Consider the following 52,122-nt stretch of genomic DNA (forward strand, 5'->3'; position numbering starts at 1 on the left):
TGAAATCAATGCCCTACTTTAGCATAATTTGCTTTTATTGCTCTTGAAAATAGCAATGCATTTACAGCAACATTCTGTACGAAAGCGCCAATATGATAGTAGCGTATGAGCAATAGTGGCTTTAATTAAAATAAAAGACATAAAAGCCGTTTATAATGACGTATTGATTTCATTTCTTATCGCCATACATGATGGCGATTTTTATTTTTACCAGCCTTTAGCTGTTCATTAAGACATCTTTTAGTTGTTTATTAGGACACATTTTACTAGGACACACTGTATGACAGGTTCATTATTTATTATTACCGCCGCCTCTGGCACAGGCAAAACTTCATTGGTAAAACAGCTACTTGCCACCACCAATGATTTGACTGTCAGTGTGTCTCATACTACCCGTATGCCTCGTCCTGGCGAAATTGACGGTCATCATTATCATTTTACTGACGTCGATAATTTTGTAAGCGATATCGGTGACAATAAATTTTTAGAGCACGCTGAAGTATTTGGTAATTACTACGGTACCTCAGAGCAAAGTGTACGAACGCAGTTGGAGGCCGGCGTTGATGTCATCTTAGAAATTGACTGGCAGGGCGCACTACAAGTCAAAAAGATATTTCCTCAAGCGACAATGATTTTTATTTTACCGCCCAGTATCGCCACCTTACGTCAACGCTTATCAACGCGTGCGCAAGACACCATGGAAGTCATAGAGCAACGTCTGGCTGGTGCAGTGACGGAGATGGCACAATACGTTCATTTTGATTTTGTCATTATTAATGACAATTTCGAGGTCGCCTTGACTGAATTAAAAGCGATTATTGTGGCCGATAGACAGACTTTGAATCGTCAACAGCAACGTTATCATCGTACGATTACCAACTTATTAAATAATACAATAGAAGAATAAACCCGGCACTGACCATGACTTGTGGCCCATTCAACAAGTCACTATAAGTAGGTATAAAAAGCAACGACGTGGCAAAACAAAAAATGCTATAATGTCTGGCTATTCCCATTTATATTTTTGATATTATTTTTATTGTGTCGCGGATCATGTCTGTGGCTGATAAAAACAACCGAGGTAGCTATTTATGGCACGAGTGACGATTGAAGATTGTTTAGATAATGTTGATAATCGCTTTGAACTGATTTTAGTGGCAAGCAAGCGCGCCCGTCAATTGGCCAAAGGTATCGCTGAGCCGTTGGTTGATGTCGATAATGATAAGCCTACTGTACTGGCATTACGTGAAATTGCTGCTGGTAAAATCACTCGCGACATTTTGAATCAGCCAGAGCATCACTTTGCAACCAGCTCACTAGATTTGGCGCTGTCAGGCGATCATAGTTTTTAATAAAAACATGACAGCTGCTTTATAAAGTCAGCATACATATTGCCGATAGAGACCACAGCATAGACTGTGGTTTTTTAGTTGGAGTTAGGACGTGTTTGATATTGTTTTGACTGTTTTAGTCACCATTTAAACCTTGATGCATGCCGTTGAGTTAAAATTTTTGAATTTTCACAGTACCTACTCGCTTAACAGTTGACATTGAATGAAATTTGCGATTAATTAGCAGGTAGTCTGCCCGTACTTCAGCTTTTTTTTGCTGAAGCTTTTTTATAGTAGGCCAGCATTCATTCCGTCACCATTTACCTTGATAGACAATCAGCCAAACAGGTAATGAAAAATAGGATCGTTACTTTATGAGTCAAACCTTACCCAAACTCAGTCATCATTTAGTCGATGACGCGCAATACAATTTGCTACGTTCAGTAGGATATCTTACTGTCGCTGAACGCCGTGATATTATTGACGCCTGTGAGTTCGGTGATATTGCGCACATTAAAGATAAGCGTAAATCAGGGGAACCTTATATTACTCACCCGATTGCGGTCGCTGAGATACTGGCAGGTTTTCGTTTAGACCGAGACACCATTATCGCAGCGATTTTGCACGACACGGTCGAAGATACTGAGGTCAGTGACGAGCAAATTGAGCAGCGTTATGGCAAAGTGGTGTCAAGGCTGGTCGATGGAGTAACCAAGCTAAAATCCTCTTCACACAATAAACAGCAAAATAAAGCGGCCACTTTCCATAAAATTCTAACCGCCACACTGGCTGATCCCCGTGTGTTAATTATTAAACTTGCCGACCGCTTACACAATATGTCAACCCTTGATGCGGTACGTCCCGAAAAACAACGTACCACTGCCCAAGAAACCTTAGACTTTTATGTACCATTTGCGAGGCTGATGGGTCTCAATGACATTGCTGATTATATCGAAGTGCTTTGTTATCGTAATCTTGACTCTGATATGTATAACAAGCTGTCCGACAAGCTATTACAGCATGGACTTGGGCGCAATTTTCAGAGAGAAGCCATTCATCGCTATTTGAGTATTGTACTTAATAATTTAGAGCTGAATGGACTGGTCAAAGTTCTAGATAACCGCGTGGTTATATACCGTCAGTTTTTCCGCAATCGCGGGGAAATCAATGCCTTACTACGTCATTATGCCTTTGAGATTGTCCTCGACAATATCGAATCCTGTGACAAACTGGCTTATTATTTGATTAAAAAATATCAAATTGATGACAGTCATATTGCGGATAATATTCGCCGTCCGCTACCGGGCGGTAATCAGTCGCTTACTTTGATTTATGAGCGTGATAACGATGTGGTAAAAGTGACGATTTTAACCAAGCAAATGCAAAGTGCCGCAAGGCTTGGCGTCATCGGCGCAGAGCATGCGTCCGATGTCAGTCAATCAGTCATTCAAGCCTCGCTGCGCAATATGAAAGACTTGGTCGATGAAGACGATTTGGATGAAAACAGCCCCGACTTTTCAGCGGCCGTATCCACCATCAATGAGCTGATGGATTATCTACACTCCAGTAAAATCATTTGTTATAGTCCAAAAGGACGCGCTTACGAGCTGCCACAAGGGGCAACCGCGCTAGATTTTGCTTACGCTGTTGGACCCATGGTCGGCAATGTGGCCGTCGGTGCCAATATCGATGGCAAAGCTGCAAAGCTTGGTACTGTCGTAAAAAATGGACAATTGGTCGAAATCGAAGTAAACAGCCACTCAGAACCAAAAGCAGAATGGCTGGGGTTTGTGGTGACCAATAAAGCGCGTGAAGAAATTTTGCGGTGGTTTAAAGATTTGTCTGCGGCCGACAAACAGCATCATGGGCAGCAAGCACTGGATCGTGCCCTAAGAACTTACCAAAAAAGTCTGGATGACTTGACAGAAAATGATTGGAAAAACTTAACTGAATGGCGCGGACTAACAGAAAAAAATGCCCTATTTGAACAAATAAGCTCCGGTACATTACTGCCACAGCTGGTCGTAAGCCGTTTGTTTAGTGATGAAATCAACGACTTACAGGCAAGAGAACATAGCACCGACATGACTCACCCACAGCAGTTGATCGTTAACGCCTCTGGGGTTGAGCTGAATTTTGCCAATTGCTGTCATCCTATTTATGGTGATCCAATCGTTGGTCATTTATCGCGCCACGGTTTGGTTGTACATCGGCACAAATGCTTCTCACTTGACGATATTCGTAAAGACAATCCTTACCAAGTTATCCAATTGCGCTGGCGTAGTGACAATGCAGTGAAACAAGGTGAGCTGGGCGAGCATGATATAAAGAACAATGGCAAAATCCGCTTTCCCGCTTATCTGAAACTGTCTATTGCGCTAAGTGACGAACAAATCACTGAGGTTATTTATCACTTGCGCCAGTTAAACATAGGGGTTGAAACGGTCGATGTACGTAACACCGATACCATCATTCACATTATTGTACGTAGTCGTAATCACTTGGCACAAGGCATTCGCGAGCTACGTTCACTACTCGGCTTTCCCAATATCATGCGACTGTATCAGTTATAGTAAAATCTGAATGAACACCAATCACTACTCAACAAGACATTGAGTAGCTGGTTCAGAAGTTTTTAGAAAACCAAAAACAATGATAAACTCTATTCGTTAATTTTGAGCAAACAAACTTAGGGCTTGCCAGCGTTTATATGATGACGTTTAAAACATACCTCTCGAAACATAAACGATGACACGCCCTTGTCAACCAAACCAGAAAAATATAAAAAGGACATATTATGACTCGTCAAACCATCCAAACTGATAAAGCGCCAGCCGCCGTTGGTACTTATTCACAAGCCGTAAAAGTTGGCAATACTGTCTATATTTCAGGACAGCTTGGTTTTGATCCTGATACGATGGAATTAAAAGACGGCTTTGAGGCACAAGCAAAGCAAGTGTTTGAAAATATTAAAGCCATTTGTGAAGCGGCTGGTGGCAGTTTAAATGACGTGGTTAAATTCAATGTATCGTTAACAGATTTGAATGATTTTGCGACATTGAACGACGTATTCGTTGCCAATTTGAGCGAACCTTATCCTGCCCGTGCTGCAGTTCAAGTCGCCGCATTGCCTAAAGGCGGTGTGGTCGAGATTGAGTCCATCTTGTATATTGAGTAACCTTTATATATCTACATCATGACTGCCAAATTTTTTAGTCAAAATAACCTTTTTTAAAGTAAGCCCAAATAGCTATATTTGGGCTTATTGCTGTTATAGTTGATTCTGAATAAAACAGAACCATTATATTTGAACGCTGAACTGGTATAAATTCTTCTGGCTTGCTGTGCCTTTGCAGACAAAGGAGGCGAAACTTCTCGTTTAAAGATAAGCATTCCAGTTCCGCTGACTCGTTTTTATACTGAACGCACTATATCCTTTCATTATCATTACTTAACTGTCTAAAAGCGATGGGTGCATTTTATGTTGGTACAAGTTGCTCTGCCAGTGCCTCTTTATCGGGTGTTTGACTATAGTCTACCAGCAGACATGAGCGCTTTGCCCAATGCCACTTTAACACAGGTACCGCAAATTGGTAGCCGCGTCGAGGTATCCTTTGGTCGTCAGACCTTAATTGGTATCGTCGTACATCATGTTGCTAAAACCGACAGTAGCGTACCTCTCAATAAGCTAAAACCTATTAATCAATGTCTGGATGCTGACGCTATTTTAGATGACAGCATGCTAAAAATGGCCAATTGGCTCGCACGTTACTATCACTATCCGCTCGGTGATGTCTTAGCCGTTATGCTGCCAAGCTTGGTTCGTCAAGGCAAACCGTTAGATTTACTGATTACGCATTGGCGAATTTTACCTCATATTACTGATGATGACTTTCGCGCCAATGCCAAAAAGCAAAAACAGCAGTTCGATATGCTCAAACTACATGGCACGCGTGGTGCCAGCGAAGATGTGCTACTACTAGAAGGTATGCAGCGGTCATTCTTAAAAACGCTTGAAGACAAAGGTCTTATCGAACGCTATATTGAACCAAAACAAGCACCCTCGCCTGTCAAATTGGCCAAAATGCCCTTGGATCTCAATGCGGAGCAGCAGCTTGCTGTCGATGCGATCATTGCTGCTCATAAAACCAAGCATTATACTGGGTTTTTGTTAAACGGTATTACGGGCAGTGGTAAGACTGAGGTCTATCTGCAGGCGATGCAAGCGGTATTAGAAGCCGGAAAGCAGGTCTTGATTTTAGTACCAGAGATTGGCTTGACACCGCAGACGCGAGCGCGCTTTGCCAGCCGATTTGCAGCGCATATCGTGTTATTGCATTCGGGAATGAACAACACTCATCGCTTACAAGGATGGCAAGACTGCCGTACTGGACATGCACAAATCATCATTGGTACGCGATCAGCCGTGCTATATCCTTTTGCAGACTTGGGACTTATCGTCGTTGATGAAGCCCATGATGGCTCTTATAAACAACAAGATACGTTGCGTTATCATGCCGCTGATGTGGCGCTGTATCGTGGCTTACAAGCCAATATTCCTGTCGTACTTGGTACAGCGACCCCTTCTCTTGAGCATTTAAAATTGGTCGATGACGGCAAGCTGGTAGAGTGCCAATTGCTGACTCGACCTGGCAATGCTGAGCCTGCAACCATGCAGCTCATTGATGCGCGTCTGCAAACGACGCATCAACAAACCACCGATGATGGCACGCGTTATGATACGGGACTGACAGATAAATTAATTGGGGCAATACGGCAAACACTAGAGGCGGGCGATCAAGTATTGATATTTCTGAACCGTCGCGGCTATGCCCCTGTTTTGTTATGTGAGGCTTGCGGTTGGCAAGCAGATTGTCCACGCTGTGATGCCCATCTGACCGTTCATTATAATAGCCAAACTCAGCACAGTCATTATGCAAGCAATGCTTATTTGAAGTGCCATCATTGCGACTGGCAAGCCTACATCCCTACTGTCTGCCCAGATTGTGGCAGTCAAAATTTAGACGCTAAAGGTATGGGTACCACCAGATTGAGCGAAAACCTGCATGCGATTTTTGCCAATCCGCAAACCAGTAAAGTGCTCTACCCTATTATTCAAATTGATCGCGACACCACAAGACGCAAAGACAGCTGGGAAAACATTTATCAGCGTATCAATGAAGGCAAACCTGCGATACTGGTCGGCACGCAAATGGTGGCCAAAGGTCATCACTTCCCCAATGTCACCCTCGTCTGTCTGCCCAATGCCGATCGCGGTTTTTTGTCCGCAGACTTTCGCTCGCCAGAACACACTGCCCAACTGATGATTCAAGTGGCAGGGCGTGCTGGACGCGGTGATAAATCTGGGCGCGTGCTGATTCAAACGTTGCAACCGGACAATGAATTATTACTAAAACTGGTCAAAGACGGCTATCTGTCATTTGCTCGTGAATTGCTACAAGAACGCAAACTAATGGGTCTGCCACCTCATAGCTATGCGGCGCTCATACGCTGTGAAGGCAAAACGCTAGTGGCAACCACGCAAGTGCTCAAAGATGCCATTGCCATTCTTCCAAATCCCCATCAGCTCGCCGTACTTGGCCCTATAGACGCGCCGATGAGCAAAAAGAATAGCCGCTACCACGTGCAGCTACTACTATTGGCCAAAGATCGACGACAATTGCACCATATATTAAACCAATGGTGGCAACCCGTACTTGCCTTACCCAGCGCGAAATACCTAAAACTCACTTTAGACATTGACCCCGTAGGTTGGTAGCTTAAAATTTATCAATTGATAACTGCCCTGCCCTTTCAGCCTGATTTTTTATTTTGAATAAATCGTATCGTCTGTCCGCCTTGTTTTTACTTTGCTATTACAGTTTACAAGACTCGACTATGTTAAATTTATCATAGTCGTTTCGCGTTAGTGCTCAAAACACCATCACTACTTTGCATAACATGCCTATTCACTATTCTATTGAATGTCAGCGAATCTGAGTATTGCTATGAATCCAAAAAATTCAAATTCTCCACAAGATGACCGTCTTCATCAGGGGACTGATGACTTGCATCAACATCAAGATGGTGAGCATCATACCTATATGCACGATGAGCAAGGCGGTCATGATCACGACGCCCATTTAGATCAGACAACGTTTCCGCGAGATACGACAGGCTATCAACGGACGTTGCTCATTAGCTTTATCATCATTACGGGCTACATGTTTATCGAAGCCATCGGCGGCTGGCTCACAGGCAGCTTGGCGCTGTTATCAGATGCCGGTCACATGCTAAGCGACGCGATAGCCCTTGGCGCCACCTTAATGGCGTTTAAAATTGGTGAAAAAGCCGCCACTCATCAAAAAACATTTGGCTATAAGCGCTTTGAGATTTTGGTTGCTGGCGTGAATGGTGCCACTTTGATTATCATCGCCCTGATGATTTTTTATGAAGCAATCAAACGCTTCAATTCACCCTCCGAAATTGCGACCCAAGGGATGCTGATCATTGCCATTATCGGCATGTTGGTCAATATTTTGGTCGCTTGGCTCATGCATCGAGGCAGCCATAGTAACGATGAACATGGACACAATCATAGGTCAAATTCCGCCAAATCATCTGTTACTAAGCCATCGAATAATAAAGAACCAATTAATCTCAATATGCAAAGTGCTTACTTGCATGTATTGAGCGATTTACTGGGTTCAGTTGCTGCCATCATTGCGGCATTATTGATGATGGGATTTGGTTGGGTATGGGCGGATGCGGCCGCCTCAGTGATTGTGGCCATGCTGATATTAGTGAGTGGTTACCGCGTCGTCCGCGATTCGGTACACATTTTAATGGAAGGCACACCTGCTAATATATCGTTGTCCAATGTTGAGCAAAAGCTACTCGCTCACCCGCAAGTAAATGCCGTCCATGACCTACATGTCTGGAGCATTACCAGCGGCTTAAATGCGCTCTCTTGCCACGTCGTTGTCGATGGTGACATGAGCATTCATGAATCAAGCACCCTAATCTCTGAGCTTGAACACCGTCTATCAGACCTTGGTATCCATCACGCCACCATTCAAGTTGAATGCGCATCACACCCACAACACGAAACACATAGTGATGCCTTGATTTGTAATATTTCAATGCAGCCAATCAATAATAACGGCCACATTGGTCATAATCACTGAGAAATCAATCAAACTTTTTATCAAACGCCTACGGGCTAACAGAAAGTATAGTGAGTTCAGTATAAAAACAAGTCAGCGGGACTGGAACGCTTATCTTTAAACGAGAAGTTTCGCAGCATCGAGCTGCGCAGGCACAGCAAGCCAGAAAAATTTATACCAGTTCAACGCTCGAATATAATGGATTTGTTTTATTTAGAATCAACTATATTAGAGCTGGCACGATATTTATCATTTTTATCATCGTCCTAAGCCTTCAAAAAACGAAATTTAAAAGCGTTTATGTGGTTATAATAACGACTGGTTAATGATAGTAATTGGCCCATCCGAACGTCGTTTGACTTTGAGCCCCATACTAATTAGTATTTTTTTTATTTACCAATTGATGACCGTCCATTATGTCTAAACGCTCAGCGCCTTTTGTCGCCCCAGATCATATTGAAGACCCCACATCAAAAGATGGCAAAAAACACGCCAAGGTTTTGCTATCAACGCTGCAAGAAGACATTGCGAGCTTTCGAGATACGCAGTTTCCGCCTGATGTTTTGCGTCAAATTCGTGACATGCCTATTTATGAAGGTAACTTAGCTGAGGTGCAGGCTTATCAGCAGCGCTGGCAACCGTTACTGGCGCGCGCAATGGACTTTTACCCCGCTGCTGATCTACCACCCGACTATCTGTCGTTACCAGCCAGCCTCGAGATACCGCAGTTCATCTATCACGTTCAACGCTTGCATTTGACCAAGACTCGCGCCAAAGAATCCAAAAGCTTTGGCTCAGTAGGCGCGCTCACTGACAAGTGTGGTGATTATACAGCTGATGAAATTGCCCGTATGTCAGCCGTGTTTGATAGTGATGAGGAAGCGCGTTTGGTGGCACATCGTGAGTTTATCGATTTGCGGGCTTATGTGTTTTGCCGTGACAATAAAGGCGAGATGTTGGAACCTGAGCGGGTACGCTTTTATCGCACTGGCCTTATCGTTCATGCGTTGCCTGACTTTAAAATCGTAGACAGTCGGCAGACGCCGCGCAAACGCCGTAACGATGCCTATAGCAACTCACTGGCAGACAATGGCATCTGGAAAATTTACCGCAAAAAATAACTGACATCAACGCTATATTATTTTTGCCATAATTATATTTACCATAATCATTTTTACTATAGTCGCTTTATATTGCTCATTTTATTGCCACCTTTAAGGATACAAGATGTTCGCTGCCGCCGCCGGCTCACCAAACTTAATGTTACAAGCTACGATTTTCTTGGGCGCAGCGTTGCTCTTTGTACCCCTTGGCAAGCGTTTTGGTATTGCGACCGTATTGGGCTACCTCATCACAGGGCTGATACTGGGCCCAAGTGCTTTAGATGTCGCGGGCGATGCTGAGAGCTTATTGCATTTTTCTGAGTTTGGCGTGGTCATGCTGCTGTTCATCATTGGGCTTGAGCTGCAGCCTTCGAGATTGTGGGCGCTACGCCGTTCGATATTTGTGCTGGGTGGTCTGCAAGTCGGTTTGACTGGCACGCTATTGATGGGGATTTTGCATCAGTTCTTTGGCTTACAACTGGATACTGCTTTTATCGTCGGCTTTGGCCTTGCACTCTCATCCACAGCTTTTGTATTACAAATACTGACTGAAAAACAGCAGCTTTCGAGCACTCATGGGCGTGAAGCCTTCACGATATTACTGTTCCAAGATATTGCTGTCATTCCTTTGCTCGCTGTCATTCCCTTTTTGTCAGGCGTGCGTGAACAAACCTATGATTTGATTTATTTTGGCAAAGTTTTTGCCGTTTTTGCCGGACTTATTTTTGCCAGTCGCTATATTATTCGACCATTTTTTAAATTTGTGGCCTCAAGTGGCGCCTCAGAACTACTGACAGCGGTCGCTTTATTTATCGTTATGGGTGTGTCTATTCTGATGGGGCAAATTGGTCTATCAATGGCATTAGGGGCATTTTTGACCGGCGTCTTGCTGGCGGATTCTGAATATCGCCATGAATTAGAAGCCAGTATCGAGCCTTTCAAAGGATTATTACTCGGGCTATTCTTTATGTCGGTCGGTATGCTCACTGACGTCAAGCTCATTTTGTCAGAGCCTGTCTTTATTATTGGCTGTGCGCTGGCCTTGATGCTTATTAAGTTTGGCGTTATTGCAGCGATTGCAAAAATATTGGGCAATCGCTGGCCGACCAGTATTAGGCTGGGCGTCACATTAGCGCAAGGCGGTGAGTTCGCTTTCGTCTTATTCAGTGTCGCATCAGCTCAGAACGTGTTAGGACCTGAGCTGGCAAACACGCTCAACCTTATTGTAACCATCTCTATGGCGCTCACGCCACTGGCGTTTTTATTGTTAGAAAAAGTGGGCGAGCCTTTATTTGCCAAAAGCAAACCAAGCCGCGAGTACGATGCCATTCCAGACCACGAGCATCAGGTGATTATTGCCGGTTTTGGGCGCGTCGGCCAGATTATCGGTCGCGTGCTACGTATGCATAATATCGAATTTACAGCCATTGAGCGTTCGGCAAATCGTGTCGATTTCGTTCGTAAATTTGGTAACCAAGTTTATTATGGCGATCCAAAAAATCCCGAGATATTACGTGCCGCTGGCATCAGTAAGGCCAAACTCTTTATTCTTGCCATTGATGATTTAGAGCGCTCTATCACGACGGCTCAATATTTGCGTAAAAATTATCCAGAGATGATCGTATTGGCGCGTGCTCGTGACCGCCAACATTATTACCGTCTACGTGAGGTTGGCGTACGCCATATTTGGCGTGAGACGTATTTATCGTCATTGGATATGTCGCGTGAATCGCTACAACTGCTCGGTATCTCGCCAGAAAAAGCACGCGAAACCGTACAAACATTCCGTGACTATGATGATGATTTGATTGAACGTCAACAAGCTATCTATGACGATGAAGCCAGCATGATTGAATCAGCGCAATCGGCGATGGCAGAGCTTGAGAGTTTGTTTGATGAAGATATCGGTAAATCCCGCAAAATGGATTTGAGCGATTTTTATGATGCTCTAAAAAGCCAAGCGACACCCGTTGATGATAAAGACAATGTTAGCACTGATCCTAAAAATTCACCGTAGTGGCTAATCTTCATTACAGCTCTCTGGTGCGAGCTTTTCATTCAGTGAACTCGTGCATGACCAATTGTCGCTATCTAACAGATGATAAAAGACCAGTGTCTGATCATTTAGGTAGCGAATAGGGAACTTGACGTTCTGAATGGTAGCAATGACAGCACAGTCCGTCTCTGCGACTCCAGCAGCCTTATTATCAATCTCAATACGCACCTGCTCAGTTTGAGTATTAGACGATAAGTTGGTCGGACATTGACCAGTTTGCTGATAAATTAATGCGACACGATTTTGGGTTGTTTTGGCAATATCATAAGCATCAAACAACACTTCATTGGCTTTTGGCTTGGCAATGATGGGTAAAAACTGTACCTTAATCACCATTAGAGCAAAAGCAAAAAAACCAAACCCTAGTGCCAAACCAAACAAGCTTACCCCGCCCTCTCGGCGCAAGTGTGCCTTTTGCTCATTTTCATCTCGCGGATAATCATTGATAACGTCTGCAATTTCCCGCCGTGCCATCCGATAATAATAAGCGTCTGTCCAGCGTGCCACCATAAATGACCAAAACAACCAAATAAGTGCGGCAATACCTATTCGCGTGGCCATCTGATACGCATCAGGCACATAAGACATCGCTAAAAATTCAAATACAACCAACACGATAGCGACATTTAACTGAATAAATGACCACCCTGCGACACTATATACAATCGCATCCATGTAGCGCTTACGATATATCAGCCACGGAAAGGTGATAAAAAAAGCTGCCCAATGCCATTTTGGCGATAGATAGCCTTGCTCATCGAATTGCTCAAAGCGTTTCAGATAATGGCGCTGGCTACGATGACCGACAAACCACTCATCTAGCTGTTTGCGTTTGGCAGGTGTCAGTTGTTCTTGATAAAACGGTGGTGGCGAGTCCGTCTCAATGAATAGCATGGCTGTACGCTCATTTGATTATTAGAAAGATACTCTATCAATTCTGATTACATGATAACGCCAAAACCCCTGTATCGCATAGAAAAACAATATAGTCAGGTCAATATAAAAAAGTCATCTAGGCTGGGATAAATTTTTCTTGCTGGCTGTGCCTAGGCCGACAGAGGCTACAAAAAATTTATCCAGTCTCGCATTATATGTCGTATGTCCATTTTATCTGTATCGACTATAGCTGGCAGCAGCACATCCACTAAAATAGGATTGGACATTCACAGTTGTATAGATTTGACTTATAATGAGCCAACCTCACCCACCTAATTAAGCCTTATTAATCTTATGAGTCAACATTCTGATATCAATGATAATGCCAACAGTACTATTACTGATGAGCAACACCTTACTCACACCAACGAATCTATCGACATTGATACCAACACCAACCATGAAATAGAGCCTGGTGCTGACAAACACCTACGTATCGTCAATACGTTCATGAAGCGGCGTACGCACATGAATAAAAATGCCGAACTGGCACTGACGGATCCAGAATTTGCTGAGTACCTAGTAAATAATAGCTTCGGTGATGGCAACCTAGACGGCATCGATAACTTGCGCTCGCTCTTCACTGGTGGCCCTAATGGTGCTGATGCTCCACTTACCTTAGAGATTGGTTTTGGTTTGGGCGATTCATTCATTGAGATGGCAGCGGCCGAGCCGACGCGTAATTTCGTTGGTGTTGAAGTGCATGAGCCAGGTATTGGTAAATGCGCTTACATGGCAGGTACGCAAAACCTAACCAATGTCAAAATCATCAACGGTGACGCCATTCAATTGCTCAAGCAGTTACCAGAAAACCACATCGATCGTATTCAACTTTATTTCCCTGACCCGTGGCAGAAAAAACGTCACTACAAGCGTCGTTTTGTCAGTCCTGAGCGTATGACCATCGTGACTCGCAGCTTAAAACAAGGCGGCTGGTTTCATACTGCAACTGATTGGGAGCATTATGCGTTTTGGATGGTTGAAGTATTAGATGGTTTTTCTGGATTAACCAATCAAGCTGGCGCGGGTAAATTTACTGACCGTCCTGACTTTCGTCCAATGACCAAATTTGAGCGTCGTGGTCTAGAGCGTGGCCATGGCGTATGGGATTTAATCTATATTAAAGACTAACGCTGATAGTAAAATTTTGATAATCTTATAGGCAGCGGCTAAACTATTTAGCCGCTTTTTTTGTGCTTGCAAATTGATCATTTATTGTTTTCTAGAAAAATATCGATGTATCTGGCTGCTCTAACCCTTCATTTATCAGCCTTCTGTATTTTTAATCAAAAAAATTCATAAAACTGTAACATGTGAAACATAGGCTATAGTTATTGATTTTTTGACGAAAATGCAATTTTATAATACCAAAAAAGGAATTGTGCATGCACGCTTCAATAGTCATTGTCTGCGCAAACATTGGTGCTATAAGGGCTCTATGAGTTCTCCCCATAAGCTGTGGATAACCCTGTGTATAAGTCGATACTTGACAGACATTCACCTAGGTAACATAAAGGACAAGGTAAAATCGTTCATTTTTTATACAATTTAAAAAGCATTTAAAATCAATACTTTAATTAGTCAATCTAACCATAGAAAATTATTTTCAATATTTTCTAAAAATATTTTTCTTCTCAAGCATGTTTCACAGCAGAAAAATATTAACCCTGTATTTGTTGTGGACAACTTATAAACCTATTGACAACTCGCATTCATTTCCTGTCCAAAATCACCATTTTATTTTTAATCGTTTAGACAAATAGCCTTCTTCATAGCATGCGACAACTAATGTCGCTTAGCATAGTCCAAGCCACTATATGACCCTTGGATTTTGCTATAATTGCCTTATCTAATCAGAAGCGCTACAGAGAATTCATTAAAAACCAATGAACATAGTATGCGTTAAAAATCCCTATAACCATTACTGGTTGTGAACTTATTTTTACTTTTATGATGATTTAATTTTACTGTATAGTAGAGCAATATATTAAGTATTGCTGACTACGTCATTGATATAACAACCTATTCATCTCAGTTAAACACTGGCCGTCTCTTACCATTTAAATAATAGTCGGCTGCATTGAGCATTTAATTTTCATAGTACGAATATTTTATTTATAGCGTCAAAATTGATAGCGCCAAACTCATTATTGCAAACAAGGAATCCAGTATGGACGACAATAAAGCCAAAGCCCTCAAAGCCGCATTAGGTCAAATCGAAAAGCAGTTTGGTAAAAATACCATTATGCACTTAGGCGACGACTCTGCCATTCTTGATGTTGATGTGGTATCAACAGGCTCATTAGGTCTGGATATTGCTCTTGGCATTGGTGGCCTACCAAAAGGCCGTATCGTTGAGATCTATGGCCCTGAAAGCTCTGGTAAAACCACTATGACACTGCAAGCCATTGCAGAATGTCAAAAACAAGGCGGCACCTGCGCGTTTATTGATGCAGAACACGCCCTTGACCCAGTTTACGCGCGCAAACTGGGCGTAAATACGGATGAGTTATTGCTCTCTCAACCTGATAATGGCGAACAAGCGCTTGAAATTACCGACATGTTGGTACGTTCAGGAGCGATCGATATGATCGTCATTGACTCAGTAGCCGCCTTGACGCCTCGCGCAGAGATTGAGGGTGAGATGGGTGATTCCCATATGGGTCTACAAGCGCGTCTTATGAGCCAAGCACTACGTAAAATCACTGGTAACGCCAAACGATCTAACTGTATGGTTGTCTTTATTAACCAAATCCGTATGAAAATTGGTGTTATGTTCGGTAGCCCTGAGACCACTACTGGTGGTAATGCGCTTAAGTTCTACGCCTCCGTACGTATGGATATCCGCCGTATCGGTGCGGTCAAGAACGGCGACGAAATCATCGGTAACCAAACCCGTGTCAAAGTCATCAAAAACAAAATGGCACCGCCATTCCGTCAAGCAGAGTTTGAGATTACCTACGGTGAAGGTACCAACCATTTAGCTGAAGTCATTGATTTGGGTGTTGAGATTGGGGCAGTTGGTAAAGCCGGCTCTTGGTACAGCTATGGCGATGAAAAAATCGGTCAAGGTAAAGCCAATTCTGTGTTGTTCTTGAAAGAAAACCCTGCTATTGCTAAAGAGATCGAAGACAAGATTCGTGATGAAAAACTTGGGGTGAAAAAAGAGAGCAAAGCCCCAGAGATTGATGAAGCCAATGAAGATCTGGCTTCTGAACCTGTACAGTAACGTTTCGATAGTTAACTGTTATCAATAACCATGATTTACAATGAAAATTAAAACCTTAGCTGAAATACTCGCTGAATCAGATACTGACTCAGCGAGTACTCTTAGTACCCAGAAAAAGGGTCCTTCTCAACCATCTAGGTCTTCTAAGCACTCCTATAAAGATCAGCCAAAAAAATCAACTAAAGCCCGTAAGCGCTCAATCCATTCGGATGAAAAGCCATCTTTGTCCAGTGATTCTATTATTGATGTAGAATATTTCGAATCGTCCTCCTCTATTAATCAAAAACCTGCCAAATCTAAAAAACGTAAAAAACGCTTTCATCCAGCTGCCAATTTTACAGCTGAGCCTAGCGACGCGTCTGCTTATCAGCCGCCTGAAGCCCAAAGTATCAAAGAGATGCTGGCAGAAGTGAAACACAACGTTCATGGAAATGGAGCCGATAATTGCTTCACTACTGATGGCAAACTGTATGCAGAAAACTCGGAACAACCACCTGCACTAACAGCGAGCGTTGACAGCGAAACGCATAGCCAAAACGACAATTTACCAGCGGCACTCAAAGCCTACTTGCGTACACCAGAGCAGCGGCAAGCAGAAGTCGATGCGATTAAAGCTGAAAGCCGCTTACGTTGGTTGGCCTTCTATTACCTATCACGGCGTGAATATGGCAAAGCTGAACTCAAGCAAAAGCTGATTGATAAAGAGCAAGACCCAGAAAGAATCGACGCGCTGCTTGATGAATTTGAAGAAAAAGGCTATCAAAGTGATTATCGAACCACATTGATGCTGATACGCGAAAATATTCGTAAAGGTCGCGGTCGCGGACGTATCAAGCAAGAGTTTTATCGCAAAAAAATCGCTATGCCAAGTAATATCGATGAACTGATTGATATGGCAAATAACGAGTCTGATGAGTTTAGCGAGTTTGTAGATGACAGCTCAGACAATCTAATCGACGGTGTCGATTGGCTAAAATTGGCAGTCATCGCCCGTACCAAAAAGTACGGCGACGATATACCTATTGAGCAAAAAGACAAAGCGCGCCAATTACGATTTTTACAATACAGAGGTTTCAATACCGATATTTGTTTTGCTGCGCTCAACTATACATTAGAGACGTTAGATGAGCGCTTTTAGCTGACTGTCTTTAAGCTTATTTACTTTTAATTATTTAGGGTGTGTTTCTTTATTAATAATAGCCGAGTAGTTTCCACCAAATCAAACCAGCACCGATCCAAATAACTAAGTTGACCACGCTCATAATCGCACCAATACTCCACCATTCTTTCAATGTTATATAGCCAGAGTTAAAGATAACTGGCGCAGTACCCGTCGCATAATGGGTCAGCGTCATCATAATATTCCCTGCCGCGGCCAAAATTAGTGCATATAACATCGGCGGTGCGCCTAATGTCAGTCCTACTGCATAAAAAGCGGCAAATAACGCGGTAATATGGGCAGTGGTACTCGCGAAAAAATAATGAATATATAAATAGATCAAGGTCAAAATAGTCACCGCCCCTATCCAACCTACCCCAGTTGTACCAATCAGAGACTCTATATTACCTGAGAACCAAGCAATCAAACCAAGCTCGTTAAGATAGGCCGCCATCATAATGAGCGCGCCAAACCAGACAATGGTATCCCATGCCGATTTTTCTTTTAGAATATCATCCCAAGTCAGGACGCCAGTGAGTATCAAGGTTGTCAAGCCAATAAAAGCCGTCGTAGTCGCGTCAACGCTATACTGCTCACCCAAAATCAAGGCAGGTATGTTTGCCCATAACACCAACATAAGCGCAAATACCCCAAGCATGATTTTTTCTTGAGTACTTATCTGACCCATTTCTGCCAAATTGTCTTTTGCAAAACCTTTTGCATCAGGCGTGACTTTGACTTCAGGTGGATAGATCATATAAATAACTAACGGCATGACGATCAAACACAGCATGCCAGGTATAAACATTGCCACCGCCCACGTCGTCCACGACAGTTGAATGTCACCGCCTGTGGCTTTATTGACTAGTTCTACGACTAAAGGATTGGGAGCAGTAGCAGTAATAAACATGCCAGAGGTAATGGGATTGGCATGGTAGTTAACCATCGCCAAATAGCGACCCATTTTGTTTTGAGTACCCTCCTCTGGGGTTGAATGAAAGCTGTGGGCAATTGAATTCATAATGGGATGAATGATCCCACCACCACGAGCGGTATTAGAAGGCGTAATAGGTGCTATCATCAATTCTGCTGCTGTTAGAGAGTAAGCAACGCCAATGGTTTTTTTGCCAAAAATAGAGATGAAATAATAAGCAATACGTCGACCTAAGCCAGTTTTTATCAAGCCACGCGATATCATGACTGCGATACCAATCAACCAAATCAGTGGACTTGAATAGCTCGATAATGCGTCGCTAATGGCTTGTTTTGGGCTGTCACTCGTGACGCCAGTAAGCGCCACTAGCGTAACAGCAATGATAGCAATTGCCCCAATCGGTAGTACTTTACCTATGATAGCGACGATAGTAGCAATAAACAATGCCAACATGTGCCAAGCGTCAGGCGTGACGCCAGTAGGAACGGGAATGACAAACCAAATTATCAAACCAACAAAGATGGCTATTGCCGCTTGGATAGGCTTAAATGGCATGAGAAGGTATCCTTATAAGATGGCCCTAAATGAGTTCTATAATCATCTTATAAGATTTATATAACTGTTTCGTTATTGTTCACCATTTTTAACATATCTTTTTAGATAATTAAATAAGTAGCGTCAATGCCTTTGAGAACATTTATGCTATATCGACAATAAAAAAAGAGTACATCATCAGATGTACTCTTTTTTATCAAATATTTGATTGATACTGGCGCTTTTTAAAATAGAAACTTATTTTAAAGTATTTAGTCGGCTAGATAATTGGCCCATGATCTGGTCAATTTCCGTATTGGCCTCTGTTTCGTTGTCCAAATTGCCATTTGGTGTTAGCTGATTCATAACTTCAGGCAGCAACTCCGAAAGACCTTGACGCACTTCGACTTCATTGGCACCCGTATGAGCAGCCACTTGCTGGATTTCATTTTCATCAAACAAACGACTGACCTCATTTGGATCAAGATTGTCATTATCTTCTTGATTACTCATCCAAGAGCGCGCTTGTTTTTCATAACCCATGCCAGTAATCTTAGATAATGCCCCGCTCAAACCACCATTACGTTTGATCCAGCTTAATACCATAGGCATCAGTGCAGCGATTAGCATACCCTTACCACCAAAACCGCCTCTCGTGCGTTGACCACCCAATACACCGCCTAAGATATCTCCCAGACCACCAGCGCCTGAGCTTACGCTGCCGCGTTGATTGCCGCCAGTGAGACCACCTATAATATCGTCCAAACCGAAGCCATTATCTGGTTGACGATCATATTGTCTTGGGTTATAGCCACCTGCTTGACTGCCGCCGCCTAGCACACTACCCAATATGTCTCCAAGGCCGCCAGTCCGATGAGAGGTAGTACGTTGGTTAACTGGGTTACGCTGGGCATCTTCTGGATCCATAGCACTACGGGCAATTTGGCTCACTAAATTCCCTAATAAGCTCATAATTTATTCCTCTTTTTGTCATACTATTTATTAGTATAAGCCACGACTCCCTTGCAAAACACTGACAGTGCATCAGCACATGATGGAAAAGAGTGTTGGCTTATATGCTTTATTCTTATGTTGCAATATAGCAAATCTCTTTTATCACAAAGATAGGTGTTTTGTTATGACATGTAGGCGTTCGTAAGTTTGTAGAGCGTTCATAAAACTGTAAAAGGAAAACAAAGTTGAAGGTAATAAAATACTAATGGCTCACCCCGCTTTGCTACCGCTAACATTGGCCAAAATACTCAGGCCCCGCCATTGATCAGCACTCACTTGATCGCGAAATACTGTCACTGACAAAGACCGTCTATAAGGTTCTACGATAATGAATTCAAAGCTCATCGCCCACTGATAGCGGTAAACATTGATTAATTGTGCCTGCCATAGCTCATCACCGCGACTCGTACGAATCAGGAGTTGCCATTGTCTATCGACACGCTGACTAAGCGGTGGCTGGCTAAAATGCAATAGTATCGGTCGTGAGAGCGTCAGATAGATAGTAACTGCTGCGGAGACTGTTAGGATAAGCACAGACTGCCACAATGCTAAAGCAGCAAACCATGCAAGTACAACCATAACGCCGGTTAAACCAACATACAGCATTAAACGTAAGTAGCTGGCAGGCTGAATAGCAGTATCAATACGCAAAGGGGTTACTGTCATGTGTAAACGCCAAAGAAAACGTGAGACTAATAGGCAATCAAAAGTTCAAAACTATCTATCTTAAATGTAGCCAATTATTATTTGTATCCAAATTAAGCACTAACCATTAAGCCAAATCCTTGGTATGACGCCACGTTTTAATTTTATTGACCAATGTCCATATGGCATCATCTTCTGGACGATTTTGATTGGTAAAATAGTCTAACAAATCAGGGTCTTCATGCGTCAACATTTGCGCAAATGTGTCCTGCTCAGCAGAGTCTGCCGTTAGATACAGCTCTTTAACATAAGGATCAAAATAAAAATCCAATTCTTTTAACCCGCGACGGGCTTGATAAATAATGCGGCGCTGCTCATTGGTTGGTTCTGGCTGAATCGGGGTGGACATAAAATTACTCTCATTTATTTAAAGGGGTTTTGATAAGACGTTTACTAAGATTTTGATAACTGATGTTATAGTCGATTCTAAACACAACAGAACCATTATATTCCAACGCGGGACTGGTATAAATTTTCTTGCTTGCTGTGCCTGTGCAGACAGAGGCGGCGAAATTTCTCGTTTAAAGATAAGCATTTCAGTCCCGCTGTATTATTTTTATACTGAACTCACTATATTTATCTCAATCTCGCTGGCTCTTTTTTATATTAACTTGACCATAGCGCCAGACAACAGTGCTAGGTGTTAAATTTTATAAAATAATACTAGCGATGATTATACGCAGATAACTGACTCCACAACGATACCGCTTGCTGTGTCATGGCCACATTATGGGTTCGAATGATACTGGCCCCTTGCTGTAATGCAAAAACTGCCGCAGTAACTCCTATCACATCACGCTCTACCGCTTGTGTCGTCATCATTGATGTAATGCCACTCTTGGTTAATACTTCCCCTAAAAAACGCTTACGTGAAATACCAAACATCATTGGTAATTCCAGTGCTTGTAACTTTTCAAGTTGCGTTAACAAGGCGCAATGATGATCATAGTTCTTAGCAAAACCAAAACCTGGATCGATAATTATTTTTTCACGCTTGACACCCAAACTTGTTACTTCCTCAATGCGTACCATCAGCTCTGTAGTTACGTCACTAACCATATCGTCATATTGTGCGAGATTATTCATCGTTGTCGGCTCACCGCGCATATGCATGAGCATCACAGGTAAATCAAGCTCAGCCGCTACTGCGATCGCGCCCTCACGTTTTAGTGCCCGCACATCATTCCAAATGTCAGCTCCCGCCTCAAAAGCTGCCTGCATAACGATAGGGTTGCTGGTATCAATAGACAACCAAATACTGTCACCACAATGCTGCCTGATAGCTTTAACGACGGGGACGACACGCTGTATCTCAGCATGAGTGGCCACAGCATCGGCATTTGGACGGGTAGATTCACCACCAATATCTATAATAGTCGCACCATCTGCTATCATTTTCTGACAATGTGCAACAGCTTTTTCTACTGCATTGAACTGTCCACCATCTGAAAACGAATCTGGTGTGACATTGAGAATACCCATAATATGTGGCGACGATAAATCCAAGGTTTTATCACGACTTGATATCTCATAGCTGAGTAAAGGTTGAAATAAGGACATAATCAATCCACTATAGATAAATTTTATAAAAGCAATTCTGATGATTGCTGTTTTACTTATAATACCAGTAAACTCTATTCTGTCCTAAACCCTTCATAAAATGATAACCACAAAAAAGCCCTTTATTCAAAAGGGCTTTTTATCATGGTTAATTAACGACTCATTACATCGCTGGTAATGGTGGCGGTGTTGAATTGGTCGTTTTAATATCATTTTTTGACAAGTTTACTTCATTATGCTGATAAACACGTGGTGGACGCGGACTTTCACCGGCCAAAATGTCTTGCAATTGATCGCGATCAATGGTTTCCCATTTCATCAAAGCATCAACCATCGCATGCATTTTTTCTTGATTGCCTTCGATCAATTCACGCGCAATATCATATTGCTCTTCTAACATACGGCGTACTTCGTCATCGACTTTTTGCTGCGTCGCTTCTGAGATCGTACGACCACCGCCACCGAAATATCCTTGTGAGCTATCATCGTCTTCGTACACCATAATACCAAGTGCATCAGACATACCGTATTTCGTCACCATGGCACGTGCCATTTTGGTTGCTCGCTCAAAATCGTTTGAAGCACCCGTCGACATTTGATTGATAAAGACTTCTTCAGCAATACGACCACCAAACAAAATAGCAATGTCACTCAACATTTTCGACTTATACATACTGGTTTGGTCGTGTTCTGGCAACTGCCAAGTAACACCAAGGGCAAAACCACGTGGCATAATAGTGACTTTATGCACAGGATCGGTACCCGGTAGTAGTTCAGCAACTAAGGCATGACCTGCTTCGTGATAAGCAGTGGCGCGGCGTTCTTCTTCGCGTATCACCATAGATTTACGCTCAGGACCCATATATAACTTGTCTTTTGCATCTTCAAAGTCGTTCATATCAACGCTGGTCTTGTTACGACGTGCTGCAAATAATGCTGCTTCGTTGACGAGGTTAGCCAGCTGTGCACCACTGAATCCAGGCGTACCACGAGCAAGAGAACTTGCGTCTACACTAATCGTGTTTGGCAATTTTCTCAAATGCACTTTAAGAATTTGCTCACGACCTTTAATATCTGGCAAGCCTACTTGTACCTGACGGTCAAAGCGACCCGGACGCAATAGCGCCTTGTCAAGCACATCTGCACGGTTGGTTGCAGCAATGACAATCACACCTTCGTTGCCTTCAAAACCGTCCATTTCAACCAATAATTGGTTCAATGTCTGCTCGCGCTCATCGTTGCCGCCGCCCATGCCAGAACCACGATGACGACCGACTGCATCAATCTCATCGATGAAGATAATGCAAGGCGCACTTTTCTTCGCTTGTTCAAACATATCACGGACACGTGATGCACCGACACCAACGAACATTTCAACAAAATCAGAACCTGAAATTGAGAAGAATGGTACTTTTGCTTCACCAGCAATGGCTCTTGCTAATAGTGTCTTACCTGTACCCGGTGGCCCTACCATCAAGATACCACGTGGAATCGTCGCACCAAGCTTGGTAAATTTATCGGGGTCGCGTAAGAACTCGACCACTTCGACGACTTCTTCTTTAGCTTCTTCACAACCAGCCACATCTTCAAAATTGACGTGAATTTGGTCTTCAGTCAGCATTTTCGCTTTCGATTTACCAAAGCTCATGGGGCCGCCGCCTTTACCACCAGCACCGCCTTGCATGTTACGCATGAAGAATAAAAACAAACCAATAATCAATAGAATCGGGAAACTGGCTATCAATAATTGCATCAATACGCTTTGGCGTTTTGGCGCAGTCCCTTGAACTTCGACTTGGTTCTCACGCAGCATTGGCATCAGCTCATCATCTGACACAGCTGGTCTAATAGTCTCAAAAGATGAGCCATTTTTCTTTTCGCCGGTGATCTGCTCGCCATCGATTTCAACACTGGCTACTTGGTTTTCTGACACAGCGGTCACAAACTCAGAGTAGTTAAGGCTATCCGGCTCAGAGGATTGATCAAAGCCGCTAAACACCAGCACTAAAACGCCGATTACCACCAGCCACAATAAGGTATTTTTTACCATGTCGCTCACTAGTTATTCCCATCCCTTACTTATTGGTGTGTTTACTAAACACGTGACGTCTATAAACCTATCGCTCATTTTAATGAATATACTAACATTAAAATTTCTGACTCAGACTTACGCAACTCAAATATCGCATTACGGCTGACTTAATAAATTGCGGACATCAGTCACGCAAACATTTATCGTATATGAGCATATCTAGCGCTTATTATCAGACGACTTTGCCTAAAACATATGCTTAAAACAAAGTTAATATACCATGATATGTGGTGCTAACCTGCATAATTCAAGCAAGTTTCGCTTTTATTCAGTTAACGATTGTAGCGGTTTTAATTCTACAAGAAATATACTTTATGCTGTCTCGACATCTCGCTTGCAAGGCCAGCAACTCATTGAATTTAAAACTATTTGATGGCTACCCAAAACATCTCTTTTGAACGTGGTCGTGACGCATTAGGTTTGATACTACGGATTTTACTAAAATCATGCTGCATCTGCTTGCGTAATTCTTGCGTACCTTCACCCTGAAACACTTTCATAATGAGCGCGCCACCTTCTGGTAAGGTTGCCAAAGCAAATTCCACTGCCAGCTCACATAAATACATCATACGTGGCTGATCGATAGCACTATTGCCTGCGGTATTGGGTGCCATATCAGACAACACTACATCAACTTGTCTATCACCAACCTCTGCCATGATGGTGTCAAACACCTCTGCTTCGCGAAAGTCACCCTGAATAAAGGTCACGTCAGCAAGCGCATCCATAGGCAAAATATCGGAGGCAATCAAAATACCTTTTTCACCTACCAGTTGGCTGGCGACTTGCGACCAACTACCAGGGGCACTACCCAAATCTACGACCGTCATGCCTTTTTTGATAAGGTTGGTCTTTTCATTAATTTCTAATAATTTGTAAGCTGCACGAGCACGGTAGCCGTCTTTTTGAGCCTTTTGCACATAATGATCGTCAATATGCTCTTTCATCCAAGCACTACTACTTTTTGACAATTTTTTGTTTTCAATACGCGTGGCCAAAATACCTGCTCCTCTCAATTTGCAAAACACGAATACATACCTGTTGAATCGCTACTACATTTATAAAATGCTTTTCATATAAGTACAATTTTTTAGATATGTGATCAATCAAGCTGTTAATTTATTTTATGGTCTGAAACTAAGCAAATTCTATTGGCGAAAACGCTGTTTTATAAGACAGTAGCGTTTATAATGTGACCAAACATTCATTTTAACATTTTCATCACGTAAAATCGTGCAAAATCCTGCTGATCTCATGCAAGATGACCACAGACTATCTATAATAGTCATTAATTGCTCTCGATAGCACCGTCTTTTATTTTTACCAACACTTAGGAATTCTATGGAACTTGATAACGCTACAATTAAACGTCTAAGAGGCATTGGTCACGAGCTTAAACCGATTGTCATGATTGGCAATAAAGGTGTTACGCCGACCATTACTGAGGAGATTGATCGTGCTTTAACAGATCATGAACTTATCAAAGTAAAACTACCTGCTGGCACAAAAGAGGAGCGTGATGTCATCGGTGCTGAGCTTGCCGCTGCTGCGAATGCGTCTTTGGTTCATTCTATAGGCCGCATGGCATTATTACTACGCCAAAACCCACATGCTAACCCAAAGCTATCTAACTTAGCACGTCACGCGCAGTAGCTCGTGATGACTAGCATAATTTTAGTCGCAATAACTGCATATATCACCAGTAAACAGTGAAAATGAAATATAAAAGCCGCGATGCAACTTGCTCGCGGCTTTTATATTGGGTATTTGTCAGGAATTTACTTGTTTTGTAGTAGGCAATCATAAAGCAGGTCGCATATTTCCTCATCACTATTTTTGAGTATTATCAAATCATGAGCCAAACTTTTAATCTTTGCGTAGCCACGGACACGATAGCCAACGATGCGCAACAGCTTGACGTGACCGTAGATGAGTTAGAGCGTATCGGTATCCATGTCAGTGTCAAAATTGTGCGACACCCAATATTGCAGTTGCAGCTAAGCTATCGAGTTACTTTGCCGACACAGGCGTTAGCCACTCAACTAAACTGGCCAACATGGCAATCAGCACACGTCGGCTTTGTTGATTACTTATGGGAGGAGACTTGCCTTGAGTGCTTTGTCACTGGTCGTTTGGTCAATGACGACGATACAGTCTGTGCTGACAATACCGAGTCTTATATCGAAATGAACGCCAGTCCAGATGGACGTTATGCGCTTTATCAGTTTGAGCGTTATCGTCATCCTAATACCTTACCGCCTATGCCTTTATATCAACCAGATGGAAACACACGGGTCTCTGTTAATTGGGTTCATAATCCCAAGCCGTCAGTAATGTCCGTAGAAAGCCCATTGTCTAACACCGCATCGTTCTCACCCAAATCTTATCATTATGAGCGAAGTGTTGGCTTGCCTTTGACCCAACTACCCAATCAGCAATACGCCATCGGACATACGACCATTAAGCACTTACATCCTTGTGTCATCTTATGGTTTGGTGAGACTGCTTTATATTTTGCTCCAAGCCATGCCACGCCCCCTGACTTTCATGATCGCCGTTATTGGTCGAAATTTGATCTTTAGAGACGTTAAATAAGCTTTGATAACCGATAACTATTAGAGAGAAAAACAAATCTCGTTACCTTTACGGCTCAATATCGCTGTTTAAAACGTAAAAACCCAGCAAGGTCATAAAGACCATCACTGAGTTCGAAGAAAGCTTTTAGTTTTGTTTTTGCTAACTGGCTATTATTTATCAGCCATCGCAAGGTATATACCACGGTCTGACGCATCATCAACGTATTGCGAATCACGCCATGTGGTGTAGCTATGGGTGCCACTATAAGGATTGATACTGCTTTGACGGAAGTCAGATACCCAGATGTTACCATCAAAGATTTGGATATGACCATGCGGACGACTTGAAGTACGGTTAAAAACAACGACATCACCAACTTGAGGTTGCGTATTGTTGCTAATTTTGGCAAAACCTGCTTGAGCCAAAGTACCGCGTGAAGCATACTGATAAGCTGAAGGATTGGGGGTAAATTCGTAACCAGCTGATTGTAGGGCTTTACGTACATAACGGGCACAGTAGCCAGAGCTTCTAGATAGCGCAACTCGTGCTGCATTTGCGGCTGCGATAGCAGGCGCTGAGTTTCTATCAGGAGTGCGACTGGCTTGCTGCTGACGCTGCTCATAAGACAAACGGCTGGTGAGAGAAGCAAGCTGGTATTCTTTTTGCTTAGCATGTGCACTTAAGTTATCAATGGCTTGACTGATCTCATCGTTACTGTATACGTGAGCACCACTGTTAGTGCTATAAATGTTGCGACTAGAACCATAGTTCGCAGAAGTAGAAATATTTGTGATGGTATGACTCAAGGTATTATTCGGTTGAAAGGTCGTTTCGACAGCACCACTCGTCTGTGCTACACCCATTCCCAATACTGACAAAATTAATAAAGCTTGTTTCATAAATTTACTACCTATTGTTAATACAAGTCCGCTCGTCATCCGTGACAAAGCATCAATTAATTGAGAGGATATAATCATTAAACAAACGTGATAAAATCCTTGTTACAACAGCCCACTCTTTCTCTAAATGTCTCACAAACCGTTTGCTATATGCTGCTTTTAGCATGTCTATTATGAATATCGATTCTGTCACCTGTTAGATGAGTCATCACGATGTCAAAAAAACAGCCCAATCGGCTTGCCCAGCTTATCGATCATCAAGCCTTTGCTGGTAGCGCGCTACCTCAAACTCTTGCTGATAACATACGACAATATATAAAAGTGACCAATGAGGTAAAAGAGTTATTGGTAGATTGTCTACCTGAGGAAATCCTCAATACCTGTTGGGTCGTAGGCTTCACCTCTGAGCAATTAACACTCAGTGTTGGTTCAATAACTGCTGCCAATCACATTCGCTATTTACAGAGCGCTTATTTGCAAGTTCTAACAGAGCAGTCAATTACATTTAAACAACTCAAGCAAATTCGCGTCGTAGTAGCTAAAACATCTGCTGATAATCATTCTTCTAAACAACCTTCAGCGTTGTTAGCAACCTTATCAAAACCTTGTGAAGCTAATAAAAATCAGGCTCTTAGCCAAAACACAAAGCGGACTATATCACAGGCTGCAGAGCATGTCACCACTGATGAAAATCTCAAAAAAGCACTTTTACGCTTGGCAAATCATTAAAAAACTTAGTATTACTATGTAAAGTTATGTAACTAAAAGCATAAAATGGCGCTGGTAACGCTGGGTTTTTGTAATGCTATAAACAAAAAAAATCATCTGCTAGCACCATTCATATTATGAATGTCACCAACAGATGATTTAAGAATCATCTACAGCTTTTACACACTCTACTATAGAGCTTAATCATTAAAATAATTCAGACGTTATATTCAAAATAACGAATATTATAAGAATGTAATTATAACCATATTATGTAATATTGCGTAATTGTTTCGATACTTCGTGTATATTCCTGTATTTATCCTTCAACAGCCAATCCAGTTAAAGGTAAATACTCAATAGGACAAGTTACATTGTCATCAAAAGTTACAATTTCAAAGTTATCGTGATTTGATAATATTTCACGTACCAGTAAATTGTTTAATGCATGGCCCGACTTATACGCATTAAAACGACCCAAAATTGGATAACCAATCAAATATAAATCACCCAAAGCATCTAAAATTTTATGACGAACAAACTCATCATTAAAGCGTAAACCCTCTTCGTTCAAAATATTGACTTCATCAATGACAATCGCATTGTCCATACTGCCACCTAACGCTAAATTATTCTGACGTAACGTCTCAATATCACGTAAAAAACCAAAAGTACGTGCTGAACTCAATTGTTCAATGAAATTTTGCGTAGAAAATTGCAGTTGTGCATGTTGAAAGTTTTTGTCAATAGCAGGATGATCAAAATCGATTTCGAAATTTAACTCGAATCCCTCATAAGGGCGCAGTTCTGCCCACTTGTCTTCTACTTTAACTCGTATGGGTCGTACAATTTTAATGAATTTTTTCAAAGCCTCTTGTTCACACAGCCCTGCGTCAAGCAACAATCTAACAAAAGGTGCGGCGCTGCCATCCATAATAGGTATTTCTGAAGCAGAGACACGGACGAGTAGATTATCCACCCCAAGCCCAGCGATCGCACTTAGCAGGTGCTCAACGGTGCCAACTCGTGTACCACCAAATACTAAATTCGATGACATCATAGTGTCTTGCACTAAAAAAGCACTGGCTGGAATAGGTTGACTGCCTTCTATATCAGAACGCTCGAAAACAATACCAGTATCAACTGGCTGCGGATGAAACTCTAAATCAACAGGCTGACCACTATGAAGACCTGTACCCGTCACAGCTATCGCAGTTTTTATGGTTCTTTGGTTCATGGCTGTTTTCTCACATATTTTGTTACAATTGCCATAGTGTATCATTACCTGCCCATAGTTCGCCACAGTTAAAACTGGCTAATTTACTTATCTTCTTGATTGATAACACTTATCGTTACTATGACACCTATCATGTATGTCTATTAAATGCTCTAGTGAGTCTATATATTCATATAAACACAAAAAAGCCAGCGACTAGGCGCTGGCTTTTTTCATTCGACATACCCAAAATAACTGTTTGTTATTTATTTTGTTGACGCTTTAGATAGTCTTGAATACTGTTAGTTTTGGTTTTAGACTGTTCTTGCGGCGCACTTGATGAACGTGCAGCGCTGTCTTGGTACAGTTGAGCTTGTGATTGTTTTTGACTGTTTAACGCACTGGTATGTACATTAGGATCAACAGGCTGAGTACTATTGACAGAAGGAACTGGCTGCTCTGCCACCACTTCAGGCTCTTGACCAGCGTTTTCATCTAAGGTTAAACCAGTTGCGATAACGGTGACATGCAAATCATCACCCATTTTTTCATCAATCACAGAACCATAGAAAATATGAGCCTCATCAATATCCGTGATTTCCTCAACGATCACGCTGATTTTACTCATCTCATCCAATGATAAAGATTCAGAAGAAATAACGTTCACCAATAAACCTTTGGCATTTTCCAAACGTAAGTCATCAAGTAATGGCGATCTGATGGCTTTTTCGGTCGCTTGACGCGCACGATCATCACCACTTGCACGGCCAATACCCATCATCGCATGACCTTTAGCCGTCATAGCAGTACGAATATCATTAAAGTCAATATTTATCATACCTTCACTAGCGATGGTCTCAGCAATACCTTGAACAGCATGCAACAATACATCATCCGCTTTTTTGAAAGCATCTTGCATAGAGATATTGCCGTAGACACTCATGAGCTTATCATTCGGAATGGTAATAATAGAGTCAACGAAGTTAGTAAGCTGCTCAATACCAGCCTTGGCAGCTTTGATACGTTTGCCGCCTTCGAACTTAAATGGCGTGGTCACGACTGCCACAGTCAACACTTCCATTTCTTTTGCAATGCGAGCAACTACTGGCGCAGCGCCAGTACCAGTACCACCGCCCATACCAGCAGTAATGAACACCATGTCTGCATGCTCAAGTAAAGCACGAATTGCTTCTTCTTCGCTTTCTGCTGCTTCACGTCCAACTTCTGGATTGGCACCTGCGCCTAAACCACGGTTTGTTTTTGCCCCGAGTTGTAATTTATGAGGGGCTGTCAAACGATCAAGCGCTTGTTTGTCCGTGTTGGCACAGACAAACGTTACACCTCTAATTCCTTGCTGTACCATATGTTCAACCGCATTACCGCCACCGCCACCCACACCGAATACAGTGAAGCTCGCTTGGCCGTTGTTTTGAAGCTGGTTATCATCTGGCATGGTGTATTTTGACATATAAAAGATTCTCCAGTTGCAGATAGCGTAATGATCGATACGTGGTAACGCACTCATATGGCGCGCTATCGACACACTATATATAAATGTATTTAAATAAAACAGGGCTATGGCTTAAATAGTTCAGTTTGGACAAAACATGTCATTACCGATCAAAGCATTACTCTTCATATTATACCAATCCCAAAAATTAGAGCAGCAAGAAAAACGAGTGCAATTACTACGTATTTGTAGGCTAAGCAAGTTTGACGCGGCCAATCATATTTTTTGGGTTTGGTGCTACTTCACTTTTTGCTTAAATCACTTAAGTGCATCTTACAAGGCGCTAATTTTATAACATTTAAGTATCCTATAAAGCAAAGCTACAATATCTTTTTTAGCACGTTAGCAAAACGTTGCCCTGCACTTTGGAAAACGCCAGTTACTCGATTCTTTTGAACCGCTTCCGGTTCGCTTTTTTCACTACGGCGGAACTGCTCGCTTTGACTATACAATAAGGTGCCAAAAGCCGTTTGATACGCGCGGTCATTCACCTGAATATTCAGCTGCTTAAATGATTCGTCATTATCGAAATGATTGTAAGCGCTGATTGCCGGGTGCGTATTGGTTAATACTACTGGCATTTTTAACAGTTTTTTAGCAAAAGGTATCATTCCTTTGATCACACTACCGCCACCAGTCAGTACGATACCTTTATCGATATAGCCTATCAAGCCAGCTTCATGCAATTGACGAGCAACCTCAGTGAATATCTGAACGTAACGCGCTTCAATGATGCGTGCTAAATTATAAACACCAACATTAATCTCATCATTTGACCCTTGTGGCTTAAAAATGAAGAATGAGCTTGGGTCAACACTATTAACATCGACCGTACCATGAGTCTTTTTGAGTTTTTCCGCTTCGATCATTGAGATACCAAAGTCAGCTGAGATATCCATCGTTACTTCATGGCTGCCCGTTGCAATGCAATGCGTAAATATCAGTTTGTTTTCTTTATAAACACAGATACTGGTGGTACTAGCGCCGATATCTACCAAACAAACACCTTGTTGGCGCTCATCACTCATCAAACTATATTCAGCACTAGTCACTGCGTCAAACACGATATGATCAATACCAACATCACAACTTTGTAATAATTTTTGGATATTCTGACGGCTAGAAACGGGCATCATCATCAAGTGATACATCACAGTGATATTATGCGCCATCATCTCAATCGCATCATCTACCATGACATCTTGCTCATCAACATAAATACCTTGCTGACAGCAATGCATCAAATAGTAATCTGATGATAGGTCGCGTGACTTGGCGTTGGTCAAAGCCTCTACCATGTCCTTGGCGCGTACAACCTCATCTTCTACCCGTACGTCACCTGCACTGTTTTTGCTAGACAACTCAGGCGTGGCAAGCGTAAGCCACACACTATGAACACGGCAATTAGCAGTATCTTCTGCTTCTTGAATGGCTTGTTTGATTGCGCCTTGTAGACGTTCACGATGTTTTATTCGACCTTGATAAAAGTCACTATTTTTAACTTGCCCCACGCCCAAAATACGAATGTCTTTTGCAGAGACAACATTGCCAATAACGGCATAAACCGCGGTGGCACTTAGATGGACAACAACCAGATTTTCAGTATTTTTCATGGTACCAGACAAATTATTGCTAAACAGGAAAACAAGTGATGTTCCCATTAGATCATTAAAAAAAGCGCTATCAATACGCTATGATGTTGTATATTCAGTGTTACATGCTCTTAAAACTACTCAAGCTAAAACGTTAAAAGTTATTAGTTTTCGCTTGCTACTATCTGTTGTGACTCATCAATCTCTGACTGGCTTACATTCCAAGCAATCGTGAAGCCGTTCTTGTAACGCAAATCTACTGACTGTATCTCATCACGGCGCGTGCTTAACTGATTACTGAGCAGCTGGCTTAAATTCAGCAGTTTTTGCGCGGTGTTTTCATTATCGACGATAACGCGCAATCCATTATCAAAACGTATCAGCCATGTCATTCTTGGCGACAAAATAATGTCTTCTACTTGTATACCAAGTGGTACATACCAGTCATTGACTTGCTGCATTTGCTGCATGATAACGGGCGCTTGCGTTATCTCACCTTGCAAGGTAGCAAAGCGCTCTTGTGTCAAATCACTATTATCGGCAGGGACAAAAACCGCCCCTTTTGCATCAACCAAACGCTCTGTACCAAAATTAGCCACTGCTTGCTTGGGCAGTGCTGTCACCACGATACCGCGTTGCCAGTCACGAGAAACACTAACCTGATCGACCCACGCCAGACCAGTACTAATATCTCTTAATGCTTGCAAATCAGAGGTAAAGAAACTGCTCACTTTTTGCTGACTCATCGCCTGTTGCAATGAGCGATATTGAGGGGCTGTCAAACCTTGACTGCTGACATAGATTGCGGCTGGAGGCGCGTCACGTAACGCTTTACCGCCCATTATCAATATTAGCACTAGCAATCCTAACACCAACGCCATAAAAAAATATTTGACCGACGTTGAAAATTGGAATTTAGAGTTTGGGCGACGGGTTTTATCACTCATCAAGTCAGTTACCTCGTTGACAGTTTGAGCCATAACGACCTTTTTCCCTATATTTGCATAAAACTGAGCATGCTATTTATTGATATAACTCTGCATATTTTTTGCAGAGGCCTATTAAGTTGATATGTTATCAAAGTCTGTCGCTAAAACGGTTTATATGATGCTTTTACTCTCATTTAAACGTAACATTTTTCTCAATTTATGAATAACTTACAAGCTATAGTTATTAAAAACATAAATATCACCAAAACAGACCAGCAATTACAATATTAACGTATTTTATAGTCAAACAATAGCTTAACCCTTCTTGATGACAATGAATTTACACAAGTTTACATGACGCTGTGCTATAGCAGCTCTAGCGATACATTGAGTTGTTTTCGCTAGATATCATGGGCGGCTATAGATGACATTAAGCATCATTATTCACAAAATTGATTATTCATGTATTTGGATCACAGATCGATAAAAACATGTTAATCATATGATTACTGTTACAGACCCTATTTAAAGGTGGCTGCCTAAACTTAACTACTTAAACAGTTGCACTTAAAGCCGTATCGATAAGCTACAACGTCTGCGCTAAGATGTGCCAGCACAACGTATCGAAATCCATACCTCGAGCCTTGGCAGCCATTGGAACCAAGCTATGACTGGTCATACCTGGTACGGTATTGATTTCAAGCAACCAAAAATTGCCCGCTTCATCTTGCATGGCATCGATGCGTCCCCAGCCTTTTGCATCGACGGCACGAAATGCAGCAAGGCTCAGCTCCTGCAAATGCTTTTCATCAGCACCACTCAATCCACAAGGGATGTAATAACTGGTATCGTTACGATTATACTTTGCCTCAAAATCATAGAAATTTGTGATGTCAGCAGGTTCGAGACGAATAACGGGATAAGCTTCGTCGTCGATAATAACAATCGTAAATTCACGACCCGTTATCCAACGCTCGGCCATCACTGCATCGCCGCACTCCACAGCAGTTGCATAAGCAGCAGGAAGCTCATCGAGATTATTTACTTTTGTCATGCCGATACTTGAGCCTTCATGAACGGGCTTGATGATAAGTGGCAGTCCTAGCATATTGACCACTTGTTGCCAGTCCGTATCGGCTGTTAGCAATGAAAACGGGGCCGTTGCTAAGCCGCAACCTTGCCATAGCTGTTTGGTACGCACTTTATCCATGCCAAGCGCTGATGCCAAAATACCTGAACCCGTCTGTGGAATATGAAACCATTGCAGTACGCCTTGTAGCAAACCATCTTCGCCGCCGCGACCATGCAGTACATTAAAGACGCGATCATAAGTCCGTAGCTCAGTAATGTCTTGGTGCTTAGGGTCGAAATGAGTGGCATCGACGCCTTGGTTTTGTAACGCTTGCAGCACTGCCGCACCACTATCTAACGACACGCTGCGCTCATTACTGGTACCGCCATAGACGACGGCAACTTTGCCAAACTGTCCAGCATCTTTTACCTTGCTGTCGGTATTGTCTAATGTTGCGTCATTGGCTTTGTTAGTTTCCATATTATCAATCGCTTTATTAGCATTACCTGTGTTTTCTTGAGTGTTATTCGTCGTCATGAGGACAGCTCCTAAAATTTTTTAGCTTTTGAGGTAAAGGTTATTTGCCGCCAAATCGACAGCAATTTGCCCCACATTCCCAGCACCTTGGGTGATAAGCATGTCGTTGGCTTTTAATAAACGCTGCATAACAGGAGCCAAGTTGTTTTTGTCAATAATCGTCGGCTCAATTTCGCCGCGCAAACGAATACTACGTGCTAATGACTTGGTATCAGCACCTATAATCGGACTTTCTCCTGCTGAATATACCTCTAATAGCATTAGCTCATCAACACTTGAGAGCACTTCGACAAAATCATCATAACAATCACGCGTACGACTGTATCGATGTGGCTGAAATAACATAACTAAGCGACGATCAGGAAAGCTTTGGCGAGCGGCTTTGATGGTGGCATCAACTTCTTTTGGATGATGACCATAATCATCAATCAATAATACATTGCCATCATCAATATCGACCGATGCATGTTGTTCAAAGCGACGGCCGACTCCTTCAAACTTCTGTAAGGCACGTTTAATCGCTTCATCATCTACGCCCTCATCGGTCGCCATAGTAATAGCAGCAAGCGCATTGTAGACATTGTGAGTACCAGGGATATTCAGGGTTAAACGTAATGGCTCATGGTCACGGCGTAATACCGTAAAGTGCGTTTTAGTACCTTCCGTCACCAAGTCGATCGCTTGTACATCATTGAACGGCTCAAGACCAAAAGTGAGTACTGGTCGGCCAATATCATCAATCATCGCATATAGTTCTGGATCATCACCACATACCACTGCTAAGCCATAAAACGGCATATTGTGTAGAAACTGAATATAAGCAGCTTTTAATTTATCAAAGCTGTTGCCATAAGTTTCCATATGATCTTGATCGATGTTGGTTACAATCGCTGCCATCGGACGTAATGATAAGAAAGATGCATCAGACTCATCGGCTTCTGCCACCAAAAAACGGCTACTACCTAACGCCGCATTTTTACCAGAGGCATTTAGCTTGCCACCAATCACGTAGGTAGGATCGAGCTGCCCTTCTGCCATCATCGTGGTGAGTAAACTGGTCGTTGTAGTCTTGCCATGAGCACCAGCAACGGCAATGCCATGACGATAGCGCATCAACTCACCGAGCATATCGGCACGGCGTACCACTGGTAAACGCGCTTCTAATGCCGCTTTTACTTCAGGATTATTACGATCAATCGCTGAAGATACAATGATGACATCGGCATTGGCGATATTTTTGGAATCATGACCGATTGAGATTTTAATGCCAATTTGCTGAAGACGCTTAGTCACTAGGCTTTCAGCGATATCAGAACCGCTGACTTGATAGCCTTGATTGTTCATTACTTCTGCGATACCGCACATGCCCGAGCCGCCAATACCGATAAAATGCAAATGTTGAATACGGCGCATTTCTGGTATTTCAATCAAACGCTTGGGTAGAGCTTTCGCAGAGGTAGACATAAGGGTTTCTCTTTAATAAAGGCTAGTAAAATATAGTGAATCAAAATAATGGATTATGAAAATAGTCAGTGATAAAAGCAGTCGGTCACAAAAACATGGGCTATATATAATTCTATAAGGTTTTCCAAATAAGTTCAGCCACTTGCTTACTGGCATTACGATTGGCAAGAGCATGACCCTTTTTTGCCATTGCTAAACAAGTACGGCGATCAAGTACAGTAAGCTCACTACTTAGGCGCTGCGGTGTTAGCTCAGACTGCGGCAATAATATCGCCGCATCGTGCGAGGTTAACGTACGGGCATTGGCAGTTTGGTGGTCATCAACGGCATGCGGCAGCGGTACAAAAATCGCGGCAATACCGACGTTTTGAATTTCTGTAACGGTCAATGCGCCCGCGCGGCACACAATGACATCTGCCCAATTATAAGCCGCGGCCATATCATCAATAAATGGCTGTACAGTAAACTGATGCGCACTTAAGTCCTCGCTATCATAGGCCGCTTGTGTCGCGGTCTCGTTATTGCGTCCACATTGATGACGAACTTCAAAAGGACGTTCTATTAGTGCCAACGCCTTGGGTACGGTGTCGTTTAGCACTTGCGCACCAAGTGAACCGCCCACTACCAATAATTTAAGGGGCGAGGTGTCACTAATATCATAGCGTACAGTCGGTTCATCAACACCCGTAATCGCATTGCGCACGGGATTGCCCACGGTTTCAAGCTTTGCATCAAGCTCACTATTTGCAAACGTATGCTCAAAAGCTTGCATAACCTTGGTTGCAATCTTTGACAGATAGCGATTGCTCATGCCAGCAATGGCATTTTGTTCATGAATAATCAGCGGTGTTTTGGTCAAACGTGCAGCAATACCGCCAGGCGCAGTCACATAGCCGCCAAAGCCAACGACTACATCAATCTGATTGTTACGAATGATTTTTGTCGCAGCCATTGTCGCTGATAATAAAGTCACTGGCATTTTTAGAAAGCGCCCTATACCTTTACCACGAAGACCTTGCATATCAATTGCATGAAGCGTATAGCCAGTCGGTTCGACCAAGCCGTTTTCAATACCATTTGGTGTGCCCAGCCAATGGATAACCGCGCCGCGCTGGGTCAACTCCTCGCTAACTGCCAACGCCGGAAACACATGCCCACCTGTACCAGCAGCCATCATTAATATATGCGGTGTTTTCATGAACCTTTGCCTATCTTTTCTTGATTTATATGAAGGACTTATTATCCATAACTATCCCAGTCATCAACGAATAAGCAGCCTATAAAAGACCGCATAGTATAGTGTAAATCGTGGGCTGATATATAGCACTTTATGCATCATCAATAACAAAAACCCAAGCCGTTAGCAATCTGAGCTTGGCTTTGATAAATAATGACTTTGTCCTTGCCGCTTTGCTCAAATCACTAATTTATTTTCGATGGCGATGATAAAATCTGTCGCAATATCTGTACCGCACTGGTCATCAATCTCGCGCACACAAGTCGGACTAGTAACATTGATTTCAGTAATTCGACCACCGATTAAGTCCAAACCGACAAACATCAGACCTTTTTCTTTTACAATTGGCGCCACGACTTCTGCCACTTGGCGTTCGATATCAGTCAAAGGCATGGCAACACCGCTACCACCAGCGGCTAAATTACCACGCGTCTCGCCTTTGCTTGGAATACGAGCCAAACTATAATCAACCACCACACCATCGACGATTAATACACGCTTATCCCCTTCCTTAATCTCTGGTAAATAACGCTGTGCCATGATCGGTAAGGTTTCAAGCTCTGTTAACATCTCAAGCGTCACACCGATATTAGGACTATCAGCTGTCAAACGAAAAATACCCGTACCGCCCATACCATCCAATGGCTTGACGATGACATCTTGTTGCTCAGTGATGAACTGACGAATGTGCGCTTGCTTGCTGGTCACAATCGTTGGGCTCATATAATCACTAAACCAAGTGGCAAATAATTTCTCATTACAGTCTCTAATCGCTTGTGGATCATTGACCACGAGTACTCCTGCCGCTTTGGCATGATCAAGCATATATGTAGCATAAATGAAACGCATGTCAAACGGTGGGTCTTTACGCATCAAAATCACATCATAGTCGCTGACCAAACCTGTTGACTTATCGCCCAGTGTATAAAAATCTTGCGGGTCGCGCTTGACGGTTACAGGCTGCGTATCAACCATCAGCTCGCCACGATTCAACCACAAATCATGAATCTGACAGTAACCCAGACTATGACCACGATCTTGAGCGGCCCACATCATCGCCAAGCTGGTGTCTTTTTTATAATTAACTCGCTCGATTGGGTCCATGATAACAAGTATGTTTAGAGATTTTTTTTGGTTTTCTTGGCTCATAGTAAGACTCACTTACGTTATATTATAAATAGACAGATAAAGGCATTTCACCAAAATCATACGCCGTACTGCTCACGATAATGCTGCATTTTTGCCAATTGGGTAGCGTCTTTATGCTGGCTATTGTCGTCTGCCAAATAACGGATCAAGTCATCGATATCGACAAGCGCACGCACTGGCACTTGTAATGTCGCAGCCAGCTCTTGAATAGCCGAATGCTCAGCCTGACCTTTTTCTTTGCGATCAAGCGCCACGATAATACCAGCGACGCTTGCGCCTGCTTGCTCTAAAATCTCGACCACTTCACGCATAGCAGTGCCTGCTGTAATCACATCATCCAGTACCCAGACGGCTTTGCCACTGACATTAGCACCGACTAAATTGCCACCTTCACCATGGGTTTTGGCTTCTTTACGATTGTAACCCCACTTGGCATTGATACCATGATGCAGCCATAATGCTTGCGCCGTTGCTGCCACAAACGGAATACCCTTGTAGGCTGCACCAAAAATGACCAACTCTTGCTCATTAGTGCCATTTGCATTGTGCATTTGCTCAGTACTTATTTGTTCAGCCAATGCATCCGCATAACCACGTGCCAATAACGACAACATCTCACCTGTAGCAAGCAGACCTGCATTAAAAAAGTACGGACTGATACGGCCAGACTTGAGTACAAATTCACCAAACTTCAGCACTTGATTGTCTAGAGCCAGCTGAATAAAAGCATGAGAGGAAAAATCTGGGTGTTGAGGGTGTTGAATGTTAGGCATTATGGCGTTCCTATTAGCAAAAAGAAGGGCAAAAAATTTGCATTATTGTACGCATTACTGATCAGCTTGACCAACCATTGATGTCATAATCTTGCATATTAGGATATCGAGTCAACAAGCCACTACGTGATGACATATTAAAATAGCAGTGTCCATCCGCACTGACTTGTATGTCCCAGCCTAAATGATAAGCAGCAACAATAACGTGTCCTGCAAAAATGCGTATTTGACGATAGGCATGACGCTGCGAGGGCTCAAGGGTAATTTGGCTAAGCACATAACTGCGTATGTATTGGCAGAGTTGTGCTGCGCTATAACGGTCATTGATACTTTTACGCGTACTACATTGTTTTAAGGCATGAACTGCAGCACTACAAGCCATAATATCCGTGGCCAAACTGCCCTCACCTGTCTCAAACACTTGCGGCTGTAGAATGACTTGCCAATCATCAGCATAAAGACTATTGAGCAATTCATCTGGATTATAACGCTTGGTCAGCACCCGTAAAGAGACAGACGTACCCTTAGTATGCTTATCTGTAACTTCAACCATCTCAGTTGGCGAATCGTTCAGTGTAAAACCATATCGGTGCAATTTTGGATACGCCCGAATCGCCTGCTGTATGTCCGACATATCCAACAACGTCATGTCATGTAATGGCGATAATAATGGCTGCTCACTGTGATTTTGGTAAAAACCAGCTGGCAAGTCAATAAGCTGCGCCGCTTCTAACAATGATAAATGTTCAGATAACGCCTCTGACGCAATCAGTGCCCACTTCGATAAACTGTCTTTATTAGGCGCATGAAAACGCACTGAATGACCATAAAGCCGGCGCAATTGACCTTCTAGTCGCCGTGTCGGTTCTGGAATATCAGTCAAAGGTCTAGATGGATCTACTGGCGATCTATTCGGATCAAAATTAGGATGTACAATCGCAGGATGCTTGTTATCAGGTGAAATAGACGATGGCTCAGCACTACTTTCTGCACGCTTACAGCCCTCTGCAATAAAGTCAGCATGAGGCACGCGATTGTCAGAAGTAGAAGGCTGAGTCATGAAGTCTCTCTAAAAATAAAGTTTAAAACGAAGTAAACCGAACGCTGATACTAGGCCAAATTTAGGCTTACTCTAGACCTAGTTTAAGCTTGATGGTGCAAAATATCACGGTAGCCTACTTGCCAATCAGGATAATCCAGCCAAGCTAATGGAATGTTGCTGTGTAAGCGTTTTCCTGTGACGGCTGTTTTTGTATCATCAATAGCAGGAGGCATTTCATCCACCTGTTTGCTGAGCCAAGTGGTCAGCTCAAAAGTCGTGACTGGCATATAGTCAGTGGCCAGATAAATAGGTCTTGGTGCATCGCACGTCAATACATTGGCAATAATATTGACCAAATCACGATCCATAATACGATTGCTCCAATGCTCTGCTGCCACTGGCTCTTTTTGTGACTCTTTGGCTTTACGCAAACGCATGAGGCGCGCGCGTCCATAAATACCGCTGGGACGAATGATAATCGCTTTGTCCCCAAAACCTTGTTGTAATACTTTTTCTGCTTGCAAGATAACTTTTGACGCTTCACGCTCAGGCATCATAGGTACCGTATTTTCATCAATCCATTCGCCATTATCTTGCCCATAAACGCCCGTTGACGAAATAAAAACAATGCGCTCAAGTTCAGTAAGTTTATCGGAAAATTGTGCTAGGTGCTGATTGATGGCCAAATAACTGTTGTGATAACCACTGGTAGAATATTCATCAGGCGTCACAATAATCGCAATATGAGTAAAGCCTTGCAATTGCTCAGCACTGAGCGTCAGCGCATCGGCTTGCATAAATGTTGCTTTATCATCCAAAGCATACTGATGACGCTCACCGCGTGCCAGCCCAGTGACGTCTAAACCATTTTGTGCAAGCTTATTGGTCACTGGCAAACCGATGTCGCCTTGGCCAATAATCAAAAGTTTCTGAGTGCTCATACTACATCCTTATCTTTGCCAAATGCCTATAGTCAAATCAACATAGAAGAGTATCAGCGAAACTGGGATAAATTTTTTGCAGCCCCTGTCTGCACAGGCACAGCAAGCAAGAAAAATTTGTCCCAGTCTCGCGTCATAATATCGTGTATCGACTTTATTTAGTATCGACTATAAAAGCCAAACGTCTAAAAATATCGTCTATATGATAGTTGAACATCGTCATTGGCAGCGACGCGATCTTGCCAGTCATAGTTGGCATTGATACGTAACGCTTGCTTTTTATCAATATCGTACTGTAAACCTAAAGTCGATATCGGCTGCCAGTAATGACTACGAACATCGGATTCATCACTGTTGCCATGATACCAATATGGCAATTGCAATTCAGCTTGCGCGCGTAACTGATTGTTAATCTGATAACGACAACCTGCATTTATGCCTGTACCCACGCGAAAACCCTTATTAAGACCTCGCCCACCTTGCGCGGTGCCTGATAAAAAGGTATAGCATAGCTGCGGTGGCATTTCACCTGTATTTGCTCTCGGTGTACCAAATGCCCATGACCAACCTGTCTCATAACCCACACTACCCACTAAATGATCTGTCCCATCTTCTTGTGAGCCATCGTTGATACGTGTCGCCTCTATCGTTGCGCCCCACGTTTTGCCTTTTTTGGCAGAGTTAATGGGATTAAAAGAGCGGCCACGAATCAAGGTTACGTTTTGCAAGACCACGCTTTTTGATTGGGAATCACGATTGCTTAATGAATTGTCATCTTGGTCATATAGACGCAAGGTTGCAGCAGCACCTTCTAAGTCAAAAAACTGTGGAAACCCTGATGGATGATCGAGGGTATCATGGTAGCCTGCTCTCACACCAATATCGATATAATTATTATCCCCGCGTTGACCAAAACCCATATAACCAAGCTGCAATGGGTGTCTGTCTATTGGGTTGTTATCCGATACCGCAATGAGACGCGGTAATAATGTCTGCTTATTATCTGACATACTTGACACTGGATTGAGCTGCGCCGATTTAATCTCATTGACAGTTTGTTTTGCACTATTGTGATAGCCTAATTGGTCACGCTGGTGCTTAACCTCATTAAGCTGTGCTTGACGTAACGTGCTGTCGGCAGGCGTATAATTGGTGCTGCCCAGTAGATTCTCATTCTTTAATAACTGTACAACATCTGATGGAATGACCGCATGAGGCAATTGACTCAATAAATGTTGCTGCGGTCGTACCACATCAATGAGACGTAAAATCTCAGACGCACAATTATCGGTAGCGAAATAATACGGCAGCTCCAAATCTTTGGTTTCCCAAACATGTCTTATGATTTGTTGCACCTCGCTTGGAGTCAAATTCAACTGATATGTCCACGCATCACGTTCGTCATCTTGTATATATTTGGCAAATCTTTCAGGATAAGGATCTATTTCGATGATACTGTCATAGCCGCCGATCATAGATTTGACCGCATACACTGGAAAACTATCTGCTGGATTCCCGCCCACCGTATAATTGAGCGCATAAGCATGATGGACTTGGTTCGGATCAGCCGCACTTGCTTTTGAATCAATACGCAATAAAGTATGAGCGAAAGCTGAAGTAGGATTGTCTAAATATTCTTGTGCAAACATGATAGACAGCTGCTCGGGGGCAAGCTTCTGCATCCACGCATCAAGCTCAGGGCAATCAGCCGATAGGCTCGTACCATCAATGGTTAACACATTTTTTAACCACGCTACTCGTGCTGGAAAACGACATAAAACGGAGCGATTGGCTTGGGTGTTAGCTTGGTTATTATTAGTAGAAGACAGTGTCAATTCTTGTGCAAGCGCTACCAACATGGCATCTAATTCTGCGCCTGAATCTTGTCGACCACGCTCGCTTAAAAAGAAGCTTGGGTCATCAATCAAACTCTGCGTTTTCTTTTTAGCAAAAGCGCTATTTTGACCCTCATAAAAATACAATAAGCGTCGCCATGTTGTATGCTGTGCCAGATTTTCTGCTTTTACCTGTTTGCGCCAGTCGGCTAATAATTGTTCCGCCTTGCTACTGTGTCCAGCTGAAACATTTTGCACACTTTGAGCATCTTGTTGAGTACTATTATGTGGCGCAGTATGTTGTGACGTAGATGCTAATTCTTCTGTCGTCACGACCGATAGCAGTGTCGGCAAAAAAGCCTGCGCTTGAGTAGAGAGTAGCAGTCCTGCCATAGCAAAAGGTAAACGTGTTCGCTGACCAATTGCCGTTAAGGTACAACTTACAGATAGAGAAATAGGTTTTATAGCCATGGGGTAAAACCTCGCACATTATGATTCACACGCTGCTTGCGCAATTAAGGTCTGGTTAGTAATGTCTGCTAAATGGCTAACTTAAATACATTATTAATATAAGTACACTAAAAATATCTTTGAGATTGACCATTTTAACCGATATATCATGCTTATCATTGTATCCAAATCTATCAAATAAAGGCGTCAGCTTTGTATTTGTTCACTACCTATAAAAAGAGAATTTTATGTCCAAAGCATCACCAATGACCATTAGCGCTGGTCGATTATCAGCAGCTACTTGGCTTGCCTCACCGAACCACAATAAAAGACCGGCAGATACGAGCATTGACACCATCATCATTCATAATATCAGCTTGCCACCCAATGAGTTTGGCACGTGCGATGCCAATGGTATGCACTATGTTAAGGCTTTATTTACCAATCAATTAGACTGGAATGCTCACCCTTATTTTCAAACCATTCAAGGGGCAGAAGTGTCAGCGCATTTATTCATCGAGCGTGATGGGGCAATAACTCAGTTTGTAAGCTTTGACCAGCGGGCATGGCATGCGGGCAGATCCAGCTACTTGGGTCGAACTGAATGTAACGATTATAGCATTGGCATCGAACTTGAAGGGTCAGATTTTGTGTCCTTTAATGACGTGCAATATGAAACGCTCGCCCAAGTTATCACTGCTATCTACAGGGCTTATCCTAAAACGCGACGACATCTAACAGGCCATAGTGATATTGCACCAGGGCGCAAAACTGACCCCGGCGATTATTTTGAATGGACAAAGTTACGCGAGCTGGTCGCCGACAACTTGAACACGTAGCGCCTGCTATCAATGCTCAGCATTTCCCACATTCAATCCATTTATCTCAGTCATGAAAGTGCTATAATTCGTCAGTTTTTTGACACCAGCAAATCAGCACACAACCATTAGTAAATAAATTAGCATAATAGGTTCTCATGGCAAAAAGTCGGTTATTTCGTTCAACCATGGTGGTCAGTAGCATGACCATGCTATCTCGTATCTTAGGTCTAGTACGCGATATCATATTATTAGGTGTTTTTGGCGCTGGTGGTCTGATGGATGCCTTTTTGGTCGCCTTTAAGATACCCAATTTTTTGCGGCGTTTGTTTGCAGAAGGCGCATTTAGCCAAGCCTTCGTTCCAGTCTTATCGGAATATAAAGAAAAATACAGCTTACAGCAGGTACAGATTTTAGTCAGTCGTACGTCAGGCGCGCTGCTACTGGTGCTGTCTATGCTCACAGTAGTAGTCATGTTAATCGCGCCTTGGGTGGTGACATTATTCGCGCCAGGATTTGCCGATCAACCCAATAAGTTTGCCATCACCACAGAGTTGCTACGCCTGACCTTTCCTTATTTATTGTTCATTTCTATGACGGCGTTTGCGAGCGGTATCTTACAAAGCTATGGCCGTTTTGCCGCACCCGCCTTTGCGCCCGTACTATTGAACCTATGTATGATTGGTGGCGCATTGATTTTCGCTCCGATGTTCGATACGCCCATCATGGCACTCGGCTATGCCGTGGCTATCGCTGGTCTGCTACAGTTTTTGATACAATTGCCGCAGCTGTGGCAACAAAAACTGCTCGTTGCACCCAAAATTGATTTTCAGCATGAAGGTGTCCGCCGAATTTTAAAACTCATGCTTCCTGCGATTTTTGGAGTTTCTGTCACCCAAATCAATTTATTATTAAATACGATTTTTGCGTCATTAATGATTGGCGGCTCAGTTTCTTGGTTGTATGCTGCTGAGCGCATGAGCGAGTTACCACTAGGTTTGATTGGCGTAGCAATCGGTACGGTCATTTTACCAAGTTTGTCAAAGAGCGAAGCCCAAAAAGACGATGTGAGTTTTAAAAAGACCATTGATTGGGCAGCGCGCTTAATTATTTTGGTTGGCGTGCCAGCATCAGCCGCCCTATTTATATTGGCAGATGTACTCATGCAAGCGCTGTTTTTGCGTGGCGAATTTACCTTGCGCGATGCACAAATGAGCTCACTTGCGTTGCGTAGTATGGCTGGTGGTATATTAGGATTTATGCTGATAAAAATCTTTGCACCTGCCTTTTTTGCGCGTCAAGATACCAGAACACCCGTAAAAATTGGTATCATCTCCGTTTTTGCCAACATGGTTTTTAGTGTTATTTTTATTGGTGTATTTTACTTTTTAGACATACCTCTGCACGGTGGTTTAGCATTGGCAACTACTGGAGCGGCCTTTGTGAACGCAGGTCTGTTATATTATTTCTTACATAAGCGTGACATCTTCCGTTTCGGTAGCCACTGGAAAAAGCTGTTTGCCCAGTTTGCCGTCTCTACCAGTGCCATGGTTGGTGTGCTTTATGTCATGTTACCCTACTTCCCCACCGATGATACCCAATGGCGACGTGTAGCGGCGTTGCTTATTATGTGTGCAGCCGGTGCGCTGGTTTATGGTGTGGTGCTACTAGCAACAGGCTTCCGTCCTCGTCAGCTAAAACATGGCTAAATTAGGGTAAATGAGTCAATTAGAGTATTAACTTACGAAACCAAAACAAGCGTAGTGTGAGAATTGACAGTCAATAATGCTGATAGTTGCCATAATTGAGCGTTAATGACTAACTGAAATTTAAGGTTTAACATGATAGCCAAGCATATGACAACTAAGTCTATAACGAATAAGCGTATAACAACTAAGCCGCTTACATGGCAACGCTTACCTATGATCTTTGCTACTGGTGTCTTAAGCACTGGCCTACTATTAAGTGGTTGTAGCAATAATGATGTGGATACGGCGGATACTGAAAATGCAGCTGCTGTAGAAAATTCGGACGAGAATGCATCTACTCAAACAGCAGCAGTTGATACCAATAATTCTACGGCGGATGCGCAAACAATCGCTAACGCTAAAGATGAAACCACGACGGCTAACAATGCTATCAATCCAGCGGCTACTCCCGATAAACAACCAAGTCTCGTCACCAATCCGACTCAAGCGGGCACTCCTGAAGACACTGTAAAGCAAGCATTAGATAGCTTGTATTACGGCGATGTAAAAAAAGCGGCCGGATACTACAAAGTAGATATGGCAAACTTCGAGCAAGAACTTGCCAAAACTCAGTCTGCTTTTCAACAAACCGTTGACGGTGTCACTATCACTGATACTACTTACAATGATGATAAAACCCGTGCCACTATCATAGGTGAGCTAATGCTGAAAGGTCAAACTGAGCCTGCCCCATTGACTTATGAGCTACAAAAAATAGCCGGTCAATGGAAAATATTGGGTTAAGACGCCGCGCCGTCTTCATTTAGCGCGTCATGATCGATTGTTGCTTTATCTGATGCCACGGCTTTGCCAAGCATGACAACATCGGCGATAAAGCCTTCCATATCACAAACTTTTGGCATATATCCCCACTGCTCAAAGCCAAGCTTGCGAAATAAACCCAAGCTTGGTTGATTATGGGCAAAAATAAGCGCAACAATATTATGAATTCCGAGACTTGGCGCTTGCGTCAACATCCAGCGTGTCAGTAAGCTGCCAAGCCCTCGACCATGATACCCTTTATATAGATAAATACTGATTTCAGTGCTGATATGGTAAGCCGTACGCGCATACAGATCACTAAAGCTGCCCCACGCTACTATCGGCAATGTCTCTACCAAATTATTACTTTCAGTGTCATTTATCAACGCTCTCACAATATAAATTGGGCGTGTTGGACTTTTTAGATGCTCATCGAACCAGTCTAAACGCTCTTCACAAGTTACTGGCGCAAGATTGGCGGTTGCTTGTTTTCCTGCAATACTTTGATTATAAATAGCCAATATTTCGGCTAAGTCATTTTTACTTGCCCGTTGTACAATAAACTGATCGTTGAGCTTATCTATTGATAATATAGATGGTGTAGCGTTTAAGGCAATATTGGACATGGAGCCTCCATAATTCGTTAAATGACTAGAGCGTGTTTGATCATCCTATTAATTACTAACCCTATCTCTTGGTATTGGTATTATATGATGGACAGACTATAGGATGTTAGTATGGTCATTTTACTTTATAATGGCTGGTTTTAGACACATCGATTCTTAGCATGGTTGTGTTTTTTCTTTTTATTTGGTCTTATCATAGCTGAAAATTTATGAACACCTATTTTCTTGAGCAACTGATGGCGTCGCCAAGCGCTTTGCCGACAAATACGAGCCAAGTAGATCTAGCGCCCTGTGTGCTTACTATTGGCAATTTTGATGGCGTGCATCTTGGTCATCAAGCCATGTTAGATCAAGTCCGTGACATTGCCCACGCGCAAAATCTTGGCTCTGCAGTCATGATATTTGAGCCGCAACCACGCGAGTTCTTTGCGCCTGCTACTGCGCCCGCGCGCCTAACCAATCTTGCAGAAAAGCAAGCGTTGCTAGCAGAGCACGGCGTAGAGACCTTGATTGTGGCGGGATTTGATACTGACTTTCGCTCGTTATCTGCCCAAGCATTTGCCGATATTTTGGCAATGCGCTTAAACGTTAAAGCATTGGTATTGGGTGACGACTTTCGCTTCGGTCATGACCGTACGGGTGACAGTCAGTTTTTGCGTGATTATGGTCTGCATGTGACCAATCTGCATACCATCACAGATGATAGCGATAAAGCGGCGCGTATCAGCTCAACACGCATTCGCGATTTATTGTTGGCGGGTGATATCGATGCTGCTAATACGTTACTTGGACGAGATTATGCCATAACAGGAATGGTCATGGGGGGTGACAAAATTGGTCGTACTATGGACTTTCCCACTGCCAATATTGGTCTACAGCGCATCAAGCCGGCCCTGCATGGTATCTTTGCTGTAGATGTGGTCAGTCTAGATGGTGAGGGACAAGTGATTCCTAATGGCTTGGTCGCACTAGCGGACAATGGGCAAACAGGTATTGCAGGGCTACGTCAAAATAGCTTATTTGGTACGGCTAATATCGGTACTAGACCTTCTGTTGATAAAACGCATGACTGGCGCCTAGAAGTACACTTTCCAGAGTTGCAAGCTGACTTATACGGTTTAACTTTACAGGTACGATTTTTGCATTACTTGCATGGCGAACGACGTTATGATGGCCTAGAAGCACTTAAAGCGGGTATTCATCAAGATGTAACAGATCTGCTTGAATGGCGAGCAAAACAAAAGTAGTGTTAAAAGATATCCCTGACTTTTATGCAAATATATCGCATTAAAAAACCCACAAACATTACTGTTGTGGGTTTTTTAATGCGAATTTTGGCGACGCTGATTTTATCGGTGCTTAAGCATCTGGATGTAGACGGACGTTTAGCTCATCGATAACTTCTACCCAAGCCGCATCTTTATTCCACTCTTCTTGTAAAAAAGCGCGTTGGTTGTCATTCCAAATATGTGCCTCTGTCAGCTTTTCTTCTTTTGCTAATTGGTTATTTTCGACAAAGTCATCAATCGCTTCATCAGAACTGTCCAGTCCCAATTGTGCAAATAATTCATTCATATTATATTCAGGTTCACCCAACATATTTTTTCTCCTTAAGAGGGTACAGGTTTAATTGTACTTATTATTTAGACTACCGTATTTATTGTAGCAAGCTTTGCTGAAAAAGCTGTTAACCAACGTTAATGTAAGGTTATCAATTGTGTTAACCGCTAAAAAATTTCACAGACATAAAAAAGCCCTCAAACAAGAGGGCATTTTATACATAATAAGATTAAGAAATAGCACTAAATTTTAGCAGTCTGGCTGATTATGGTAGTAAATGCGCTACTGCATCACGCTCTTCGCTAAGCTCTTGCTCAGTGGCGGCCATTTTCTCTTTTGAGAAATCTGATGATACATCGACGCCGTCTACGATAGACCAGTCGCCATTGCTACAAGTGCAAGGGAATGAGTAAATTAATCCTTTGGCAATACCGTATTCGCCGTTTGAGTAAACGCCCATTGAGACCCAATCATTCTCATCAGTACCTAATGCCCACGTACGCATGTGTGCAATGGCAGCGTTGGCAGCAGATGCAGCAGATGAAGCACCGCGAGCTTTAATGATTGCCGCACCGCGCTGTTGTACTTCTGGAATATACGTATTTTCGTACCAGTCACGATCTACCAAATCTAGCGCAGGTTTGCCGTTTACCGTGCAAGCCGTTAGATCTGGATACTGAGTTGATGAATGGTTACCCCAGATGATCATTTTCTTCACGTCATTTACTGTGCTGTCAGTTTTGCCAGCCAACTGCGCCATGGCGCGGTTGTGATCCAAGCGAGTCATCGCAGTAAAGTTACGTGGATCAAGATCTGGTGCATTACGCTGAGCGATAAGCGCGTTAGTGTTGGCAGGGTTACCCACAACCAATACTTTTACATCGCGGCTAGCAACTTCGTTCAATGCTTTGCCTTGCGCTGAAAAAATCGCTGCGTTGGCTTCTAGCAAATCTTTACGTTCCATACCTGGGCCACGAGGACGGGCACCAACCAGTAGAGCATAATCAACATCTTTGAACGCGACAGTCGCATCATCAGTTTGGACGATACCGGCCAACAATGGGAATGCGCAGTCTTCTAGTTCCATAACCACACCCTTTAGGGCGTCAAGAGCTGGCGTAATTTCAAGTAACTGCAAAATAACTGGCTGATCTTTACCTAGCATCTCGCCAGATGCAATACGAAATAGCATTGCGTAGCTGATATTACCAGCGGCACCAGTGACAGCAACACGTAAAGGCTGTTTCATTGACATTGAATACTCCCTAATTGATTATTATATAAGTCACGACTATCGTTTTAGATATCGAGTGGTTTTTTGCTCAACAGCAACCATAAACCGAGGGTTAGTGTAGCACCTCATCCTATTGACCGTCTAGACGCAGGAAGACACCCATTAATGATTATATTGTTACATTTTATACGAGACAAAATTTGAGTCTATCAAAGACTTGGGCGTGTTTGATATTCACAAATAGGCACTGCTGATCGCTAAAACGGTTCCAGACAAGGCGCAAGTCGATGATAATGTTAATACCTTAGCAAGACTTGCAACACCGTATGGGGCAGTTTTAGCATCAGCCCCAATAATAAAAACAGGGGACAGGACTCTTTTTTGCCGCTTCATTGATAAAAATAGACGTATAGAATGACTATACTTACTATTTTTATCTTCGAATCGCCTAAAAAATAGTCCCTGTCAGTGCCATGGTTGAATTATCAAACATGCCCTTATAAAAGAGCATTTAAAAAACCTATCTACCACCCGAAATGATGAATTTGCTGCCGCAATTGTCCACAACCGTAGCACAAGTACCAAATTCGCTGCCCTCATAGCAAACATGAATATCCGTCAACGTCGATTGGCGACGATTTCCCGCTTGGCAAATCAAATCAACACTACTCGATGACATACCACTATTGAGGCGTGTCATTTGACTGATAAAACGTGATTTAGAAACCGTATAACTATTGCCCGTGTTTAACTCAGACGGTAGTTTTAACGCGCCCGCATAGTTAGTGATTTGGCGAAAATAGCTACTGGCACTGAGTGGACTACAGACACCATAACGTTGCCATACTTGGCTACGCACCGTTGTATCTGGCATGACACGGTTGACGACTTTTAGTTGCAGGGGCGTCAACCGTGGCTCGCTACCACGTCCACAGCGCTCCCCATATCCCATGTCCAATCCTGATACGGTCAATGAATAACCTTCTAGACATTGACGCATGCGTGAGCGCGTCGGTTGTAGGTTACACAATGCTGGCGTCATTTCGATCATCAGCACGCGTTGTCCAGTTTTGGCCGCGCTAGCAGCCTGTGCCGGCATTAGCATCACGCCTTGCAATAACAATAACGCACCAATACCCATCGTCGTATTTATTTTGCCAACAAATGTATTATTGCTCAAACTTTCACGACATAAAGCTAAGTATGTCACTGATTTAATTTTTGAATGCGTTTTTGATGGACTTAGAATAACTGACGAGCGCATCTGATTAGATGACGGATGCCTAATTTTCGATAACACGGACAGATTGAGATATTTTTTTATCATAAGGGCTGAAGGCATCTAGCAATGATAAGACATGGACTATCGCTTAGATTGTTGTGTCTAAATTATAAGCACACTTAAAACTAAGAATAGGGCTAACAAAAAAACAAGTAACCATTTATAAGCATAAATTAAATATAAGCATAAATTAAAGGCACTAATTAACGCAATGGTAGCAAAACGCTTTTTTTAATCTATAGCAGAAACGTAAAGATCAAGTAATAGCTGCAAGAATGATGCCATTTTTAATCAAACAGTGAAAATCAGCACATAAAAATAAACCATTAACGATTGCTCGCT

The 52,122-nt window shown here is 42.8% G+C and carries 43 protein-coding genes; 18 read left to right on the forward strand and 25 right to left on the reverse strand.

The window, feature by feature from the left end; all coding sequences use genetic code 11:
• Nucleotides 1-280: 280 nt before the first annotated feature.
• The 8 genes from gmk to M917_RS02095 all read left to right on the forward strand — a co-directional run bounded on the left by gmk (nucleotide 281) and on the right by M917_RS02095 (nucleotide 11,617).
• Nucleotides 281-907 carry a guanylate kinase gene (gmk, locus tag M917_RS02060; protein WP_021813090.1) on the forward strand — a complete coding sequence of 209 codons (627 nt, stop codon included), beginning with the start codon at nucleotides 281-283 and terminating at the stop codon, nucleotides 905-907.
• A gap of 184 nt (nucleotides 908-1,091) precedes the next feature.
• Nucleotides 1,092-1,352: a DNA-directed RNA polymerase subunit omega gene (rpoZ, locus tag M917_RS02065; protein ID WP_021813091.1), complete on the forward strand. Its 261-nt coding sequence runs from the start codon at nucleotides 1,092-1,094 to the stop codon at nucleotides 1,350-1,352.
• Between the two features lie 353 nt (nucleotides 1,353-1,705).
• Nucleotides 1,706-3,904, forward strand: a complete 2,199-nt coding sequence (locus tag M917_RS02070; RefSeq protein ID WP_021813092.1) for a RelA/SpoT family protein — start codon at nucleotides 1,706-1,708, stop codon at nucleotides 3,902-3,904.
• 224 nt (nucleotides 3,905-4,128) lie between these two features.
• The gene (locus tag M917_RS02075) at nucleotides 4,129-4,509 is read left to right on the forward strand and encodes a RidA family protein (RefSeq protein WP_021813093.1); all 381 of its coding nucleotides are present in this window, start codon (nucleotides 4,129-4,131) and stop codon (nucleotides 4,507-4,509) included.
• A 303-nt stretch (nucleotides 4,510-4,812) separates the two neighbouring features.
• Nucleotides 4,813-7,110 carry a primosomal protein N' gene (locus tag M917_RS02080; RefSeq protein ID WP_021813094.1) on the forward strand — a complete coding sequence of 766 codons (2,298 nt, stop codon included), beginning with the start codon at nucleotides 4,813-4,815 and terminating at the stop codon, nucleotides 7,108-7,110.
• Nucleotides 7,111-7,339: 229 nt separating this feature from the next.
• Nucleotides 7,340-8,518: a cation diffusion facilitator family transporter gene (locus M917_RS02085; RefSeq protein ID WP_040641645.1), complete on the forward strand. Its 1,179-nt coding sequence runs from the start codon at nucleotides 7,340-7,342 to the stop codon at nucleotides 8,516-8,518.
• 395 nt (nucleotides 8,519-8,913) lie between these two features.
• Nucleotides 8,914-9,618 carry a hypothetical protein gene (locus tag M917_RS02090; protein WP_021813096.1) on the forward strand — a complete coding sequence of 235 codons (705 nt, stop codon included), beginning with the start codon at nucleotides 8,914-8,916 and terminating at the stop codon, nucleotides 9,616-9,618.
• Nucleotides 9,619-9,724: 106 nt separating this feature from the next.
• The gene (locus M917_RS02095) at nucleotides 9,725-11,617 is read left to right on the forward strand and encodes a monovalent cation:proton antiporter-2 (CPA2) family protein (RefSeq protein ID WP_021813097.1); all 1,893 of its coding nucleotides are present in this window, start codon (nucleotides 9,725-9,727) and stop codon (nucleotides 11,615-11,617) included.
• Between the two features lie 3 nt (nucleotides 11,618-11,620).
• On the opposite strand, the gene M917_RS02100 is transcribed toward M917_RS02095, so the two are convergent.
• On the reverse strand, nucleotides 11,621-12,550 hold the full coding sequence (locus M917_RS02100; RefSeq protein WP_021813098.1) for a DUF2628 domain-containing protein: 930 nt from the start codon (nucleotides 12,548-12,550) through the stop codon (nucleotides 11,621-11,623).
• 336 nt (nucleotides 12,551-12,886) lie between these two features.
• On the opposite strand from M917_RS02100, the gene trmB reads away from it, so the two are divergent.
• The 3 genes from trmB (at nucleotide 12,887) to M917_RS02115 (ending at nucleotide 16,959) form a co-directional block, all read left to right on the forward strand.
• Nucleotides 12,887-13,723 carry a tRNA (guanosine(46)-N7)-methyltransferase TrmB gene (gene trmB / locus M917_RS02105; RefSeq protein ID WP_021813099.1) on the forward strand — a complete coding sequence of 279 codons (837 nt, stop codon included), beginning with the start codon at nucleotides 12,887-12,889 and terminating at the stop codon, nucleotides 13,721-13,723.
• Between the two features lie 1,039 nt (nucleotides 13,724-14,762).
• Entirely contained in the window at nucleotides 14,763-15,821 is a 1,059-nt protein-coding gene (gene recA / locus M917_RS02110; RefSeq protein WP_021813100.1) for a recombinase RecA, read from the forward strand.
• Between the two features lie 40 nt (nucleotides 15,822-15,861).
• Entirely contained in the window at nucleotides 15,862-16,959 is a 1,098-nt protein-coding gene (locus M917_RS02115) for a regulatory protein RecX (protein WP_021813101.1), read from the forward strand.
• Between the two features lie 52 nt (nucleotides 16,960-17,011).
• On the opposite strand, the gene M917_RS02120 is transcribed toward M917_RS02115, so the two are convergent.
• The 7 genes from M917_RS02120 to M917_RS02150 form a co-directional block, all read right to left on the reverse strand.
• Nucleotides 17,012-18,469, reverse strand: a complete 1,458-nt coding sequence (locus M917_RS02120) for an anion permease (protein WP_021813102.1) — start codon at nucleotides 18,467-18,469, stop codon at nucleotides 17,012-17,014.
• A gap of 237 nt (nucleotides 18,470-18,706) precedes the next feature.
• A complete protein-coding gene (locus tag M917_RS02125; protein WP_021813103.1) occupies nucleotides 18,707-19,420 on the reverse strand; it encodes a YidB family protein in 714 nt (237 codons plus the stop codon).
• 252 nt (nucleotides 19,421-19,672) lie between these two features.
• Nucleotides 19,673-20,128 carry a hypothetical protein gene (locus tag M917_RS02130; protein WP_021813104.1) on the reverse strand — a complete coding sequence of 152 codons (456 nt, stop codon included), beginning with the start codon at nucleotides 20,126-20,128 and terminating at the stop codon, nucleotides 19,673-19,675.
• Between the two features lie 106 nt (nucleotides 20,129-20,234).
• Nucleotides 20,235-20,516 carry an FAD assembly factor SdhE gene (locus M917_RS02135; RefSeq protein WP_021813105.1) on the reverse strand — a complete coding sequence of 94 codons (282 nt, stop codon included), beginning with the start codon at nucleotides 20,514-20,516 and terminating at the stop codon, nucleotides 20,235-20,237.
• A 314-nt stretch (nucleotides 20,517-20,830) separates the two neighbouring features.
• Nucleotides 20,831-21,727 (reverse strand): dihydropteroate synthase, encoded by an 897-nt coding sequence (folP, locus tag M917_RS02140; protein WP_021813106.1) that lies wholly within the window; start codon nucleotides 21,725-21,727, stop codon nucleotides 20,831-20,833.
• A 163-nt stretch (nucleotides 21,728-21,890) separates the two neighbouring features.
• The gene (gene ftsH / locus M917_RS02145; RefSeq protein WP_040641647.1) at nucleotides 21,891-23,786 is read right to left on the reverse strand and encodes an ATP-dependent zinc metalloprotease FtsH; all 1,896 of its coding nucleotides are present in this window, start codon (nucleotides 23,784-23,786) and stop codon (nucleotides 21,891-21,893) included.
• A 398-nt stretch (nucleotides 23,787-24,184) separates the two neighbouring features.
• Entirely contained in the window at nucleotides 24,185-24,817 is a 633-nt protein-coding gene (locus M917_RS02150) for an RlmE family RNA methyltransferase (protein ID WP_021813108.1), read from the reverse strand.
• A gap of 343 nt (nucleotides 24,818-25,160) precedes the next feature.
• On the opposite strand from M917_RS02150, the gene M917_RS02155 reads away from it, so the two are divergent.
• Nucleotides 25,161-25,472 carry a YhbY family RNA-binding protein gene (locus tag M917_RS02155; protein ID WP_021813109.1) on the forward strand — a complete coding sequence of 104 codons (312 nt, stop codon included), beginning with the start codon at nucleotides 25,161-25,163 and terminating at the stop codon, nucleotides 25,470-25,472.
• Nucleotides 25,473-25,672: 200 nt separating this feature from the next.
• Nucleotides 25,673-26,401: a DOMON domain-containing protein gene (locus M917_RS02160; protein ID WP_021813110.1), complete on the forward strand. Its 729-nt coding sequence runs from the start codon at nucleotides 25,673-25,675 to the stop codon at nucleotides 26,399-26,401.
• A gap of 165 nt (nucleotides 26,402-26,566) precedes the next feature.
• On the opposite strand, the gene M917_RS02165 is transcribed toward M917_RS02160, so the two are convergent.
• Entirely contained in the window at nucleotides 26,567-27,295 is a 729-nt protein-coding gene (locus tag M917_RS02165) for a CHAP domain-containing protein (protein WP_021813112.1), read from the reverse strand.
• A gap of 213 nt (nucleotides 27,296-27,508) precedes the next feature.
• On the opposite strand from M917_RS02165, the gene M917_RS02170 reads away from it, so the two are divergent.
• Complete coding sequence (locus tag M917_RS02170; protein WP_021813113.1) at nucleotides 27,509-28,024, forward strand: Zn-ribbon-containing; 516 nt, start codon at nucleotides 27,509-27,511, stop codon at nucleotides 28,022-28,024.
• A gap of 298 nt (nucleotides 28,025-28,322) precedes the next feature.
• Here M917_RS02170 and lpxC read toward each other — a convergent pair whose 3' ends face one another.
• The 12 genes from lpxC to M917_RS02230 form a co-directional block, all read right to left on the reverse strand.
• On the reverse strand, nucleotides 28,323-29,240 hold the full coding sequence (lpxC, locus tag M917_RS02175) for a UDP-3-O-acyl-N-acetylglucosamine deacetylase (RefSeq protein ID WP_021813114.1): 918 nt from the start codon (nucleotides 29,238-29,240) through the stop codon (nucleotides 28,323-28,325).
• 241 nt (nucleotides 29,241-29,481) lie between these two features.
• Nucleotides 29,482-30,687, reverse strand: a complete 1,206-nt coding sequence (gene ftsZ, locus M917_RS02180) for a cell division protein FtsZ (protein ID WP_021813115.1) — start codon at nucleotides 30,685-30,687, stop codon at nucleotides 29,482-29,484.
• A 362-nt stretch (nucleotides 30,688-31,049) separates the two neighbouring features.
• Nucleotides 31,050-32,342, reverse strand: coding sequence for a cell division protein FtsA (ftsA, locus tag M917_RS02185; protein WP_021813116.1), 1,293 nt, complete (start codon nucleotides 32,340-32,342; stop codon nucleotides 31,050-31,052).
• A gap of 143 nt (nucleotides 32,343-32,485) precedes the next feature.
• The gene (locus M917_RS02190; protein WP_021813117.1) at nucleotides 32,486-33,301 is read right to left on the reverse strand and encodes a cell division protein FtsQ/DivIB; all 816 of its coding nucleotides are present in this window, start codon (nucleotides 33,299-33,301) and stop codon (nucleotides 32,486-32,488) included.
• Nucleotides 33,302-33,836: 535 nt separating this feature from the next.
• Entirely contained in the window at nucleotides 33,837-34,802 is a 966-nt protein-coding gene (locus tag M917_RS02195) for a D-alanine--D-alanine ligase (RefSeq protein ID WP_051354206.1), read from the reverse strand.
• A gap of 78 nt (nucleotides 34,803-34,880) precedes the next feature.
• The gene (gene murC / locus M917_RS02200; RefSeq protein WP_021813119.1) at nucleotides 34,881-36,323 is read right to left on the reverse strand and encodes a UDP-N-acetylmuramate--L-alanine ligase; all 1,443 of its coding nucleotides are present in this window, start codon (nucleotides 36,321-36,323) and stop codon (nucleotides 34,881-34,883) included.
• Between the two features lie 112 nt (nucleotides 36,324-36,435).
• Nucleotides 36,436-37,521 (reverse strand): undecaprenyldiphospho-muramoylpentapeptide beta-N-acetylglucosaminyltransferase, encoded by a 1,086-nt coding sequence (gene murG, locus M917_RS02205; protein WP_021813120.1) that lies wholly within the window; start codon nucleotides 37,519-37,521, stop codon nucleotides 36,436-36,438.
• A gap of 216 nt (nucleotides 37,522-37,737) precedes the next feature.
• Nucleotides 37,738-38,709: a glutathione synthase gene (gene gshB / locus M917_RS02210; RefSeq protein WP_021813121.1), complete on the reverse strand. Its 972-nt coding sequence runs from the start codon at nucleotides 38,707-38,709 to the stop codon at nucleotides 37,738-37,740.
• A 56-nt stretch (nucleotides 38,710-38,765) separates the two neighbouring features.
• Nucleotides 38,766-39,482 carry an orotate phosphoribosyltransferase gene (pyrE, locus tag M917_RS02215; protein WP_021813122.1) on the reverse strand — a complete coding sequence of 239 codons (717 nt, stop codon included), beginning with the start codon at nucleotides 39,480-39,482 and terminating at the stop codon, nucleotides 38,766-38,768.
• Nucleotides 39,483-39,543: 61 nt separating this feature from the next.
• Entirely contained in the window at nucleotides 39,544-40,542 is a 999-nt protein-coding gene (locus M917_RS02220) for a hypothetical protein (RefSeq protein WP_021813123.1), read from the reverse strand.
• Between the two features lie 83 nt (nucleotides 40,543-40,625).
• Nucleotides 40,626-41,465, reverse strand: coding sequence for an SDR family oxidoreductase (locus tag M917_RS02225; protein ID WP_021813124.1), 840 nt, complete (start codon nucleotides 41,463-41,465; stop codon nucleotides 40,626-40,628).
• A gap of 185 nt (nucleotides 41,466-41,650) precedes the next feature.
• The gene (locus tag M917_RS02230; protein ID WP_021813125.1) at nucleotides 41,651-43,771 is read right to left on the reverse strand and encodes an Lnb N-terminal periplasmic domain-containing protein; all 2,121 of its coding nucleotides are present in this window, start codon (nucleotides 43,769-43,771) and stop codon (nucleotides 41,651-41,653) included.
• 227 nt (nucleotides 43,772-43,998) lie between these two features.
• On the opposite strand from M917_RS02230, the gene ampD reads away from it, so the two are divergent.
• From ampD to M917_RS02245, 3 genes are all read left to right on the forward strand, one after another.
• Entirely contained in the window at nucleotides 43,999-44,589 is a 591-nt protein-coding gene (gene ampD, locus M917_RS02235; protein WP_021813126.1) for a 1,6-anhydro-N-acetylmuramyl-L-alanine amidase AmpD, read from the forward strand.
• A 137-nt stretch (nucleotides 44,590-44,726) separates the two neighbouring features.
• Nucleotides 44,727-46,277 carry a murein biosynthesis integral membrane protein MurJ gene (gene murJ / locus M917_RS02240; protein WP_040641650.1) on the forward strand — a complete coding sequence of 517 codons (1,551 nt, stop codon included), beginning with the start codon at nucleotides 44,727-44,729 and terminating at the stop codon, nucleotides 46,275-46,277.
• A gap of 132 nt (nucleotides 46,278-46,409) precedes the next feature.
• On the forward strand, nucleotides 46,410-47,060 hold the full coding sequence (locus M917_RS02245; RefSeq protein WP_227500804.1) for a hypothetical protein: 651 nt from the start codon (nucleotides 46,410-46,412) through the stop codon (nucleotides 47,058-47,060).
• Here the strand turns inward: M917_RS02245 and M917_RS02250 are convergent.
• Nucleotides 47,057-47,704 (reverse strand): GNAT family N-acetyltransferase, encoded by a 648-nt coding sequence (locus M917_RS02250; protein WP_021813129.1) that lies wholly within the window; start codon nucleotides 47,702-47,704, stop codon nucleotides 47,057-47,059. The two genes, M917_RS02245 and M917_RS02250, sit on opposite strands and share 4 nt — an antisense overlap.
• 236 nt (nucleotides 47,705-47,940) lie before the next feature.
• On the opposite strand from M917_RS02250, the gene ribF reads away from it, so the two are divergent.
• On the forward strand, nucleotides 47,941-48,951 hold the full coding sequence (gene ribF, locus M917_RS02255; protein WP_227500809.1) for a riboflavin biosynthesis protein RibF: 1,011 nt from the start codon (nucleotides 47,941-47,943) through the stop codon (nucleotides 48,949-48,951).
• 112 nt (nucleotides 48,952-49,063) lie between these two features.
• On the opposite strand, the gene M917_RS02260 is transcribed toward ribF, so the two are convergent.
• The 3 genes from M917_RS02260 to M917_RS02270 all read right to left on the reverse strand — a co-directional run bounded on the left by M917_RS02260 (nucleotide 49,064) and on the right by M917_RS02270 (nucleotide 51,678).
• The gene (locus M917_RS02260) at nucleotides 49,064-49,303 is read right to left on the reverse strand and encodes a DUF2789 domain-containing protein (RefSeq protein ID WP_021813131.1); all 240 of its coding nucleotides are present in this window, start codon (nucleotides 49,301-49,303) and stop codon (nucleotides 49,064-49,066) included.
• A gap of 226 nt (nucleotides 49,304-49,529) precedes the next feature.
• Entirely contained in the window at nucleotides 49,530-50,519 is a 990-nt protein-coding gene (locus M917_RS02265; RefSeq protein WP_021813132.1) for a malate dehydrogenase, read from the reverse strand.
• Nucleotides 50,520-51,018: 499 nt separating this feature from the next.
• Nucleotides 51,019-51,678, reverse strand: a complete 660-nt coding sequence (locus M917_RS02270) for a T2 family ribonuclease (protein WP_227500805.1) — start codon at nucleotides 51,676-51,678, stop codon at nucleotides 51,019-51,021.
• Between the last annotated feature and the right edge of the window lie 444 nt (nucleotides 51,679-52,122).

The organism is Psychrobacter aquaticus CMS 56 (assembly GCF_000471625.1).
Taxonomy (GTDB): Bacteria; Pseudomonadota; Gammaproteobacteria; order Pseudomonadales; family Moraxellaceae; genus Psychrobacter; species Psychrobacter aquaticus.

Coding starts and splice junctions, on each gene's coding strand:
- ftsZ (WP_021813115.1), bottom strand. CDS start 30,687: ATGTCAAAATACACCATGCCAGATGATAACCAGCTTCAAAACAACGGC.
- M917_RS02125 (WP_021813103.1), bottom strand. CDS start 19,420: ATGAGCTTATTAGGGAATTTAGTGAGCCAAATTGCCCGTAGTGCTATG.
- M917_RS02230 (WP_021813125.1), bottom strand. CDS start 43,771: ATGGCTATAAAACCTATTTCTCTATCTGTAAGTTGTACCTTAACGGCA.
- gshB (WP_021813121.1), bottom strand. CDS start 38,709: ATGAGCCAAGAAAACCAAAAAAAATCTCTAAACATACTTGTTATCATG.
- M917_RS02250 (WP_021813129.1), bottom strand. CDS start 47,704: ATGTCCAATATTGCCTTAAACGCTACACCATCTATATTATCAATAGAT.
- M917_RS02165 (WP_021813112.1), bottom strand. CDS start 27,295: ATGAAACAAGCTTTATTAATTTTGTCAGTATTGGGAATGGGTGTAGCA.
- M917_RS02195 (WP_051354206.1), bottom strand. CDS start 34,802: ATGGAAACTAACAAAGCCAATGACGCAACATTAGACAATACCGACAGC.
- ftsA (WP_021813116.1), bottom strand. CDS start 32,342: ATGAAAAATACTGAAAATCTGGTTGTTGTCCATCTAAGTGCCACCGCG.
- ribF (WP_227500809.1), top strand. CDS start 47,941: ATGGCGTCGCCAAGCGCTTTGCCGACAAATACGAGCCAAGTAGATCTA.
- M917_RS02080 (WP_021813094.1), top strand. CDS start 4,813: ATGTTGGTACAAGTTGCTCTGCCAGTGCCTCTTTATCGGGTGTTTGAC.
- M917_RS02130 (WP_021813104.1), bottom strand. CDS start 20,128: ATGACAGTAACCCCTTTGCGTATTGATACTGCTATTCAGCCTGCCAGC.
- M917_RS02190 (WP_021813117.1), bottom strand. CDS start 33,301: ATGGCTCAAACTGTCAACGAGGTAACTGACTTGATGAGTGATAAAACC.
- trmB (WP_021813099.1), top strand. CDS start 12,887: ATGAGTCAACATTCTGATATCAATGATAATGCCAACAGTACTATTACT.
- M917_RS02085 (WP_040641645.1), top strand. CDS start 7,340: ATGAATCCAAAAAATTCAAATTCTCCACAAGATGACCGTCTTCATCAG.
- M917_RS02170 (WP_021813113.1), top strand. CDS start 27,509: ATGTCAAAAAAACAGCCCAATCGGCTTGCCCAGCTTATCGATCATCAA.
- ampD (WP_021813126.1), top strand. CDS start 43,999: ATGTCCAAAGCATCACCAATGACCATTAGCGCTGGTCGATTATCAGCA.
- M917_RS02160 (WP_021813110.1), top strand. CDS start 25,673: ATGAGCCAAACTTTTAATCTTTGCGTAGCCACGGACACGATAGCCAAC.
- murC (WP_021813119.1), bottom strand. CDS start 36,323: ATGTCTACCTCTGCGAAAGCTCTACCCAAGCGTTTGATTGAAATACCA.
- M917_RS02135 (WP_021813105.1), bottom strand. CDS start 20,516: ATGTCCACCCCGATTCAGCCAGAACCAACCAATGAGCAGCGCCGCATT.
- murG (WP_021813120.1), bottom strand. CDS start 37,521: ATGAAAACACCGCATATATTAATGATGGCTGCTGGTACAGGTGGGCAT.
- M917_RS02155 (WP_021813109.1), top strand. CDS start 25,161: ATGGAACTTGATAACGCTACAATTAAACGTCTAAGAGGCATTGGTCAC.
- M917_RS02225 (WP_021813124.1), bottom strand. CDS start 41,465: ATGAGCACTCAGAAACTTTTGATTATTGGCCAAGGCGACATCGGTTTG.
- recA (WP_021813100.1), top strand. CDS start 14,763: ATGGACGACAATAAAGCCAAAGCCCTCAAAGCCGCATTAGGTCAAATC.
- M917_RS02100 (WP_021813098.1), bottom strand. CDS start 12,550: ATGCTATTCATTGAGACGGACTCGCCACCACCGTTTTATCAAGAACAA.
- M917_RS02115 (WP_021813101.1), top strand. CDS start 15,862: ATGAAAATTAAAACCTTAGCTGAAATACTCGCTGAATCAGATACTGAC.
- rpoZ (WP_021813091.1), top strand. CDS start 1,092: ATGGCACGAGTGACGATTGAAGATTGTTTAGATAATGTTGATAATCGC.
- M917_RS02090 (WP_021813096.1), top strand. CDS start 8,914: ATGTCTAAACGCTCAGCGCCTTTTGTCGCCCCAGATCATATTGAAGAC.
- M917_RS02075 (WP_021813093.1), top strand. CDS start 4,129: ATGACTCGTCAAACCATCCAAACTGATAAAGCGCCAGCCGCCGTTGGT.
- gmk (WP_021813090.1), top strand. CDS start 281: ATGACAGGTTCATTATTTATTATTACCGCCGCCTCTGGCACAGGCAAA.
- M917_RS02245 (WP_227500804.1), top strand. CDS start 46,410: ATGATAGCCAAGCATATGACAACTAAGTCTATAACGAATAAGCGTATA.
- M917_RS02265 (WP_021813132.1), bottom strand. CDS start 50,519: ATGTCAATGAAACAGCCTTTACGTGTTGCTGTCACTGGTGCCGCTGGT.
- murJ (WP_040641650.1), top strand. CDS start 44,727: ATGGCAAAAAGTCGGTTATTTCGTTCAACCATGGTGGTCAGTAGCATG.
- folP (WP_021813106.1), bottom strand. CDS start 21,727: ATGTCCTTATTTCAACCTTTACTCAGCTATGAGATATCAAGTCGTGAT.
- M917_RS02220 (WP_021813123.1), bottom strand. CDS start 40,542: ATGACTCAGCCTTCTACTTCTGACAATCGCGTGCCTCATGCTGACTTT.
- pyrE (WP_021813122.1), bottom strand. CDS start 39,482: ATGCCTAACATTCAACACCCTCAACACCCAGATTTTTCCTCTCATGCT.
- M917_RS02260 (WP_021813131.1), bottom strand. CDS start 49,303: ATGTTGGGTGAACCTGAATATAATATGAATGAATTATTTGCACAATTG.
- M917_RS02120 (WP_021813102.1), bottom strand. CDS start 18,469: ATGCCATTTAAGCCTATCCAAGCGGCAATAGCCATCTTTGTTGGTTTG.
- M917_RS02070 (WP_021813092.1), top strand. CDS start 1,706: ATGAGTCAAACCTTACCCAAACTCAGTCATCATTTAGTCGATGACGCG.
- M917_RS02095 (WP_021813097.1), top strand. CDS start 9,725: ATGTTCGCTGCCGCCGCCGGCTCACCAAACTTAATGTTACAAGCTACG.
- lpxC (WP_021813114.1), bottom strand. CDS start 29,240: ATGAACCAAAGAACCATAAAAACTGCGATAGCTGTGACGGGTACAGGT.